Source organism: Photorhabdus sp. CRCIA-P01, from assembly GCF_003545805.1.
Taxonomy (GTDB): Bacteria; Pseudomonadota; Gammaproteobacteria; order Enterobacterales; family Enterobacteriaceae; genus Photorhabdus; species Photorhabdus antumapuensis.
In genome coordinates, this window is record NZ_NMQR01000002.1 from 57,672 (window position 1) to 115,342 (window position 57,671).

Sequence of the window (57,671 nt, forward strand, 5' to 3'; positions counted from 1 at the left end):
TCAAACCCGTCTGTTATCAGGGCAATCTCTAAACTGGACATCACGAGGAGAACTACAACAAGTGAACCAAAGTGGTAACACCGCGCGTGAGTGGTACCGCTATGACAGTGACGGAATACGGCTACTAAAAATAAATGAACAGCAAACATCCAATGCCACGCAACAACAACGAGTCACTTACCTGCCAGGATTAGAATTACACACCACACAAAGCGGCGCCAATATCACCGAAGAACTGCAAGTTATTACTGTCGGGCAAGCAGGGAGAGCACAAGTACGCGTACTACACTGGGAAAACGGCCAACCCACTGGCATAGATAACGATCAAGTCAGATACAACTACGATAATCTTACACACAGCAGCGAACTAGAACTGGATATGCACGGGGAAATTATCAGTTGGGAAGAGTATTACCCCTATGGCGGTACTGCTGTATGGGCAGCAAGAAATCAGCTTGAAGCCGGTTACAAAACCATTCGTTATTCAGGCAAAGAGCGTGATGCAACGGGACTGTACTATTACGGCTACCGTTATTATCAACCGTGGGCTGGTAGATGGTTAAGCGCTGACCCTGCTGGAACAGTAGATGGCCTAAATTTGTACCGTATGGTAAGAAATAATCCAATGACTGGCATAGATGAAGATGGACGTATATTTAAAACCGTAGCAACAGGTGCATTAGGCGTTGGCGGTATGGCATACGAACTTTACAAACACAGAAATCAACAAGCTGAAAAGCCTCAGATGCCCTCTCTAGCCTCTGAATCCTATGGTGATCAACAAGTCAGCAAAATCACCCAAAAAGCGAGTGCTTTAAAAGAAAGTTATGACCCCATTAAGCAAATGGCCCATAACATAACGGGACGTAAAGAAGCCGCAGAACACCTTGCACAAGGACAAATCCCGGGTGCTCAAGCAATAAAAGAAGGGGCAAGTTTGGTGGCGGCTGGCGGAGAATTTGCCGCGGCTGGCAATGTCGGTGAACTCAACAAAACCGCGCTAACACAAGCCGCAGGCACTGATGCAATTAACAATTTTAGTCTCACTTTTGAGGGTATAAAAAAGGTATTTAAGGCAGGTGCTGCCACTGCTACCGTCACCCCAGAAAAGCTGGAAGAGCTGCAAAGAGCAACTGATGATTTAAAAGAGGTCGCAACAGATACGCTAATTACCGGAGCATCACTGGGGGCGACTGTCGGCGCCACACTGGACACAGCCGCCGCGATCGCGCCACATCCGGTAGCTAAGGTAGCCTTAAAAGGTCTGTCACTGGCATGGAAAGTCACCGGCATTGTTCACACCGCAGAAGAATTAGGCGAGCTCGCAGAAAAACATAAGGATCTGGTTTCTAATAAGCTAGGACAAGAATTAAAAAGGGAAATCACCGAGGCAAACCAAATCAGGAAGGGAACTATACTCTCAAAAGTCAGAGAACATGGTTTGATAAGATAGTCTATTAAAATGCAATAGTCCTTATTCGCCAAAGCAGATAAGGACTATTTTGTTTTGAATCACATGCATCAGTCACGACCAGAGCTAACACAGGATTCTTAACATACTGATTATACTAATGAAGTCTACTCTCACCCTGCTCCGGCAAATCATCTTCATCTTGCTCATCAGGATCTTCAAAGTAAGTGCCCCAACCGTCATAATTAATGCCGATTTTTTCAGCCAGATTCACCAACTGTTCAACCTGGGCATCAATCAATTCTGCATTCAATCCACACTCACTGATAACATCACAACACATCAGAATAGTCCCATCTTCGACTTCCAATTCCTCCGCATCAGTCACTTCATAACCCAGTTTAAAGGCTTCAACCGCTGCCTTTTCCAACAGGTTAAAGTCCTCAGCAGAAAAGTGATGCTCAATGGCATAAAGTGCATCTGGATCACTACCATCTTCCAGTAACTCTTCAATAATAAGGCGCGTTTCTTCACGTTGTTCTTCTAAGTCTCTTTGATTTGCCATACCTAATATCCTCAAGCAGTTGGCCGTCCCAATATTCATTCTCCCACACCACAGGCGGGCTAACCACTGTTTACATCAAAGAAATCCAATACGGAGTTGAAATTGCATTTTTATAGATATAGATTGAATTTAAATGCAAACAACAAATACGGAGACACCAAACAATGAATCCGTTCCATCAGCGTCATTTTCTAAGGCTACTTGATTTTTCCTCAGCAGAAATTCATGCCTTGCTAAAGCTAGCTGCTGAATTAAAATCGACTAAAAAATCGGGTACAGAAAAAGCCCTGTTAACTGGCAAAAATATTGTGCTGATTTTTGAAAAAGATTCCACCCGTACCCGCTGCTCATTTGAAGTGGCAGCTTACGATCAAGGAGCAAATATCACCTACCTCGGTTCCAGTGGCAACCAAATTGGCCATAAAGAATCGATCAAAGATACCGCCCATATACTTGGCCGTATGTATGATGGTATTCAATATCGCGGCTATGCCCAGACAATCGTTGAATCACTGGCAAAATATGCAGGTGTTCCGGTATGGAATGGGCTAACAGACGAATTTCACCCAACTCAGCTACTGGCAGATCTGCTAACTATTCAGGAACATCAACCAGAAAAACCATTGTCAGAAATCAAATTCGCCTACTTAGGGGATGCCCGTAACAATATGGGTAACACCATGCTAGAAGCCGCGGCACTAACAGGCATGGATGTTCGGTTGATTGCCCCTGAAAAGTACTGGCCCAATGCCGCTCTGGTGACTGAATGTCAGAAACTGGCTGAAAAAACAGGAGGTAAAATTACTCTGACGGAAAATATCGCCAAAGGGGTTAAAAATGCCGATTTTCTTTATACCGATGTCTGGGTTTCCATGGGCGAGCCAAAAGAAGTTTGGCAACAACGAATTAACCTACTGAAACCCTATCAAGTGAATATGAATGTGGTGAACATGGCAGGCAATCCACAGGTAAAATTCCTGCACTGTCTGCCAGCATTTCATAATGAAGAAACAACATTAGGCAAACAACTCGCTGCTGAATTTAATATGTATGGAGGGCTGGAAGTTACTAATGAAGTTTTTGAATCAGAACACAGCATTGTGTTTGATCAAGCAGAAAATCGCCTACATACCATTAAAGCAGTAATGGTAGCAACTCTAGCAAATGATCTTAAAATCTAATTAGTTGGGATATCCGCAGGATTATGTCTTTAAAGATGTGATCCTGCCAATATTATTTTTCTTCGGCCAAATGCTTGCTGTAAGATTTTTCACGAGTATAATGCGCCACAATTTGCCGGGAGAAATCATGAAAGACAGCGCTTATTTTTGTCAAGCTAAAGTGCAACTGCCTGAAGGAAGGCAGCCAATCATCATTGTTTTCCCGTTGCTAAACCAATCATTTAACGCCCCTCATCGAGGGGCTTTTTTTTGCCTGGTAATCAATTCATGATCGCCACCCCGGATGTCAGCATTAGAGGAGAGTGAAAAATGGCTAATCCGTTATATCGCAAACATATCATCTCAATAAATGATCTGAGCCGCGAAGATCTGGAATTGGTGTTGCAGACTGCTGCCGCACTGAAAGCCAGACCACAACCTGAATTGCTGAAACCCAAGGTTATCGCTAGTTGTTTCTTCGAAGCTTCCACCCGCACTCGCCTCTCTTTTGAAACAGCAATCCACCGCCTTGGCGCTTCAGTTGTCGGTTTCTCGGACAGCAGCAACACCTCTCTGGGCAAGAAAGGTGAAACGCTAGCCGATACTATTTCCGTTATTAGCCAATATGTTGACGCCATCGTGATACGCCATCCACAAGAAGGTGCCCCACGTCTGGCTTCTGAGTTTTCCGGCGACACTCCGATTATCAATGCCGGTGATGGCGCCAACCAACATCCAACTCAAACCTTACTGGATCTGTTCACTATTCAGGAAACTCAGCAACGGCTGGACAGTTTGAATATCGCTATGGTTGGTGACCTAAAATATGGCCGCACTGTCCATTCGCTATCACAAGCGCTGGCGAAATTTAATGGCAATCACTTTTATTTTATCGCACCGGAAGCATTGGCAATGCCAAATCATATTCTTCATATGCTGAATGAAAAAGGTGCGACCTACAGCCAACACGCTAATATTGAAGAAGTCTTACCGGAGCTAGATATTCTTTATATGACTCGAGTACAGAAAGAGCGTCTTGATCCATCTGAATATGCCAACGTAAAAGCACAATTTGTTCTGCGCACTTCCGATCTGATCGGAGCGAAAGAGAACCTCAAAGTTCTGCATCCGTTGCCACGTATTGATGAAATTACTGTCGATGTAGATAAAACGCCCTATGCTTATTACTTCCAACAGGCAGAGAATGGTATTTATGCTCGTCAGGCTCTATTATCTTTAGTTTTAAATGAATGATTAAAGCAGAGAAAGTACTTTTTTATCCACAAATATAATGGGTTATTATTTTCTTCTGGAATAGTGATTAATCAGTCTGTTTACCACCTTCGGTATTGAAGACAAACTCGGTGTGCGCCAAAATACGTCTTGCCCAGTCAGTGAGCAAGACCGTATCTCCGAGCAGTATAAAGTGCACACAAAAACCATCACTTTTACCTATACCCTTCATCTTTCAAGCTGCTGCTTTGTTGGCTACTTTCACTCATCCCAGTCACATAGTTATCTCTGCTCCTGGGGATTCATTCACTTACCGCCGCGCTACGGCTCGAAATCTATTAGGTATAAGTATAATTTCCTCAAGATTAAATTTAAATAACTTCCAAAAACCAAAGGTTAATAATAAGTTAATCATTACGATAATGAATGAAAATAAAAACAGCAAACAATATATTTACGCGATCATTATTTAAATAAGTATTTTAAAGTTTTATCTTTCATTTTATTTAATCGAATAAACTATATTATTAATAATGGCCTTGTAAAATAAACATGTTAATTTAAAACTAAACATTTGACATAAATAATCTATTAACCTTTACATCACCAACAAACATTAATTAAACCAAATTTTTAAAATCAATCTATTATTAACCATTAAATTTACTGAAAAATTAAACATTTCCTCTTTTACCATTCCTCAATTATTACTTTCAATAAGATAAACAATTAAAACAAAATAGCCAAAATAAACAAACTCAACATCGTGATATTATAACAATGATGGCTAAAGCTAAATATATGGAATAACAACGGTAAGATAATATTGATTTATCTACGTCTTATCTGGATAAACAGGATAACACCGCCTAAAATGGAAGACGTGTCGATTCTTAACAATATATCTGGAGGATGAATACAGAAAGTTGTCACTAAAATGTATTCATACAAAACACTATGACCCACGATCATAAACTACAAGTCGAAGCCATTAGATGCGGTACGGTGATTGACCATATCCCGGCTCAGGTCGGTTTCAAGTTACTCTCTCTATTTAAGCTGACTGAAACCGATCAACGCATTACCATCGGCCTGAACCTGCCTTCCAATCAGTTAGGTAAAAAAGATCTCATCAAAATCGAAAACACATTTCTGACAGAACAACAGGCTAATCAGCTTGCTATGTATGCGCCAAATGCAACGGTGAACTGTATTGAAGACTATGAAGTGGTGAAGAAACTCCCCATTAACTTGCCTGAGCGTATCGACAGCGTATTAGTCTGCCCTAACAGCAACTGTATCAGCCACAATGAACCCGTAGAAAGCAGTTTTCGAGTCAAAGTGACAGCGGAAGATGTAGTGCTGACCTGTAAATATTGCGAGAAAGAGTTTGACCGCAACGTAGTAATACTCAACGATTAAACAAGCTATGTCAGTTGCTGAGGCAGAAGCGGACACTATAATAGTATCCTTGATGAAATATTCATTAAGTTATCACATTAACAGGAGAACCTATGTCATACGAGATTAATACCAATAAAGCCCCTGCTGCAATTGGTCCATATGTTCAGGGTGTTGATCTAGGCAATATGGTCATCACTTCCGGCCAGATCCCCGTCGATCCAGCAACAGGTGATGTCGCAGAAGATATCGCCGCTCAAGCTCGCCAATCACTGGAAAATGTTAAAGCTATCGTTGAGAGAGCAGGTCTCACTGTCGGTGACATTGTTAAAACAACGGTCTTCGTTAAAGATCTGAATGACTTCGGCACCGTTAACGCAACTTATGAAGCATTCTTCAAGGAACACAATGCATCTTTCCCGGCACGTTCTTGCGTTGAAGTAGCCCGTCTGCCAAAAGACGTTAAAATCGAAATCGAAGCTATCGCGATTCGTAAATAATCCCTATCCTGTTTTCTACAACCCCTTGGTTGGTTACTGACCAAGGAGTTGTACTTTCCACCGGACCTTAAATATAGGTCTCCATTCTTTGTTTCAGATCAAATGAGATCGTGATTATTTCACTTCAATTTACTATATATTGTGCTTAAATATACAAACAAATCTATATATAGCCTTATTCATCTTTAAGCTGAATATCAGAACGAGAATGGTTTGCCCTTTTGGGCAACATTCTCAAGGAGTCATATTGTGGAAACTGTTGTGATAAAACGGGATGGATGTCAGGAACCATTTGATCAGAGCCGTATCAGAGATGCCGTAAAACGAGCTGCTTCTGCCATTGGAATGACAGATGATGAGTATTGTATCCAAGTTGCATCCACAGTAACGCAATTAATGGCTGTCTACAGGCAAGTTGATGTGCAAGATATTCAGAACGCAGTAGAAAAGCAATTGATAGCAGACAACCATAAGCATCTTGCCCACTACTATATTCAATATCGTCATGACAGGGATACTGTCCGAGAATTACACAGCCGACTTAATCAAGAAATCCGTGGCTTAGTTGAACAGAGTAACGTTTCCCTGCTCAATGAGAACGCAAATAAAGACAGCAAAGTGATTCCAACTCAACGGGATCTGTTAGCCGGGATTGTTGCTAAAAATTATGCCAAACAACATATTCTGCCCCGTAGTGTAGTATTGGCTCACGAAAGAGGCGAAATCCACTATCATGATCTCGATTATTCCCCCTTTTTCCCAATGTTTAACTGTATGCTAATCGACCTGAAAGGCATGCTAACCAATGGGTTCAAAATGGGTAATGCTGAAATAGAACCACCAAAATCCATTTCAACCGCAACAGCGGTAACGGCTCAAATTATCGCTCAGGTTGCCAGCCATATTTATGGTGGTACCACTATCAATCGTATAGATGAAGTATTAGCGCCCTTCGTTAAAGCCAGCTATGAAAAACACTTGGCAATTGCCGAACAGTGGGATATCACCGATAAAAAATCTTATGCCGAAGCACAAACAGAAAAAGAGTGTTACGACGCTTTCCAGTCACTGGAATATGAAGTTAATACTCTGCATACCGCCAATGGCCAGACTCCTTTTGTTACTTTTGGCTTTGGTCTGGGTACGTCAAAAGAATGCCGCCTAATCCAGCAATCTATTCTACGTAACCGCATTGCTGGTTTAGGTAAGAATCATAAAACAGCGGTATTCCCCAAACTGGTATTTGCTGTCCGTGATGGCCTGAATCACACGCTTGGTGATCCTAACTACGATATCAAGCAACTGGCTCTCAAATGTGCCAGTAAGCGCATGTATCCTGATATTCTTAACTATGATCAAGTGGTTAAAGTCACAGGCTCCTTTAAAACCCCAATGGGCTGTCGCAGTTTCCTCGGTGTTTATGAGGAAAAGGGTGAGCAAATTCATGAAGGACGCAATAACTTAGGAGTTATCAGTTTAAATCTGCCTAGGATTGCTATCGAAGCCAAAGGAGATGAAAAATATTTCTGGCAACTACTGGACAAGCGTCTAGCACTGGCAAAGCAAGCACTAATGACCCGTATTAACCGCATGGAAAGTGTCAAAGCACGCGTTGCACCAATCCTTTATATGGAAGGTGCCTGTGGGGTTCGTTTAAAAGCCGATGATAATATCGCTGAAATCTTTAAACATGGTCGGGCTTCTATTTCTCTGGGCTATATTGGCATTCATGAAACCATTAATGCATTGTATGGCAATCAGGTTCATCTATTTGATAATCAACAATTACGTGTAAAAGCACTCTCAATTGTTGATCATCTGCGAAAAGCAACCGATCAATGGAAAAAAGAAACGGGTTATGGTTTCAGTTTATACAGCACACCAAGTGAAAACCTGTGTGATCGTTTCTGCCGCCTTGATGCCGCTGAATTTGGTGTTATCGAAGGAGTGACGGACAAAGGCTATTACACCAACAGTTTCCATCTTGACGTTGAAAAGAAGGTCAATCCTTATGACAAATTGGATTTTGAAGCTCCTTATCCACCACTCACAAACGGCGGTTTTATCTGTTACGGCGAGTATCCTAATCTGCAACATAATCTGAAAGCACTGGAAGATGTCTGGGATTACAGCTACTCACGTGTCCCTTATTATGGTACCAATACCCCTATCGACGAGTGCTATGACTGTGGATTCACCGGTGAATTCTCCTGTACCAGTAAAGGGTTTACCTGTCCACGTTGTGGCAATCATGAACCTTCCAGAGTATCAGTCATCCGCCGCGTCTGTGGTTATCTGGGAAGCCCCGATGCCCGCCCATTCAATGCAGGCAAGCAGGAAGAAGTGAAACGCAGAGTAAAACATCTGACAAATGGGCAATTAGACTCATTCAAGGCAGGCTGACAAAGTGAATTATCATCAATACTACCCTGTTGATGTGGTTAACGGCCCCGGAACCCGCTGCACACTATTTGTCGCGGGGTGCGAACATCAATGCCCCGGTTGTTATAACAAAAGCACCTGGCGGGTGAATTCTGGACAACCATTTACACAGGAAATGGAAGACCATGTTATTGCTGATTTACAGGACAAACGCATTAAACGACAAGGACTATCTTTGTCTGGCGGTGATCCTCTACATCCACACAACGCATCCGCGATCCTGAAATTGGTAAAACGGGTCAAAGCAGAGTGCCCAGACAAGGACATTTGGCTTTGGACGGGTTATCTATTAAGCGAGCTCAACGAAATTCAACAGGAAGTTGTCGGCTATATTAATGTGCTAGTGGATGGCAAGTTTATACGAGATCTCTATGAGCCCGGTTTACGATGGCGTGGTAGCCACAACCAGATTATTCATAGATTAAGGTAATTTTATCGCCGCCAGCAGATTTTCTTACCAAATCCAAGCGTATTATCGGTCATTTTTATTTCACTGAGATTCAACTGCCAAATAGGTGTTTTAGCCGCAATTGCTACAGGAAAACGGCGGCAATAACGTGCTCTGGCAGCTTTATCTTTTTCACCCTCAAGACGAATGACTTCCCCTTTGAACTGAATACCTTTTATCCGCGCAATATTTCGAATCTGCCCGGCAATGGTACCTGCAACCCGCGGGTTTACCTGCATCATTTCACCGTGGCGAGTATGAAGTTCAGTCATAAACCAGAACGCGATCTCATCGGCATTGAAAACATAGAAGCAATTCGCGCACCAAATATCATCACCAATTGCTGTACAAAGCGTTAGGACATGCTGTCTTGCGAGGTATCCGTGGATAATCTGAAAATTTTCAGTGGTGTTCACACTCTCTCCAATAGCAGGATTGTATCTGCCTGGAAGCCCAGAACCACGCCGGGATAAACATCATCCTACGGCGTGTTCTGACATCTCCTGACAGGGCCAGGGTTCAGCATGCTCTACTATAAATTAGTTATAGATTTCAGCAACACCTGATAACTGATTTTTACCGCTAGCAGAAATAATGCGGAAAGAAGATGCGCCTGCTTTGTCAGCTTTTTTGGACAATTCGGCACTGAGGGTTTCCAAAGTATCAACCCCCGTTACAGAAACGACACCAGCTTTAGGAGAAGAAGAAGTTTGAACTTCTTTTGCCGCCATACTACCAAAAGAGATAGCACTTAAAGCTAAAGCAACAGCGATATATTTTACGTTTTTCATACTATGATCCTTGATCAATTTTTAGTGGAATGAGTTACTCTCTGTGATGTGGATCATAGTATGCTCTAAAGGCCGGAATAAAAATTAGCAATTATTGCTATTCTATTTCAATTATTTTGAATAAAAAATGCAGCGTATAGCGAATTGATATGTAACAGGTTTTATAAAACTGTTATATTATAATAACTTAAACTAAATTATTCAGAAAAATGATATAGAAAAACGTTCGAGTAAAATATAAATATCAAAAATAGAAAATTCAGAAAAAAATTATATGGCAGAAAATCAATGGGTTCTTTACTTACTGAAAACAAAATCAGGCATGCTTTATACCGGGATAACAACAAATATTCACCGCCGTTTTGCACAACATGAAAACGGGAAAGGAGCAAAATCACTGAGGGGGAAAGGACCGTTACAGCTAGTTTTCAGTAGTCATGCCGGCAACCGATCCAGTGCGTCACAACTGGAATATCAAGTAAAACAATTAAGTAAACAGCAAAAAGAGAGGCTGGTTATTTGCCAGCCCGTCTGTATAGCAGAATATTTAGCATTAATTAGAAACAGTCAAAGTATGGGGAATAAGTAACCAACCCCTTATGGTCAGCCAAAAAACTGTCAGCTAATTCATATACCTGAAAATAAGGTTCACACGTTGGCCACTGGCAATGCAACTGGTGCTCACTGGCAAGCGTAAAACCAAACCGGCAATAGTAGTGTGGATCACCTAAAACAACGACGACGCCATAACCAAATTCATTCAGGCTATCCAAACCTTCATACACCAGCTTTTCACCAATCCCCTGCCGACGATATTCTTCAGCAACCGCTAACGGAGCCAGACCAACCCATTGGTGATCTTCACCATTAATATCTACCGGACTAAAAGCCACGTAACCAATTACCTGACCTTCGTCATCCGTGGCAACTATGCCTAACGTCAATAATCCATCTTCCCGCAATTGCTGGACCAATTCCGCTTCTGCCGGGGTATCAAAAGATTTCCGTAATAACTGATCTATTCCCGCTGCATCTACTGGAATTTCTACCCTGATCAACATGATAATCGCGCAGGATCATACTGATCCGCGCCCTCCGGCAAACTCGCTTCTATACACTCAGCCAATTGGAACAAACCCGCACAAAGAGCAGTAAGCATGAACTTCAACGCTATCGTATCTACCAAATTTTTAACACACAACCCTAATTCTGTACGAATAACTATTAGAATCAGATAATTGGCTTCGTCGCTGAAACTAACCTCTTCCTGCTTATACTGGTTGACAACTAAATGACTATCACGGACAGTAATAAACCAGCGCAGAGTAAGATTGTGGATTTTTCCTAACACAGCTCAGACTCCTTACTTGATAAAGTAACGTAGCTATTTAGCCAAAATATATCGGCATTCGCCCGATCCTACATCAAGAATCCAATACAGACCTAACTGTAAATTTTACCTTTTAATTGTTGGGGTAATATCTGACTATAAACTGCGCTAAATCAAAACATCCCATCACTAATTCAATTACAATTACTAATCATTTATTACTTTATTCCGATATTTTATATGCAGTAACTTTGCCCAAAAAAAATTTATTCACGGAACAAAGTTGTCGTCGATAACGGAGAAGAACTTATCTATATCTGTCTGAAATATGATATTAAAGCCCATGATTCCTTAATCTAAATGTAAACAAAAATATCTCATAAACATACAGTTATAGAGAAAAATGTAAACATAAGTTGCATACTGAAATTAAAATTTACACATACTGATTATAGCCGATTGCAAACTTTTGGCTTAATGTATGGCATTAGTCCATACGTATTTTTTAAATTATTTAGAGAGATAATGCTAAAAAGCACGCATAGGATTTATTAAGATTTGCTTCTTGATTGATTATCCTTGGGCTAAATTGTCACAGATGCATATAGTTTAATCCTTATACAATAAATAGGAACAGTGTATGGAAGGCCAAGATATTTATTCAAAATTCATTGGTAAGAGGATAAAGCTATGGATGGATGAGCGTTTCCCGCTACAAAATGCGCCGCTTTTCTTTATCTTTTATATCATCAGCTATTCCGTAACTTTTTATTCAATAGGGGAAAAGCCGGTTTTGTCATGGGAGATCCTGCTCGGTTGCCTGATGTCCTTCTCCTATTTTTTACTATTACGGATATTCGATGAGCATAAAGATTACCAACTGGATTGTGAACATCATCCACAGCGGATTTTACAGCGCGGTATTATTACGCTGAAAAATCTACGGGTACTTGGTATCTGTTGTATCGCATTGCAATTAGGTGGAAGTCTATTTCTAGATCGGGGAATTGGCTCAGTTACTTTTGCCTGGCTGTTGGTCTTCATCTGGACCTGCCTTATGGGGAAAGAGTTCTTTATCGGTGAATGGTTAAACCAACATCTGACTTGGTATGCCATTTCCCATATGTTGGTCATGCCACTCATTATCTGGTGGTTGGGCAATATCGCCAGTCCCAACCTCGCACTCACTTTCCCAATATGGGTTTTGATGGGGTTGTGCTTTTTCTCTGGATTCAGTTTTGAAATTACACGCAAGTGTAAAGGTCCGGATGAAGAGCGCCTGGAAATACCGACTTATTCATCTATTTTCGGCAGAAAAGGAGCCGTCGCTATTATCGCGGTGTTACTCACCGTGATGTTGATATTACAGATTTGGCTACTCCATGTCACCACTGATGGTATAGCGTTATGGGCGTTAATTATCTTGGTCGTTTGTTATGCATTGTGTCTATGGCAATTAAGTAAATTCCTCCGTAACCCCACCATCCAAAATCGCAAACGAGATGAAGCTGTCGTGGGAATATTCATGGTGCTAGGTTATTCAGTTTGCGCTGCCAGCATCTTAATAAAGCTTGGGTTTGCTTAGGTATTAAAGGAAATATAGTTATGTTGCAAAAGAATATCCAATCATATGTAAGTGATGCATCAGATAATACCACTGCTCACATAGAAAACTGTGCGCGAGGTTCTATTCTAGAATTATCACGTGACATATTCAGCATCAAAAAACACCAAGAGGCATCTGCCATCCGGACAGAAACAACCCAAGTAAAATTATTGCCCCGCCGCCACCTCTATACCTACACCGAGGAAGCCCGACAAAAACGTCTGGATTATTTGGCAAAACATACCGGGCATGCATTGGAACACGTGGCAAATACCCATCTGGATGCGACCAAACTCACAAAAACCATTGAGGGATTTATTGGCTCAATAGAAATCCCTGTGGGAATCGCCGGCCCTCTCTTGATAAAGGGACAATACGCTCAAGGGGTATATTATGCTCCACTTGCCACCACGGAAGGCGCTTTAATTGCTTCGATATCCCGTGGTTCTTCCGCTATTACGCAATCGGGGGGAACGACCGCGCGTGTACTTGGTCAACGCATGATACGAGCTCCTCGTTTTGAATTTCATAGCGTCTCGCATAGCATTATGTTCAGTGATTGGATCAAAGAACATATCAGCGAATTACGGTATGAAATAGGACGCCACTCCAAACATGCACAATTGCTGGAAATAAAGCCACAAATCATCGGGCGCAGCGTCCATCTGCAATTCATCTATAATACAGCAGCTGCGGCAGGCCAAAATATGACCACCATCTGCACTTGGTATGCATGTCAATGGATCCAACAACAGTTAGCCAAAATGGCGTTTATACCACTGCATCACTTTATGATCGATGGTAATACATCTAGTGATAAAAAGGTGTCTTATCAACCTTTCATCGAAGGACGTGGAACGCGTGTAGTCGCTGAGGTTTATTTAGAGGCTGAATCCTGTCAGCAAATCTTGCGAGTCACGCCACAACAACTTGTCACGGCTTATCATCATGTCTGCGAAGGAGCTATCGCCTCAGGGATGATCGGCATAAATATTAATGCCGCAAATGTGATTGCCGGGATGTTTACCGCTCTAGGGCAAGATATTGCCTGCGTACATGAATCATCAGTCGCCCATTTACACATGACATTAACTGCCGATAACCGCGTCTATTGCAGTATTACACTGCCCTCTCTGATCGTCGGTACCATCGGTGGCGGAACTTATTTACCACACCAACGTGAATGTCTGGACATGTTGGGCTGCACCGATGAAAACGGCACCACCCGCCTGGCTGAGATCATCGCCAGCTATTGTCTGGCCCTTGATATTTCAACACTGTCAGCCATTGCTGCGGATGAGTTCGCTCAATCGCACGAAAAACTTGGCCGCTATCGCCCTGTCACCACTAACAATATTATTGCGCACACCCCACAGGAACTTGATCTCTCCTTCTTCCAACAGGCAAATCTTAACCCTGTTTTGCAAGGAGCCCATTTGACCACAATCAAACCCAAGTTTTCTGGCGGTGATGAACACAGCATACTGACACATCTGAGCTCAAATTATGCGGAACGTTTAATTGGCTTATTTCCTTTTTCCATGACGACATCCGCACAGAATAATTTACCCGTGATGCTGAAACTGAAACCTCTGGGGAGTGAGGTCGTTAATATGGTACTGGATATCGCCAAACACTGTTCTCCTGAGTTGTTTGCCGTTTTCCAGGATTTTGAACATCAGCTTGAATTTAACCAAAGCCATAGTCGTGAGCTGGCTATTATGAATCAGCAAGATCCACGGCTGATGCGTTATATTCCCGTTATCTATGGTGTGATTGAAAACAAAGCAACCGGAACTTATGCCCTGATTGAAGAATTGCTCCACGATATGGTGTTAATGAACAACATTAACCTGGAAACACCTTGGGAGCAGCGCCACCTTGAAGCTGCCATCCGAGGAGTAGCTGATATTCACTCTATCTGGTTGGGACGAGAAGAAGAGCTCACGTGGAAGTTCCCACAACTGCAAATTGCGAATGCCGATACGGTTTCACAGATGAAACCTCTGTGGCAAAAACTGGGCAATTTTATCCACCAAACGTTCCCGGAGTTATTCACCGCCGAAGAACACAAAGATTTCCAGTACTGGGTAGACAATGCCACCACCTGGTGGAAAGAAATCGAACAGATGCCAAGAACATTGATCCACGGTGATTTCAACCCGCGCAATATTGCCTTCCGGCAACAGGAAACCGGGTTACGTTTATGCGCTTGGGATTGGGAGTTGTCTACTGTGCATCTACCACAACGCGACCTGGCAGAACTTCTGGCCTTTAGCTTAGACCCACAAAGCGATGCAGATAAGGTAGCTTATTATATTGAACTACATCGGGTTGAACTTGAGCAAAAATCGGGGCTCTTCCTCGATCCAATAATTTGGCATCGTGGCTATGAATTAGCACTGCATGACTTATGGATGAGAAGGATTCCGCTTTATATGATGGCACACAATGTTGTTGATTATCCATTTATGGAGCGCACGATGAAAACGCTCCGCCGGCTTATTTCATTAACGCGGAACCAATAGTAACCCAAATAAATTATTTAATTTACTCTTCCTCTAAAATAAGGGTGCGGCAATAGTTTGTAATACATTCGTGTCTTATTGATTGACCTACGCCAATATTATTACGCGCAGATAGGGCCATGATGTAAGCAAGGTGTACTATTGCTGCATTGGTGGAACAATATGAAATATCTCTATACTCAAGATAGCGCTATTGAATTAGCAGAACATTCCTTAGGCGGTAAAGCGGCTAATTTATTATGGCTTACGCAAAACGGTTTCCCTGTACCTGATTATTGGGTCATCAGCAGCGAGGTACTGAACAGTTTATTAATCAACGATACGTTTGCGATTAACATTGTGGAACAATTAGCTGCCGTGCCACATGATATTAGCCAGGAAAAACTCGACGCCATCGCCGCTCCTCTGCGCCAATGGCTACAGTCGATTCCGTTGCCTACTGAGTTAGAAGAAGAATTAGCTCTTTTGTCAGAGAATTATCCAGATACATTTTTCGCTGTTCGCTCATCAGCCATTGGCGAGGACGCAGCCAATGCCTCTTTCGCCGGGCAAATGGACAGCTACCTATTTCAACGGGGTAAATTAGCACTTGCCAATAGCTTACGTGCCGTGATGGCCTCAGCGTTTAACACACGTGCATTACAATATCGCCTACACAAACAGCTACCGATGGGCAATATAAGTAGTGCTGTTATCATTCAGAACATGGTTGCCGGTGAGGTTTCTGGTGTCATGTTTACTGCTCACCCAGTTACGGGTAGCAGACAACATTGCCTAATCTCATCCGCCTGGGGAACCGGGGAAGGCGTAGTTTCCGGCGAATGCGATACCGACGAATTTTCAGTTCATCTCACTACACCTGAGATAGAACGCCATATCACACAAAAAGAGACAGCAACTGTTTTCGATACCATCAACGGCAGCGGTACAGTCATAATACCCGTCGCGAAAGAAAAACAGTGGGAACCGACCTTACCCAATAATGAAATCCATGCATTACGAGATATTGGCAAAGAAATCGCGGCAGCACGGGGATGTCCACAAGATATCGAATGGACGATTCAAAATCACCAAATCTTTATTCTACAGACCCGGCCAATAACCCGTTTGCCACGTCTGGATGATAAAAGCGAACACCATATTATCTTCGATAACTCCAATATTCAGGAATCTTATTGTGGAATAACAACACCACTGACTTTCTCTTTTGCACGGGCAGGTTATGCCACCGTTTATGAACAGACAATACGTGCTTTAGGTTGCTCAGATAAACAGGTTAATCAGCATCGTTCCATGCTGGAAAATATGCTCGGCTTAGTTAAAGGCAGGATCTATTACAACATCAACAATTGGTACAAAGGACTACTATTACTTCCCTCTTTCCAAACCAATAAAAAAGATATGGAAAGAATGATGGGGCTGGAAGACCCGGTTGATTTTATTGAGGATAAAACACTTTCACTGGGCAATAAAATAAAGAAACTGCCAAAAATGGGATGGGCACTCCTGCGCTTGCTATATGCCTTTAGGACTATGGATCAACGGGTAGAACTATTTTTAGAACAGTTTAAATGGCATGCCGCCGCCATAAAACAAACAGAGCTGCATACTTGCAACAGCGGCCAACTGATCGAGAAATTGAAATATCTGGATGAACATCTGCTACGACGCTGGACAACACCGATCCTGAACGACTTCTACGTGATGATGTTTAATGGCCGGGTACATCGAGGGCTGGTTGATGCCGGTATTGAGAATTCATCTGCATTATTAGGCGATCTTCTCTCCGGGGATGAAGATATTGAAAGCACCCAACCGACCAAAGTGCTGTTAAAGATGTGCCAATATGTACGCCAGCACCCTGAGTTGTGCAACCTGTTGACCCTCGGTGATGCTCGTACCCTGCTAACCCAAGTACGCCAACTCGATGAACCATTCCACCAGCAATGTATCGATTATATTAAAAAATATGGCGATCGCACGATGGGTGAATTGAAGCTGGAAACCATCACACTAAAACAAGATCCCAGTTTTCTATTTCTAATACTAAAAAACTACCTTGCTATCGATACTCTCACTCCAGAGACGCTATCCAGCCGGGAAAGAAAGTTGCGTACTCAGGCTGAAAATACCGCATTTCAGCAAATACAGGAGCGACTTGGCTCCAGACGTATGAACGCCTTCAAAAAGAATTTGCAGAAATTACGTCAAGCGATACGCCACCGGGAAAATATGCGTTTCACCCGAACTCGTATGTTTGGGCTGTATCGGGATATCTTCCTACAACTTGGTCAGGCATATGCACTAGAAGGGATACTCGCTGAACCCCGCGATATTTTTTATCTCACGTTAGAGGAGATCTACAGCGGCTACGAAGGAACAGCAATACAGACCCAACTTAAGCCTTTAATTGCTATACGCAAGCAAGAATATGCCAACTACGAAACAGAGGATGAACCTGCTCATCACTTTTTCATTAGAGGTTCACTGTATCAACAGCAAGATTACAGCTATCCCTATCAGGAACAACAAGCTCCAACCGATAGCGGGGTGCTACAGGGCATAGGTTGTTACCCAGGACAGGTTGAAACAACTATCCGCTTAATTAAAAACCCACAAGATGAAATGTCGCTGGCTGGTCAGATCCTGTGTACCGTACGTACCGATCCCGGTTGGGCACCACTATTTCCTACAGCAGGCGGATTACTAATCGAGCGCGGTTCCACCCTCTCGCATTCTGCCGTCGTCGCTCGTGAACTGGGGATCCCCGCCATTGTCGGCATTCCGGCGATCACCCAAATTTTAAAAGATGGCGATCGGGTACGCATGGATGGCGCAACCGGGAGTGTTATCCGCTTGCACGACACCACAGCAGAAGAACAGACAGCAAGGAGTGAACATGTCTAATATCTTCATGGGAGAATGGTCTCCGGCCAATCCACTGCCTGAAGGTTTTCTTGACCTTCCTCCTATTATTTATCGCGATTGGCCGCTCTGGCCTGGTGAAGACCGGGAAAAAGTGCAACAGCAGTTCAGCCCCAAAAATTCCTGGTTTAATTACAGTAAAGCCTGGATTGGCTGTATTCCAGGGAAAACCCGTCTTGCCGGTTTTTTAGTGCCCCATGCCGTTGATGGTCAATCCGCCGCATTTTTCGGTTTTTGGGAAACCGATAACGATATGGCAAGCAACACCATACTGTTTAGCACCCTGGAACAATGGGCCAAGGAAAATGGCGCGCTCAATCTTTACGGGCCGATTAACTTTTCAACCTTCGAACATTATCGCGTTCGACTTGATCATTTTGATGTGCCCCCCTTTGAGCATGAGCCTTATAACCCTCCTTACTACCCTCTTTTATTGGAAGGATTAGGCTTTGAAACTCGCTACCGCTATACCTCGATATTCGACGATACCCAAGCAATAGCAGGCAACTTTCAACAAGCTCATCAACGTGCGCAAAAACTTCCTGATGTTCAAGCAACATTACTGCCATTAACACCAGAATTATGGATGCAAGAGCAAGTTAAACTTTACTGCTTTATCGACTCAGTGTTTGGTGAGAATTTCGCTTATACCACGCCGTCTTGGCCCACATTTCAGCAGTATTGCGGTGAGGAGTTTATTAAACCTTTTTGCCGTTATCCTGCCTCATTTCTGGCTAAAACCACCAATGACGAAATTGCCGGGTTAATTCTGAGTCTGTCAGTCTTGCAAGACGATAAGCCCGCCATCGGACTGTTGAAAACTGTGGCAGTGGCACCGCAATACCGGGGCAGTCGGCTGTACAACACGCTGTATCACTCATTTGAACAGAGCTCTAGACGCATTCACCCACGCCTGGGAGGTGCTCTGATGCGAGAAGATAACACATCGCTCAAGACCGCGGGACGGCTTTTCAATACACCTGCTGCTGCCAAGCATCAGTATGCGCTTTATTACAGGAGGATCGCATGACAAATATTTGTCAGCCCATTGTCGATGCAGCCCAAAAACACCCTGAGCATCTAGCCCTGCAAGCGCCACATTCATTGGATCACAGTAGCGGCTTAAGCTTTCAGGAGTTTTTCTCTCATGCCTCCCATTACCAGCGTCTATTAACCCAAGCCGGGTTCGTCGCTGGCGATCGCTTGTTAGTGATTGTTCAACCAGGCTTAGTACTTTATCCATTACTTATCGCCATCCTGGGGCTAGGGCTAGTTCCAGTTATGCTTGAACGCGGGCTTGCCAAAAAGCAACTGAGGGAGATACTGCGCCACAGTAAATTATCGGCGGTTATCACCCAACCTGCGTTAGGAAAATTCTGGTTTCTGATCCCCGAACTGTGGCGACTGCGCCGTTTTGTTATCGGACAGCCAATCTGGGGCATGAAAGTGTTGAAAGCCCCCAGCCAACATTCATCAATGAATAGCTTTATCTGCCGGGATTTACCGCCGGATACGACTGGATTAATTACTTTTACCTCGGGTTCCACCGGTATGCCTAAAGGTGCAAACCGTACTCATGACAGCCTGTTAGCACAACTTTATGCCATAAAAGCGATTTTTCCCGGGGAAAAGAACGAGATCGATCTGCACAGTTTCCCTGTCATGGTGCTGCATTCATTATGCTGCGGCAACAGCAGTATTCTGCCTGATTTTGACTTTGCCCATCCTGCAACTGTTGATGCGCGGAAGATTGTCGGGCAGTTACAAGATGAGGGCATCACCTGCCTCAGCGGGGCCCCCGCCTATATGAGCAAAATCACTGATTACGCCAGAAACAAGAGATTGACATTCCCTAACGTGCGGACTGTCATCGTGGGCGGCGCACCTGCCAATAAGGAACTGCTTGAAAACTGCCTGACCGTCTTTCCACATGCTCGGCATTTGGTGGTCTATGGTTCCACCGAGGTTGAACCGATCAGTACCGTTGAAATGACGACTCAATTAAACCACTGGGCAACTCATGATGGTTATCTGGTCGGAAAACCGGTTACACAAGCAGAAATATGTATCCGGGAAATAACTGCTAACCCCCAACAAATTATCCCACTGGCCGCCGGTAATGTCGGTGAAATCTTGGTTGCCGGACCTCATGTGCTCAAAGACTATATTGATAACCCTCAAGCAACGAAAGAAAACAAACTCCCGCGTAAACAGGGAGGGATCTGGCACTGTACCGGTGATGTTGGCCGCCTGGATACCACAGGACAGCTCTGGTTGCTTGGGCGGGTAAAAGACCAGGTGCGGTTAGATGATGGTCGTATCATTCATCCCTACGTACTGGAAAAAAGGATCAATGAACTACCTGAGGTCACTCAAAACGCATTCGTATTACATCCTTTAGGCGGAGCCGCTCTGATATTGGAAAGCGCCACACTACCGACAAATTTACCCTCTATTTTAGACGAGTTAGCGCTCACACTAGTTACCCGTATTTATTATGCTAATCCTATCCCTGTTGACATTCGTCATAACAGCAAAATAAACCGGATTGCGCTGATCAATATGCTCGGGAAAGGCCAATTATCTTCCGTTCCACATAAGGAAAAATTATGAACAGTAACCATTTCATCATCCAGCTAAACAGAGCGGACTATATCACTATTGGTGGAGCAGTATTTAGCGCTCTCTCCGTGGCAGCCGCATTACAGCATTGGTATTATCTGGCCATTGCGTTCTTATATCTTGCCATGCTTGGCGATGCACTCGATGGCATCATAGCCAGGAATTTACACATTGACCGTTCCTTTGGCCGCTATCTCGATGGCTTTATGGATCAACTGATTTACTTGGTTTCACCAGCCATTATCCTATACCTTTCCGGTTATCAATCTTGGTATTCCCTGTTTATTATCTTAATGATAATCAGTGGTTGTCTGCGATTATCTGTCTTCAATGAAGTTGGGAATATTAAGAATGAAAGTAAGCTCTCCTATCTTGGCATGCCGGTATTCTGGAGTTTATTTATTATTAGCGGTTACGCTTTGGTCGGCTTAGTGGCAACGCCGAAGTTGGCTCATCTTTTACTAACGCTAGCGCTCCTTGCATTCAGTATCGCCATGCTATGGGATCGTCCGTTTTATAAGTTCAAACATCTCAGTACTATCGTCAGTACAACACTTGCAGGGTTTGTTTTATTTACAGGTCTTCATTTCTGGAGTCTCTATGTTCAATAGTTTTTATCACGCGGGGATTTTACTTATCCCCGTTATCCTTGGTGGTTGTTTACACATGGTGATTGTTACAAAAAACTATTTGTCCTACTGGGCTATCCCGGTACATCAACGTTATTTCGGCTACAACAAGACCTGGCGTGGTTTTATTGCTGTACCCATTATTACCGCGCTATTTTCACCGCTGTGGTTAATACTCTGTACCGAAACACAGGACACCATTATTCCACGGACCATTGCCTCCTGCTTATTTGCCGGGTTCCTGGCGGGTTTAGGTTACGTTCTTTTCGAGTTGCCAAACTCCTGGTTGAAAAGGAGGCTCGGCGCACCGCCGGGACAACATCCGAAGCAAAATAAGCAGCTGTTTATTTTATTCGATCAGCTCGATTCCGCCATTGGTATTACAATGGCCTATTTCATTTCTCTTAATCTTACTTATCTTGATGCGCTTTTCATTTTCCTCTGGTTTTTAATCAGCGCTTTTATCGTTAAAAATATGCTGTTTTTATTTTCGCTGAAAAAGACGAGATTCTAGGTGGGAATACCACAGCAAAATGGCTTCCTTAATTGGAAGCCATTTTAGGACATACCAGATAAGCCTCTGCGTGTTATCACCAACGGAACACGCATTTTACAACATTATTTCGTAGTTAAAGATAATTCAACCCCACATGCAGCAGCATAACGTTTAAGTGTGTGCCAGCTAGCTCTCGTTACATTCTTCTCAATACGGGTAACTGCGGACGGGTTAATTCCCATCCGTTTAGCCACATCTACTTTTTTTAGACCTGCCTTTTCCCGCCATTCAGTGAGCTGTTCTAACAACTCATATTCTTCTGTGGCATCAGCATAGGCTTGTATGGCTTCCGGTGTATTAAGAAGACGTTTTCTCACTTCTGAATGTGAGATAGGAGTTACTTTAGCCATATGTCATATCCTCCAATCGTTTCAGCGCTAACTCTATTTCAGGTGGTGGAGTTTTATCCCCTTTTTTCACAAAGCATCGTAAGATGTAAATCCGCTTCCCCTTTTGGAAAACAAATAACGTTCTTGCGATGTCTGAACCTGAAGCCCGTAGTTCAAATAAGCTATCCCGAACGGGCCTTGTCAATGGATAGCGTAACCCATTACCACGTTGTTCTAACTGGTCCAGTAATCTTGCCATCTTACCCCGCAACACACCCGGTAAACTCTCTACTTCCTCAGTTGCTTCCGGATGATACAAAAGTTCAAACATCTTCCTACCTCTCTCAACTGAGTTAAAAATTAACCTAAACATGAAATTCATGCAAACGATAAATTAATTTATAGGACAAAATATCGGCTTTCCGTACAAAAATAAGCTACAAGTACCGGAACAATTCGTTTTATTAGAGATAACTTTGATGTATCACGGATAGCATCTCATATCAGTGAAGTTGACTGCGTCTTACAAGTACACCGCAAAACTATCATTAGTTCTGTTATGATTTTAAAAGAGCCAGACGATATTTAATGGTAAGCACTGATGCTGATTATTAATGTAGTTAATTACAATTTTATTCAGAATTGACTACTCTAGATTTTATCTATCTGGCTGAATTAATAAATAAAAAAATTACAATGAGTATAAAAATAGAAAATATCTACACCATTCTATCCAATCATTTCTCTCTTAAATTAAAACAAATCATGAATTTTGCACAAACTGGATATTTGTTCGAAGAGTGGATTAATTGGGAATTATTTACTGCATTTGAGAAGAAAGACTTAAAAATATATCCCAGACCGGCCTATAACAGATATTTTCAGGACAAAAACACCAGAATACAAGGTGATATCCTCTGTGAAAAAGATAACGAACAAATATTTATCGAGGTAGGATTAATACACACTTATACAAAAAACAAATACACGAAAAGTTCAGCTTATCGTTTCATGTTCTGACTGCGAAAAGAACCTTAAAGAGAATTGGCTACCTTAGTATAATAATCTTAGTTTTTGGAATCAACCTGCCCAGGAAATAATATTGAATCAAGGAGTTAATGATGAAATATTTATAGAAATCTGGGACGTGTGACCTCAGAATCCAATGAAAAGGAAACCATAGACAAAGCGCAACTAAGCGATATTTCAATGGAATTGAATCAGATTACAAGGGAAGTATAAATCATCACTTAAACATCCTGCGTAAATAATAAGTTATTCTCCTAAATCCACCACTGCGCACCCTCCCGATCAGAATCCCCAACAGCGTATAAACCACGCCAAGGATCAGCATCATGGCGATATCGCCCAGTACATTCTGTAATGGCAGCCCCATCTGGTTAACACCTGCAATCGCTTTTGTCGCCCAAGTGGATGGTAAGGCGGAAGAGATTGCCCTCACCCAATCAGGCATCGCCTGTACCGGCCAGATTGTGCCGGAAATATAGAACACAGGCGTTGTGCTAAGGGCGAGCGTCAGATAGATCATTTCCACACTGCGCATGCATTCCGTCACCAGCTTCCCCAATCCAAACACCGCCAGCATAAATAGGAAAGTCAGCATTAATAACAGCGGAATAGACGCTTCCTGACGGTATCCCAATACCCACGGCCAAAGCACGAAAAATATGATAGAGAGGAAAAGCCAGATTGGTAATAACGCCGACAATGCACCTAAATAGACAGGTAATGGTGGTTTACCTTTCGGTGTACTGCGCATCGAAATACTGACCCGCACACAAGATATTAGCAAAGAGTGTTGCAACAACATCACCAACAAACCAGGGAAGGTAATTGCAGCAAAGCTAACTCCTGGGTTAAACAACCCAACAGTTTCACTACGAATTGGCATCAGTAGTAGCTTTACCTGTTCAGGACTGAAACCATATTTCAGGAGTAATTTGCTGTTATATTCACTCAGCAATTGCCGGTGGGCAGAGGTCAACTCTTGCTGAATCTGCCCATTGGCAAGACGACTCGTTGCATCTCCATAAATTGGGAAGGTGATATTTTTTCCATTAAGGATATTTTTCTCCAGATCCGCCGGTATGATAATAATCGCAAAAATTTCACGTAACAGCAGATCGTGACGAGCATCAGCCAGATTGTCATAGCCGTGGACCGCAATTTTAGCCGTGGAATTAAGCTGACGTATCAAAGCACGACTGGCGAAGCTGTGATCCTGATCGATCACGGCAACGGGCAGATCCCATACTGTTGGCCGGACATACACTAAACTCATCAGACACAAGGAAGCCAGCATCAACATCCACATGGGTTTTTCCAGCATACCCATGAATACCCGGCGAAAAGTCTGCCAATACATCTGCATCATTCACCACCTTGTGGCAGACTAAGCCGTTTCAATAATCGGTTACGCACCAGCAGGGAACAAACGACCGGATAGATCAGTAACGAAGCACAAACAGATAAAATACCCAGTAAAGAAACCTCACGCAGAAAAATATCAAACATCGCATTCAAGGCATGGGTCAAAGGCTCAAGATTGGCAATTATTCGCGCCGGCAATATCATTGATAATTCGGGTACTGACATACCTGAAAAGGTCATCGCAATACTCACCAGCACCCCGATAAGGCTATACGCTGTCAGTGCACTATTGGTGAAAGTAAATAATAACAGGCCAATACTTTGAGCGGCAATCACATAGAAGAAACCGACTACCACCATATATATTGGATTACCATTCACTTTTGCATCAAATACCCCAATCAGCGCCGCCAACTCCACAATCAACAACAGAGTAAAAAACAGGGTATAAGGCATCAATTTTCCCAACAGGGCGAAGGTAAACGGTTTCATTGTCATCAGCGTACTGCTGCGGGACATACTGTAAATCGTGCAAGTCACAACAAAAAGCTGTAACAAATGGATAGTGGCCGCAAACTGCTGATAATAAATGTAACTACCACTAGCATTGAAAAGACTGTCATAAGCGAGTGTGACATTGGCTAACGGAGGTAACTGGTGCCCCATCTCCGTTGCCAATATGGAACGGTATTTCGCATTGATTTCCGCCATTACTCCACTGAAATCCTGAATAGAATAACTCCCGGCACCATAAAACAATGCGTTGTAATACATACGAACGGTTGGCTGGTCCCCCCGGAGAGCATCAGCCTCAAAATCATTCGGGATATAAAGCAGAGAGTAATCCTTAGCATCGCCGAGCCGTTCAAGAGATTCATGCAATCCGCCATCGTAGGATTTAATCTGCGCATGAGAAGCACCATCCAGATTACGGATCAGACTACGTGACAACGGGCTATGATCATTATCCACTACTGATACCGGCAGATTGAGCAACGTCCCTTCTGAAAAGTTAGCGCTGATTAGCACAAACAGCATCAAAGGGAATAACCAACTTAGCCAGTGAAAAACTGGACTGCGGATCGTAGCCCGAATCTCTTGACTAAAAGCGCGTTCGAACCCACGCCATGCAACCTTGCTCCTCATCAACAAGTCACCTATTTATCCCAACGCCACAAGGCGCTCATACCAGGGCGTAAACCTTCAACCGGCTGTAAGGGGAACAAACGAACTTCAAAGGTTCTCAGGTCAAAATCACCGGTCGCACGCGTCGCGCGTTTGGTTGCGTAATCTCCCATCGGGGCGATATAACGTATTTCTGCTTCGATCTCTTTATCACCCAGCGCAGGAACACGGAGTTTGACTTTATCCCCTTTACGCACTTTCGCCAGAATGTCTTCCCGAAGGTTATAAATAAAATAAGCTTCCGGTACACGAACTAGTGTCACCAAAGGGCTATTAGCATTAAATAATTCACCAATTTCCGCCGGAATCGGCCCAACTTCTCCCGCGACAGGTGCTTTGACCTGCAAATCATCACTCTGGGTTTGTAACTCAATCAGTTGCTGTTCAGCCTGACGTAGAGCTGCTGCATATTTCTGGCGTAGCTCAATCCTGTCACCATGCATACCTTCATCCAATGCCGCTTTTGCGCTCTGCATTTTCTGATAGGAAACATCCCTATTTCTATGGGCATTATCTAGATCGTTCCGTGAAACATAACCTTTAGACGCGATGTTCTGAATACGATCATATTCACGTACCGCATTACCATATTCAGCCTGAGCCTGTGCTAAACCCGCTTCCAGATTCCGGATACTTTCTTCACGCGTACCATGCAAAGATTGCTCTAACTGCGCTTTAGCCTGATCACGGACAGCTTCCAATGAAGCGACTTGAGCCAGTAATTCAGGGCTTTCAAGTGTGATCAAGAGCTGACCTGTTTTGACATCATCTCCCCGCTCGACGTGGCGCTCGATCACCCGGCCTTTGGCTTTAGATGCCACAATCACTTCCGGCGCATCAACTTCACCCTGTAACAATAAATATTGGTTATGAGAACGAAATAACACAGCCATTGCTGTGAGCAGGATAACCAGTAAGATCGTAAAAAGTGTCGTTTTTTTCATTATGTCTTACACACTCAAAATTGCTCAACCTGAAACTAATAGCATATTCTCATTATTTCACGGAAAATTTCTTATATATTTGTACGTATAATCACTGACGGAAAGAATAAGTCTTTATAATAGTGTAGTGGTTTATGATTCTTGTCAAATATTAACCTACTTAAACTAAACTTTTAATAATATTATTAGCTGTTTCTGTAAACTAATAACATTCACAAATCCTCCCGGAAAGTCTATGTACGAATTTAATCTTGTGTTGTTATTACTACAACAGATGTGTGTTTATTTGGTTATCGCCTGGCTACTAAGTAAAACACCACTATTTATTCCACTGTTACAAGTCACTCTGCGTTTACCTCATAAACTGCTGTGTTATGTCACTTTTTCCATTTTCTGTATTATGGGAACTTATTTTGGACTGCATGTAGGTGATTCCATTGCCAATACCCGCGCTATTGGTGCAGTCCTTGGCGGGCTTCTAGGTGGGCCAAGTGTCGGCGCGTTGGTGGGATTAACCGGTGGACTACACCGCTACTCCCTTGGTGGGATGACAGCTTTCAGTTGCATGATATCGACCATTATTGAAGGTTTAATCGGTGGCATTATCCACAACTATCTGACGAAACGTGGTCAAATAAACCGACTGATTAATCCCTGGACAGCCGCTATCGTCACGTTTTGTGCTGAAATAATACAGATGGGCATTTTACTTCTGCTCGCCCGTCCATACAGTGAAACATTAGCATTGGTCAAAAATATCGCAGCCCCCATGATCGTCACCAATAGTATTGGCGCAGCAATGTTTATACGCATCCTACTTGACCGGCGCGCAATATTTGAAAAATATACCAGTGCATTTTCTGCTCAGGCCCTGAAAATCGCTGTCTATACGGAGGGTATTCTGCGAAAAGGATTTAATGAAAATAACAGTATGCAAGTAGCAAAAGTTATTTATCAACAACTGGAAATCGGTGCAGTTGCTATTACAGACAGAGAAAAACTCCTAGCATTTATTGGTATCGGTTCAGATCATCACCTTCCTGGAACACCTATTTCTTCGGAGCACTCCCGCCGGGCGATTGAGAATAATGAAGTCGTTTATGCCGATGGCAATGAAATACCTTACCGTTGTTCAATCAATCCAGCTTGCAAACTAGGCTCCACCCTGGTCATTCCACTACGGGGAGAAAATCAGCAAGTTATCGGCGCAATTAAACTTTACGAAGCCAAAAACCGTCTGTTTAGCTCAATCAATCGCACCCTGGGGGAAAGTATTGCCAGCCTGTTATCTGCCCAAATCCTCGCCGGACAATATGAACGTAACAAACAATCACTGCTCCAGTCAGAGATTAAGCTGCTTCACGCGCAAGTGAATCCTCACTTTTTATTTAATGCCTTAAATACCCTGCAAGCAGTGATCCGACGGGACAGCAATCAAGCTGGTCAGTTAGTGCAATATCTCTCAACTTTCTTCCGTAAAAACTTGAAACGGTCAGAAGAGGTTGTCACGCTGTCTGATGAAATAGAGCATGTGAATGCTTACTTACAAATTGAGAAGGCGCGTTTCCGTAATCACCTGCAAATAACTATTGAACTGCCGGAATCTCTGCTTCACGCCAAACTGCCTGCTTTTTCTCTCCAACCAATAGTAGAAAATGCGATCAAACACGGCACATCACAATTACTGGAAACCGGTAGGATTACCATCCGAGCTCATCAACAGGATCGATTGCTGATACTGGAAGTGGAAGATAATGCGGGTCTTTATAAGTCAGTTTCTATGGGAGATGGACTAGGAATGAGCCTGGTGGATAAACGGCTGCGACTTCGCTATGGTGAAAATTATGGTGTGCAAATAGATTGCCAGCCAGAACAATTTACCCGCGTAATTTTATGTTTACCATTAAATAAAGAGGCTGATAAAACTGTGTGAGCATGAATATATTAATTGTTGATGACGAACCACTGGCGCGAGAAAACCTACGTTGCTTGTTGGAAGAAGAACAGGATATCCAAATTATTGGCGAATGCGCCAACGCCATTGAGGCTATTGGGGCCATACATCGCCTGAAACCAGATGTTGTGTTTTTGGATATCCAGATGCCACGTATCACCGGGTTAGAAATGGTAGGTATGCTCGATCCAGAACACCGCCCCTATATCGTTTTCCTGACCGCATTTGATGAATATGCAATACAAGCGTTTGAAGAAAGCGCATTTGATTACTTATTAAAACCACTGGAAAAAAACCGTCTGGCCAAAACCTTGCACCGATTACGACAAGGGCATCATAAACAGGATATTTCCATACTGAAAGCAGAAGAGCCGCTGAAATATATCCCATGCACAGGCCACAGCCGGATCTGGCTGGTTCAACAGGATGAGGTTCTTTATGTCACCTCCCGCCCAAGCGGAGTCTATGTTATGTGTACCAATGGGCAGGAAGGATTCACTGAACTGACTCTTCGCACACTGGAAACCCGGACACCACTGATGAGAAATCATCGTCAATATTTGGTCAATATGACCCATCTGCGCGAAATCCTGTTTGGTGATAACGGACAAGCCGAACTGGTTTTACGTAATGGTCAAACTATTCCTGTCAGCCGCCGTTATTTGAAACCGCTGAAAGAGGCTCTAGGATTGAAATAATCGTGACATTTATCACACTTTCAGCAGGTTAGTAAGTTTCGACTCACCGCTTACCTGCTGAATCTAACCACTTAACCCGCCATACAACCACTTACTCAGACACTTCCTGATAGCTTGCTTTAGCTGTGACAAGATAGGAGTAAAAAATTATAGCCCTCAGGAGAAGAGAAATGCAGCACGCTCTCACATTTGTTATTGCGACGTTGTGTATTCTGGTTATCTGCTACCGTTTGTACGGCGTATTTTTCGTTAAGAAAGTATTAAAGGCTGATGACAGTGAAGTGACTCCTTCGCATTTACTGGAAGACGGCAAAGATTATGTGCCCACGAAAAAATGGGTGAATTTCGGTAGCCACTTCGCGGCAATCGCAGCCGCAGGACCTCTGGTTGGCCCAGTATTAGCCGCTCAATACGGTTATCTGCCCAGTATGTTATGGCTGTTAATCGGCTGTGTTATCGGCGGTGCTGTACACGATACAGTTGTTTTATTCGCCTCAATGAAACATCGTGGTAAATCCCTATCAGAAGTTGCCAAAGCAGAACTTGGCCCAGTTGCGGGCTGGTGTACCGGCCTTGCGATGTTGTTCATCATCACGATTACCATGGCAGGTCTGTCTATGGTGGTGGTTCACGCATTAGAACGTAACCCCTGGGGAACGTTTGCAGTATTTATGACCATTCCTGTGGCCATCGGGGTCGGCCTGTGGGAACGCTTTACCGGCAATATGCGCGGAGCAACCTGGGTAGGCATTATCACTATTATGGCCTGTGTGCTCATCGGCCCTTATATCCAGGAATCTGCTTTCGGTGAATGGCTGAGTCTACGTACATCCACTGTCAGCATGGCACTGCCAATCTATGCATTTTTCGCAACTGCCCTGCCAGTATGGATGCTGCTGACTCCACGTGGCTATCTCTCCAGCTTTATGAAAATCGGTGTATTCGGCGCGCTGGTTGTGGGTGTGATCTTTATTAACCCGGAGATCCAATTCCCGGCAGTGACTGAATTTATTCATGGTAATGGCCCGGTGCTGGCTGGACCGGTATGGCCGTTTATCTCTATCACTATCGCTTGTGGTGCAATTTCTGGCTTCCACGCATTTATCGGTTCTGGTACGACACCAAAACAGATCGATAAATGGAGTGATATTCTGCCCGTTGGCTTCGGCGCAATGTTGGCAGAATGCGTTGTTGGCGTAATGGCGCTGATTGCAGCCACTTCCCTGTATCCTGCTGACTATTTCGCTATTAACTCCGCCCCGGAAGTCTTCGCCACACTGGGTATGGATGTTGTCCACCTGCCAACTCTGAGTCAGGAAATTGGCCTTGATCTATATGGCCGTACTGGTGGTGCAGTCACCCTGGCAGTGGGTATGGCGGATATCTTCACCCGTATCCCCTGGTTCAGCCAATTGGCATCCTATTTCTTCCAGTTCGTCGTCATGTTCGAAGCGGTGTTTATCCTGACAGCAGTTGACTCTGGTACACGTGTTGCTCGCTACCTACTGCAAGATTTTCTGGGCGATATCTGGGCACCGCTGAAACGCCTCGACTGGTTACCGGGCTCAGTCGGTTGCAGTATCGTTGCCTGTTTACTGTGGGGTTATCTGCTGAATTCCGGTGATATCAATTCAGTTTGGGCACTATTTGGTGTATCCAATCAACTAATGGCATCTATCGGCCTAATGATTGGTGCAACAATTATCCTGCGCTTGTCTGAAAAACGCTGGTATATGTTGACCTGCCTGATCCCGCTGGCTTACCTGTATGTTACGGTGAACTACGCTGCTTACTGGATGGTGAAAAATGTCTATTTCAACTCCGCAGCAAAAGGTTTCAACATCTTCAACGGGACTATCTCCATTGTGATGGTTATCCTCGGCGTAGTGATTATGGTTTCTTCTATTATGCAATGGCTGAAACTATGGCGTGCACGCAGTGCAAACAATCCGGTTGAAGTACTGAGTAACTGATTCTTCTTAGTATTAAAGATCAAAGCCGCCTCTTTATAAGGGCGGCTTCTTTTACTATAAAATGAATATATATTTAATTCATTTATAAGGGATTCTATACTCCACTTATTTTACATTTACCTCATTTACCATAATCATTTAAAAACGCGAACACAGAAGTATTAAAGATTTTATATCAAGGGTGGATTTAACTCAATACATGCAACTTTTCAAAAGAGAGTTAATTACATTTAATCGAAAATCATTAACCATTAATAGAGAGTTGAAAAGAAATCCGCACGTAAAAAAATGTTATCCGAACAGATAGGTATTCAAAAGTTTTCTCGCCAGTTATTTTACGAAGAAAACCCTGAAAATAACGCAATAAAAAAGGGATAAAACAGTTAATTTTTCAGGATTTAAGCCATGAAAAAGAAAGGTGATTATCCGAAAAAACAGAAAGGGATATTTTTATTTCATCAGGCTATTTACTTGCTGATTTACCAGGCCGGGATTCCACTTTTTTCGCGTTTTTCTGTATTTTATTTTTTTAGGTTTAAAATCAGAGAGAGTAACAGATATATTAATGGTATTAAAAACAACACTATTTTCTTTAATAATCTTTAATAATCTTTAATGCTTTTAAACTTTTCCGTGCTTTTTTCGCTGATAATTTTCTTAATCCTGTTAAATGTTTCAATATAATCTTATGTTTTTGCTATTGGATTAATATTGTCATTTTGCCACCTGATTAATCAATTTAAAACCCGTTTTTCCTACTGCTTTCTCTTTCTATGTCAGCAAAGCATCGAATCTTTTACCCATTTTAAAAAATCCTCAATCACTGTTTTTTACTTTTCATGATTAAAGTTTTTACCTGTTTTTTCATGATGAGCTTGTTCTTTTTTTCCAGATTTTAAAACCAGATTGACGGGTGAAAAATGGCTTTTTTTAACCGCTGTTTTATCACATTCAGATAAAGCGTGTGAAATGCTGCCCTGGTTCATCATAAAACCCAGAGCATTAATATCGATGCCTCTAAAAAAACCTCATAAGTATCTCGGTTTTAAATTCACTATTATCACTGATAAGCGATAAAATAATTATCATTCTTGGTTATATCCTATGAGGATTATGGTTTTTCCTCAATGAATCCATTCTCATCACTTTATTGATAATTATTCTCTTTTTTACCCGCGCCTTAACGTGGTGTTTTTATTATCTACCTGTTTGAAAAATAATATAAATTATAGAATAACAGCATGATAAAAAATTGTGGCTAAAAGACAGCCCTAGGAGGTGGTTTAAGGATGACAACAAAAACGGCTCCTGTAAAAAGGAGCCGTTTTATCATGCAAATATCAGTTAATTACTGCGCGTTGCTGTTGTTATAACGACGGCGTGGAGCAGATGAACCATTCTCATCGCTACGACCACGGAAATTGCTACGGTTTTGGCCTTCACCGCGACTTTCACCACCACGACCTTCTCCACTACGGCGTTCACCGCTGAAACGACGGCCACCACCGTTGAAATTCTCACGATCACGGCGAGGAGCATTGCCATTACTATTACCGTTACCGCTACCGTTACGTGGACCACCACGGCGTTCACGACGTTCAAATGGTTGCGCATCACCCATTAACTGCATATTCATTGGTTTATTCAGAATACGAGTACGGGTAAAGTGAGACAACAAGTCACCTGGCATACCTTTTGGCAGCTCAATTGTAGAATGAGTTGCAAACAGTTTGATGTTACCAATATAACGGCTGCTGATATCGCCTTCGTTAGCAATCGCACCAACGATATGACGAACTTCAACACCATCGTCACGACCCACTTCAATACGGTACAGCTCCATGTCACCAACATCACGGCGCTCACGGCGAGGACGATCACCACGTTGTTCACCCCGCTCACCACGATCATCGGAACCATTGCGACGACGATCATCACGCTCGTTGAACTCACGACGAGGACGGCGAACCGGATCGGGTGGCAGAATCAACGGACGCTCACCTTGTGCCATTTTCAACAACGCCGCTGCCAGAGTTTCTATATCCAGATCTTCCGCAGGTTGCAATTTGGACAACAGAGCACGGTACTGCTCCAAATCGCTGCTTTCCAGTTGTTGTTGCACATTGGCTGCGAATTTTTCCAGACGGCGCTGACTCAGCAACTCGGCATTCGGCAGTTCAACTTCAGGGATAGTCAACTTCATTGTACGTTCAACGTTACGCAGCAGGCGGCGTTCACGGTTTTCTACAAACAGTAATGCACGTCCCGCACGTCCCGCACGACCTGTACGACCAATACGGTGAACATAAGATTCCGCATCCATTGGAATATCATAGTTAACAACCAAACTGATACGCTCAACATCCAGACCACGCGCTGCAACATCCGTTGCGATCAGAATATCCAAACGACCATCTTTCAGACGTTCCAGTGTCTGCTCACGCAATGCCTGGTTCATATCACCGTTCAAGGCCGCACTATTGTAACCACTACGCTCCAGTGCTTCTGCCACTTCCAGCGTTGCATTTTTAGTACGCACGAAAATAATCGCAGCATCAAAATCTTCAGCTTCTAGGAAACGCACCAGCGCTTCATTTTTACGCATACCGTAAACAGACCAATAACTCTGGCTGATGTCAGGACGGGTAGTTACACTCGCCTGGATACGCACTTCTTGCGGATCGTTCATGAAACGACGAGTAATGCGACGGATAGCTTCTGGCATCGTTGCAGAGAACAGCGCAGTCTGATGTTCAGCAGGGATCTGGCTCATGATGTTTTCAACATCTTCGATAAAGCCCATACGCAGCATTTCGTCTGCTTCATCCAAAACTAAACCGCTCAGGTTAGACAGATCCAACGTACCACGCTTCAGATGGTCCAGAAGACGTCCTGGTGTACCCACAACAATTTGTGGCCCTTGACGCAAAGCACGTAACTGAACGTCATAACGTTGCCCACCATACAGTGCAACAACATTCACGTTACGCATATGTTTAGAAAAATCCGCGCACGCTTCGGCTACCTGTACCGCCAGTTCACGGGTCGGTGCCAACACAAGGATCTGCGGAGCTTTCAGCTCAGCATTGATGTTATGCAATAAAGGCAGGCTGAATGCCGCCGTTTTACCACTGCCGGTCTGTGCCATACCCAGCACATCACGACCATTTAATAAATGGGGGATACATTGTTGCTGAATTGGAGATGGCTTTTCATAGCCAAGATCTTCCAGTGCGGAAAGAATAGGTGCTGATAAACCCAGATCAGCAAAGGAGATTTCAGTTTCAGTGGTCATGTAATGGTGCCTCATTAGTTATGGCGGCCAGTCTACATAACGCATTGAAAAAAATTTCGGTCATTTTCATTTAAAATGTGAACTGGCTCAAAGTATGTAATTAAACGAACAAACAAGCCCTCATCGGTCAAGATGATGGACTTTACAAATCGATCTCGAAATGTTCGTCAGCTATTGCTGGTCCGATTCTGATAGGTCGTCTTGTTCCTGGCCTAACAGCGCCAATTCCAACAATGCATAGCGGTGCTCAACAAAGTTATGTGCATTGTTAGCCACCGTCAGCTTGAATAACGCAGATGCGCTATCCTTGTCCCCCAGACTTAGGTAATGTTTACCTAAATAGAAGTCAGTTTCACTGAGATGCTCAGCGAGCGAAGTGTTATCCGTTGCATTCTCTTTCAGGCGATCCATCAATGTATATTCACTGATTTTGCCTAAATAGAATTCAACTATATTCCAGCCCCATTGCCCCCGGTTCGCTCTTTCGTAATGTTGCGACAAGTTTACCATCGCTCCTTTAGGATAAAATTCTTTTTCCACCAGGTATAACCACAACGAACGGAAGGGATCATTTGGATCGTCTTGATAAAACGCCTGCAGATCATCCTGCGCTAACTTATACCGGCCACCGTAATACAACGCGATGCCGCGGTTCAGACGCGCGTAATTGTAAGTTGGATCAAGCTCTAATACAGAATCAAACGCTTCATAGGCGGCATCAAAATTGCCAGCCTGCGTAAAGTAAATCCCCAGATAATTAAAAATCTCTGGAATATTAGGCCGAATAGACAAGGCAATAGAAAAATCATTCCGTGCCAAGGCTCTCAGCCCGAGACTATCATACAGCACACCCCTCTCATATAAAAGCTGTGCGTACTCATCTTCTGTCAATGATCGACTCGCAAGAATCTGTTCCATACGGGCCAGAATAACTTCCTGCTGCAATGAAGGTTGTAATGGAATAGCAAAAACTTCGTTTTTACGCCAATCCTTGCTGCTGCATCCTGCCAAAATAAGTATTGCTACAGCATAACACCAGCGCAGAAAAAAATTCATTTCCTACTCCCAAAGTCAGACATTGATTAAGAATGCCCTATCACCTATTGCATTTATTGGGCCTCCTGCCCTGAGTCTGTTAAACGGCGCTTTTTTACAAGACACCGTTTATGACATCAAATTTATTCTGCTGATTGTGGTGCTGGTGATGCTTCCTCAACAGCTGTGCCGGCTGTCGCTTCTTTGATGCTCAGGCGAACACGACCCTGGCGATCAATTTCCAGTACTTTAACTGGTACTTCCTGACCAACCTGCAAATAGTCAGCCACTTTCTCAACGCGCTTATCAGCAATCTGCGAAATATGTACCAGACCTTCTTTACCACCACCGATAGCAACAAATGCGCCGAAATCAACGATACGGGTTACCTTACCGGCGTAAATACGGCCAACTTCGATCTCGGCGGTAATTTCTTCAATACGACTGATTGCATGTTTTGCTTTTTCGCCATCAGTTGCAGCAATTTTCACCGTGCCATCATCTTCGATCTCAATGGTAGTACCGGTCTCTTCAGTCAGTGCACGGATAACCGAACCACCTTTACCGATAACATCTTTGATCTTGTCCGGGTTGATCTTGATAGTATGAATGCGTGGTGCAAATTGAGAAATATCATCACGTGGAGTGGTAATTGCCTGCTCCATCACGCTCAGAATATGCAAACGCGCACCTTTTGCCTGATTCAACGCAACTTGCATAATTTCACGGGTGATACCTTCAATTTTGATATCCATTTGCAGCGCACTGATACCTTCACAGCTACCCGCTACTTTAAAGTCCATGTCACCCAGATGATCTTCGTCACCCAGAATATCAGACAGAACAACAAAGTTATCACCTTGTTTCACCAGACCCATTGCAATACCAGCAACAGCGGCCTTAATTGGCACACCTGCATCCATCAACGCAAGAGATGCTCCACAGACAGATGCCATTGAAGATGAACCGTTAGATTCTGTAATTTCAGAAACTACACGAACTGTGTATGGGAACTCGTTAGCTTTTGGCATAACTGCCAATACACCACGTTTAGCCAAACGGCCATGACCAATTTCACGACGCTTTGGTGAACCCATCATACCTGTTTCGCCAACAGAATATGGAGGGAAATTATAGTGCAGCAAGAAGCGATCTGTACGTTCGCCCATCAGCTCATCAATGATCTGTGCATCACGTTCTGTACCCAGAGTCGCAGTAACCAGAGCCTGAGTTTCACCGCGGGTAAACAACGCGGAACCGTGAGTACGGGGCAGAATACCAGTACGTACGTCCAACGCACGAACCATATCTTTTTCGCGGCCATCAATACGTGGTTCACCGCGCAGTACACGGCTACGAACAACATTTTTCTCTAAGCTGCCCAGAATTTCATGGATTTCCGCTTCTTCCAAAGCTTCATCCTGTTCCAACAGCGCAGCTGTAACTTCATCTTTGATAGCATTAACCTGAGCATAACGCTCCTGTTTCTCAGTGATACGGTAAGCATCACCCAGACGGCTTTCTGCCAATTCAGCTACACGATCATGCAACGCCTGGTTAACAGGTTCTGGCACCCAATCCCATTTCTCTTTGCCTGCTTCCGCAGCCAACGCATTAATGTTATCAATAACCACTTGTTGTTGATCATGGCCGAACACTACCGCACCCAGCATTTGCTCTTCAGTCAGCAGATCTGCTTCAGATTCCACCATCAAAACAGCACCGGCAGTACCTGAAACCACCAGATCCAAACTGCTGTTTTTCAGTTCATCGCTGGTTGGGTTCAGTACGTATTGATCATTAATATAACCAACGCGGGCAGCGCCAATCGGGCCATTGAATGGAATACCAGACAATGCCAGCGCAGCAGAAGCGCCAATCATTGCAACGATATCCGGGTTAATTTGTGGATTGACAGAAACCACAGTCGCTACAATCTGAACTTCATTTAGGAAACCTTCCGGAAACAGAGGACGCAGAGGGCGATCAATCAAACGTGCCACCAACGTTTCGCCTTCTCCTGGGCGGCCTTCACGACGGAAGAAGCTGCCTGGGATACGGCCTGCGGCGTAAGTACGCTCCTGATAGTTAACAGTCAGCGGGAAGAAATCCTGACCAGCTTTTACTTTTTTCTGACCAACAACAGTTACGAATACAGCAGTGTCATCCATATTGACCATGACAGCAGCCGTGGCCTGACGAGCCATCATACCCGTTTCGATAGTAACGGTATGTTGACCATATTGAAATTTACGAACAATCGGATTCAGCAAAATAATATCCTTTCGTTAACGTTGTCTTTTATATTCAGCAGACAACAATGAATGATCTCTTCATGCCACATCCTCGCGACTAATGACAGCTCTCACTCCTTTAAGCACTCTCATTAGCCGCGCGAACCTCTGTAACCGAAGAGCCTTACCCAAAAATCATCATCAGCATTCTTATGCTGTTACGTATGATGACTTCTCAGAAGAAAAGGGGCCATATATGGCCCCTTTCCACTGAAACTTGCTTGATTAGCGACGTAAGCCAAGACGCCCAATCAGCGCAGTGTAACTTGTTACATTTTTACGCTTCAGATAGTCCAGCAATTTACGACGCTGAGAAACCATGCGCAGCAGACCACGACGGCTATGGTGATCTTTTTTGTGCTCTGAAAAATGGCCTTGCAGGTGGTTAATCTGCGCAGTCAGCAAAGCAATCTGCACTTCACTAGAACCACTGTCATTCGCATCACGACCAAATTCAGCAATAATTTGCGCTTTTGCTTCAGTACTTAGAGACATATTACAACTCCAAAAATACATAAATTAAAATTACGGGTGCCGATCTCTAATTCAGCCACCCAACATATAGCTGCGCCATTCTACGCTGCAAATAAGTTAAGCGCAAGATAGCCCCAAATACCCTAATCCCGGCTTTCAACGACTAAACGGCGAGGAGCAACAAGCCCATCATCATTGATAACAGCAATGCCAATGAATTTCCGTTCATCACCTTCAGTTACACGTACCATACTTTCAACTAGAGCTGGGGATTTAGCACTGCGCACCGCCTGGCCTTGTTTAAAATAAGCCGCAACTACTGGAATCAAATTAACCTCTGGGAAATGAGCAATTGCGCTATCCATTGGTAATAGTAATGAATCAATTAATTCGCCCACAGGTATTTCCTGAGCTTTGGCCTGCTTTTGCAATTCATATAATTGCTCAAATGTCACCATGCGATCATTTGGATAATTCGCTACCTGTAAACGTCTTAAATAAATAACATGAGCACCACAGCCTAATAATTCACCTAAGTCATCAATAATAGTGCGAATATAAGTTCCTTTCGAACAGTATATTTCCAATTCCAGTTCATCATCTTCCCAACGGATAAACTGTAATTCATAGACTGTAATTGGCCGTGCTTCGCGTTCTACCTCAATCCCCTGACGAGCATACTCATACAATGGCTTTCCCTGATGTTTCAGTGCAGAATACATGGAAGGAATTTGCATGGTATCACCACGGAATTTATCCAAAGCTTCATTAAGCTGAGCCTGATTTATCCGGATTGCTCTTTCACTAATGATCTGCCCGTGTGAATCAGATGTGTCAGTTCGCTGACCAAGACGGGCTATCACCCGATAACGCTTGTCAGAATCCAGTAAAAACTGGGAAAACTTCGTCGCTTCACCCAAGCAAACCGGTAGCATACCCGTTGCCAGTGGATCCAACGCACCAGTGTGACCAGCTTTGTTGGCGTTGAAAATACGTTTTACTTTTTGCAACGCATCATTAGAAGAAATATCCTGCGGCTTATCCAGTAACAACACGCCATGTATATCACGACCGCGACGACGACGCCCCATTACTTCTCCTCTTTGTGATCCACAGAAACCCGGCGCTGTTCATCATTCTTCACGACATTAGTGACCAGATTGGACATCCGCATCCCCTCTACCAGGGAATTATCATAGGAGAAAGTCAGTTCTGGTACGACACGCAAACGCATTGCTTTACCCAACAGAGAACGAATAAAACCAGAAGCTTCATTCAATGCCTTAATACCTTTTTTCACCACATCGGAATCATGTTCTTCAGTCAACACATTCAGAAAGGTAACAAATACTTTGGCGTAAGCCAAATCACGGGAAACTTCAACACCAGAAACAGTTGCCATACCAATCCGAGGATCTTTTACTTCTCTCTGTAAAATGATGGCAATCTCTTTTTGCATTTCCTGTGCAACGCGCTGAGTTCGGCTGAATTCTCTTGCCATTGCTATATCTCCTGACATTTGGGGGGCATAAGCCCCCCAACAATGAAATTAACCAGCGGTAGGAATTAAGCGATAGAACGTTTAATTTCAATAATTTCAAACACTTCTATCATATCTCCGACGCGAACGTCGTTGTAGTTCTTAACGCCGATACCACATTCCATACCGTTACGGACTTCGTTAACGTCATCTTTAAAGCGGCGCAGGGATTCCAGTTCACCTTCGTAAATCACTACGTTATCACGCAGTACGCGGATTGGGTTATTTCGCTTAATGGTCCCTTCAGTCACCATACAACCTGCAATCGCACCGAATTTCGGTGACTTAAACACATCACGAACTTCTGCAAGGCCCATGATCTGCTGTTTATATTCAGGTGCCAGCATACCACTCATTGCCTGTTTAACTTCATCAATCAGGCTATAGATAACGGAGTAATAACGCAGATCCAGGCTTTCATTTTCAACAACCCGGCGTGCAGAAGCATCGGCACGAACGTTGAAACCCAGAATGATTGCATTAGAAGCAGCAGCCAATGTAGCGTCAGTTTCAGTAATACCACCCACGCCAGAGCCGATGATTTTCACTTTCACTTCATTGGTAGACAATTGTTCCAATGCTTCGCGGATCGCTTCACATGACCCTTGAACGTCAGATTTCAGAACAATATTCAATTCAGAAACTTCGCCTTCTTCCATGTTAGCAAACATGTTTTCCAGTTTAGATTTCTGCTGACGAGCCAATTTGACCTCACGGAATTTACCCTGACGATACAGAGCAACTTCACGAGCTTTCTTCTCATCACGTACAACAGTTGCTTCATCACCAGCCGCCGGTACGTTGGATAGGCCAAGGATTTCCACTGGAATAGATGGCCCCGCAGAGAACACTTCACGGCCTAGCTCGTCACGCATTGCACGAACTCGTCCATATTCAAAGCCACAAAGTACGATATCACCTTTGTTCAAAGTACCTTCCTGAACCAACACTGTCGCAACCGGGCCACGACCTTTATCCAAGAATGATTCGATAACAACGCCGCTTGCCATACCAGAACGGACTGCTTTTAGTTCAAGAACTTCAGCTTGAAGTAAGATTGCGTCCAGCAATTCATCGATACCAATACCCGCTTTAGCAGATACATTGATAAACTGAGTTTCACCACCCCACTCTTCAGGCTGAATACCGTGCTGAGAAAGCTCACTCTTTACGCGATCCGGATCAGCTTCTGGTTTGTCGATCTTGTTAACCGCAACAACTACAGGCACATTCGCTGCTTTTGCATGCTGAATAGCTTCGATAGTCTGAGGCATCACACCATCATCAGCAGCAACAACCAGGACCACGATGTCGGTAGCTTTTGCACCGCGTGCGCGCATTGAAGTAAATGCAGCATGCCCTGGGGTATCCAGGAAAGTAATCATGCCACTTTCAGTTTCAACATGGTAAGCACCGATATGCTGGGTAATACCACCCGCCTCACCAGAAGCAACTTTCGTAGAACGAATGTAATCCAGCAGAGAAGTTTTACCGTGGTCAACGTGACCCATGATAGTCACAACCGGCGCACGCGACTCAGCAACAGCTTCACCTGTATCGCGGTCGCTCATCAGCGCTTCTTCCAGTTCATTCTCACGACGCAGGATAACTTTATGACCCATTTCTTCAGCAACCAGCTGTGCAGTTTCCTGATCAATCACCTGGTTGATGGTTGCCATTGCACCCATTTTCATCATGGCTTTGATGACCTGAGAACCTTTGACAGCCATTTTATTCGCCAATTCAGCAACAGTAATAGTTTCACCGATCACAACATCACGGTTAACAGCAGCTACAGGCTTATTGAAACTTTGCTGCAATGTACTGGTTTTACGTTGCTTACCTTTTGTACGACCAACTGCACGGGCTTCTTCACGATCTGCTTTAGATTCAGAATGTTTATTATTTTTCTTCTGGCGAGTAGCCTTACCACTACGACTGCGGGCTCGACGATCACCTTCAACTTTAGCATCATTTTCGTCTTCCGCTGCACGGGCATGACGGGAGGTAGTGACATGATAATCGTCGCTATCAATGGAATCTGAATCACTTGACCACTTATCCTGATTCTCTTCAGCCATACGACGAGCTTCCTCAGCAACGCGTTTAGCTTCTTCCTCTACCTTACGACGCATCTCTTCTTCTGCTTTACGCTTAAGATCGGCAGCTTCTGCTTCACGACGTGCTTTTTCACTTTGAGCTGTTTTATTAGTCTGGGCTGGTTTCTGTTTATGTTCGGTATGTTGATTGGTCACTTTTTCATTTTCCGCTGCCTGGCGCTTAGCTTTATCAGCTGCTTCACGTTTGGCTTTTTCTTCTGCCTCACGTTTAGCCTGCTCTTCAGCGAGTTTCTTCGCTGCTGCTTCGGCTTCGCGTTGCACTTTTTCTTCTGCTTCGCGCCGTGCTTGCTCTTCCGCTTCACGCTTCGCCTGCTCTTCCGCTTTAGCCTGTTCAACGGCATCACGGTTCACATATGTACGCTTTTTGCGGACCTCAACGGCTACCGGTTTGCTTTTACCATCGGTGCCTGAAACATTCAGCGTACTACGTGTCTTACGCTGCAATGTTAATTTATCGGGTTTACCAGCTGAACCACCTTGTTCGCGGTTCAAATGTGCCAGTAAAGCTTCTTTTTCTTTCTGGGAGACAAAATCAGTTTCGGTTTTTTTAATCCCTGCATCAGCAAATTGCTGTACCAGGCGATCAACCGAAGTCTGTATCTCTTCTGCCAGTGATTTTACGGTTACATCTGTCATGCTGTTCCTTCCTGCTACGGTTTATTACGCATCATCGCCAAACCAACAGATATTTCGGGCAGCCATGATGAGCTCGCCTGTTTTCTCATCATTCAAACCTTCAATATCAGATAGGTCGTCGATACCCTGCTCGGCAAGATCTTCCAGCGTACAGATGCCACGGGCAGCCAGGTCAAATGCCAGAGTACGGTTCATACCAGTCAGATTTAACAACTCTTCAGTTGGTTGTTTATCACTGAGGCTTTCTTTCTGAGCCAGTTCCAGAGTAGTTAAAGCAGCTTTCGCACGTTCACGCAGGACTTCGATAGTTTCCTCATCAAGGCCTTCAATTTCCAGAAGTTCCTTAATTGGTACATAGGCCAATTCTTCCAGAGTTGAGAACCCTTCTTCGACCAGAACAGTAGCGAATTCTTCATCAATATCGAGATGCTTAGTGAATGTATCAATAGAAGCATGAGCTTCTGCCTGATGTTTTGCTTGTAGCTCTTCAGCAGTCATGACATTTAATTCCCATTTGTCATCACCACGGTGTTTTTTCAACAACTGCGCAGCCAAGCGCACATTTTGACCATTACGGCCGATAGCCTGTGCTAAGTTGTTGCTTTCAACGGCAACATCCATCGTACACTTGTCTTCGTCGACAACAATAGATGCAACATCAGCCGGAGCCATAGCATTAATGACAAACTGAGCAGGATTATCATCCCACAGTACGATATCAATTCGTTCGCCGCCCAGTTCACTGGAAACAGCCTGTACTCGTGCACCACGCATGCCAACGCAAGCACCTACCGGATCGATACGCTTGTCATTCGTTTTTACTGCAATCTTAGCGCGAGATCCCGGATCGCGGGCAGCAGCTTTAATTTCAATTAGCTCCTCACCAATTTCCGGAACCTCAATGCGGAACAGTTCAACCAGCATTTCCGGGCGGGAACGACTGACAAACAGTTGCGCACCTCGTGCTTCAGGGCGAACATCATACAGTACACCACGCACGCGGTCACCTGGGCGGAAATTTTCCCTTGGTAACATGTCTTCGCGAAGGATAACTGCTTCAGCATTATTGCCTAAATCAAGAGTGATATTCTCACGATTGACTTTCTTAACCACACTGGTGATGATCTCACCTTGCTGTTCGCGGAACTGGTCAACAACCATAGCGCGCTCAGCCTCACGTACTTTCTGTACAATAACCTGTTTAGCGGTTTGCGTTGTAATACGATCAAATGTTACTGATTCAATTTGATCTTCGGTATAGCTACCCACATCGATTTCAGGCTCTTCAAATCTAGCCGCATCCAGCGTAATTTCACGAGTTGGCTGAGTCACTTCTTCAACAACTAACCAACGACGGAAAGTGTCAAAATCACCAGATTTACGGTCAATGCTGACACGAACATCAATCTCTTGTTCATATTTTTTCTTGGTGGCTGTGGCCAATGCTGTTTCCAGCGCCTCGAAGATCTTTTCGCGTGGAAGGGATTTTTCGTTGGAAACCGCTTCCACAACAGCCAGAATTTCTTTATTCATCCTAGTTGCCTCATCCGAACTTTAAAAGTGGGGTACCAGGTTCGCTTTCTGGATGTTGCTCAGTGCGAACACTTCATCTTTTCCATCCACCGTAACCGTGATCATTTCGCCGTCGACAGTTTTGATAATGCCCAGCCATTTCCGACGGTTTTGCATTGCTATACGTAAAACCAGACTGACTTCCTCACCAATAAAACGCTGGTAATGTTCAGCCATGAACAATGGACGCTCTAAGCCAGGCGAAGAAATTTCCAGGTTATAAAGCACTGAGATAGGATCTTCGACATCCAATACCGCACTGACCTGGTGGCTAACATCAGCACAATCATCAACAGTGATACCATTTTCACTATCAATATAAATCCGCAGTGTAGAAACACGTGCACGAATAAACTCCAAGCCGACTAATTCAAAGCCTAAAGCTTCAACTGGTGCTGAAATCATCGCTGTTAATTTTTGCTCTAATGTGGACAAGCCCACCCCCAAGACATAAAAAAAGGGCTAATTAGCCCAGTAGTTCTGTTGTCAAATAACAAAAAACCCCGAAATTCGGGGCTTTATGCAACTGGACCCTATTTGCTGCCAGTGGCTTCAACCACTCACTTCATGCCCCTTTAACTCAGAATCAATATTTCAAATATTGCTGAATTATTTCGCTCAAAAAGGTGCATCTTAATTTAAGAAGTGGTTGCGGGAGCCGGATTTGAACCGACGACCTTCGGGTTATGAGCCCGACGAGCTACCATGCTGCTCCATCCCGCGTTCGAAAACGTGGCAAATATTACGCCGATAACTGCCAAAACGCAAGCTATCCGAATAATGGTACCGAGGACGGGACTTGAACCCGTAAGCCCTAGTGTGGGCACTACCACCTCAAGGTAGCGTGTCTACCAATTTCACCACCTCGGCACTACTATGAGGTTATCGTTAATTAAACAACCTCATCTTAATTCTTTCTTGTGACGATTACTGCGGAATATCACTATTTGGTGCTGCTGGCACCGCCGGAATCTCCGTTGACTTCTCGACTTTAGCCGGCTCGCCAATGTTTTCCCATTTACTGCTTGTACCAGTCTGGTTACTCGTCATATTGCCAAGCACCAAACTAATAATGAAAAACAGAGTAGCAAAAAGCGCAGTCATACGGGTCATAAAGTTACCAGAGCCCGATGAACCAAACAGCGTTGCAGAGGCACCCGCACCAAAGGAAGCACCCATATCAGCACCTTTACCCTGCTGCAGCATAACCAAGGCAATCAGCCCGATAGCAACCAGCAAGAAAACAACTAAAAGAGCTTCATTCATATGTCGTACCTATGTCCTTGTGGGGTTTACCACGATTTACATGGTTACCTTATACCGCACTACCTACTCAAACAGGCTAATCACCTGACTGAGCGGGTCTGAATACTAACCAAACCACATCTGATACGCAAGGTTAATTTCAATAATCAGAATCACTTGAAGAAAAAAACAACAAATTAACCAGCGTATTTCACTGCATCAGCAATACGATGGGCCAAAGCAGTGACTTGTACATCATCTTCACCCTCTACCATGACACGAATCAATGGCTCAGTACCAGATTTACGTAACAATACCCGTCCACGGCCATTTAATTCAGCTTCAACAGATTTAGTAGTATTAATTACACTTTCCGATTTAAGTGGATCGTGTGAACCGGAGAAACGAACATTTACCAGCACCTGCGGCAAAAGTTTCATACCACTACACAGATCGTGCAAACTCATATGGTTACGTACCATAGCACTCAGAATCTGAAGGCCAGCAACAATGCCATCACCCGTAGTTGTTTTATCCAGTAAAATAACATGACCAGAGTTTTCGGCCCCTAAACGCCAGCCTTCTTCCTGCAATTTTTCCAGCACATAACGGTCACCCACTTTAGCACGCAAAAATGGGATACCAAGCTGCTTCAATGCTAATTCCAATCCCATATTACTCATCAATGTACCAACAACGCCACCACGCAGTTGCCCTTGTCTCAGTGCTTCACGGGCAATGATATAAAGGATCTGGTCGCCATCAACTTTCTGCCCCAAATGGTCAACCATAATAACGCGATCACCATCACCATCGAATGCCAAACCAACATCTACTTTCTCTTCTACAACACGTTGCTGCAACAAACGAACATCGGTAGCACCACACTTTTCATTAATATTGATACCGTTTGGTTCACAACCAATCGTCACAACATCAGCCCCTAGTTCTCTGAGTACATTTGGAGCAATGTGGTAAGTCGCACCGTTAGCGCAATCAAGTACAATTTTCAAGCCATTAAGACTTTGCTCACTTGGAAATGTACCTTTACAGAATTCGATATAACGACCAGCAGCATCAACAATACGATTTGCGCGTCCCAACTCTGCGGATTCCACACAAGTCAGTGGCTTTTCCATTTCAGCCTCAATCGCTTCTTCCACATCATCCGGCAATTTCGTACCATCAATAGAGAAGAATTTAATACCGTTATCATAATAAGGATTATGAGAAGCAGAGATAACAATTCCAGCTTCAGCACGGAAAGTTCGGGTCAGATAAGCAACAGCAGGTGTTGGCATAGGACCAGTGAACGAAGCAGATAAACCAGCCGCAGCTAAACCTGCTTCTAAAGAAGATTCCAGCATATAACCAGAAATACGGGTATCCTTACCGATAATGATCTTACGAGAACCATGACGAGCCAGTACCTTACCCGCAGCCCAGCCAAGCTTTAACACAAAATCTGGCGTAATTGGGCTATCGCCCACTTTGCCACGAATACCATCGGTACCAAAGTATTTGCGGTTACTCATAATTTCTTTTCTTCCTTTGCTGAAAGTGTTGCTCCGACAATTTGCATTGCCTGCACGGTTTCTTTGACATCATGCACCCGGATAATTTGCGCTCCTTGCATAGCTGCGATAACAGCGCAAGCCACACTCCCGGCAACCCTTTCTTGTGGCGGCACATGAAGCAACTGACCTATCATGGATTTACGTGACATTCCTGCCAGCACAGGTAAACCAAATTGATGAAATTGGTTTAAATGTGCTAGTAACTGATAATTATGCATCAAGTTCTTGCCAAACCCGAAGCCAGGATCAAGAACAAGTTTATCTTTTGTTATCCCTGCCACCATACAACGTTCAATTTGTTCAGTAAAAAATTGTTTCACTTCACCTAACAAATTTTCATAATGCGGTGCATCCTGCATCGTCCTCGGCTGGCCTTTCATATGCATCAAGCAAACGGGCAAACCAGATTTAGCTACGCTTTCCAAAACACCAGGCTCTTGCAATGCACGAATATCATTAATTAAATGGGCGCCAGCTTTTGCTGACTCACTTATCACCAATGCTTTCGAGGTATCAACAGAAATCCAGATATTAAATCGTTGAGCTAAAGCCTCAATAACCGGAACAACACGATCCACTTCTTCTTGTTCACTGACTTCATCAGCTCCCGGACGGGTAGATTCCCCACCGATATCAATGATCGCAGCTCCTTCATTAATCATCTTTTCAGCATGTCGTAAGGCCATATCCAGAGTATTATGAGCCCCACCATCAGAAAATGAATCTGGAGTCACATTCAAAATACCCATTATTTGTGGACGTGCAAGATCGAGAACATTATCTCTGGCTCTGAGTTTCATGTTGGACTACCTTCAATGTCAAAACCCCAGGACTTACCTGGGGTTTCATGAATATATCAATCAGACTACGAAACAATGGAACAATTACTGATCTTTATTTCCTGACGGCCCTACTTGCTCACCACCTTGCGCCAATGTATTGATATCATCAGTTGGTTTTGCAGTCTGTGGAGGAGGTGTATTACCTGTTGGGCGACTGTTATTATTGCTGCCGTTATCACTTTCCCATCCTGCTGGCGGGCGCACATTCGTACGATTCATTAAGTCATCGATCTGAGGTGCATCAATAGTCTCGTACTTCATCAATGCATCTTTCATCGAATGCAGGATATCAAGGTTATCCATCAGAATATGACGGGCACGTTGATAGTTATGGTCAATAATTGCCTTAACTTCCTGATCGATCAGACGAGCAGTTTCATCGGACATATGTTTAGCTTTTGCAACTGAACGCCCGAGGAACACTTCCCCTTCTTCCTCCGCATAGAGCAATGGGCCGAGTTTTTCCGAGAAACCCCACTGTGTTACCATGTTACGGGCTATTGATGTTGCAACTTTGATATCGTTAGATGCGCCAGTAGAAACACTGTCTGGACCATAAATAATCTCTTCTGCCAGACGACCCCCGTATAAGGTTGAGATCTGGCTTTCCAGTTTCTGGCGGCTAGCGCTGATCTGATCCCCTTCCGGTAGGAAAAAAGTCACACCCAAAGCGCGACCACGCGGAATAATGGTAACTTTATGAACAGGATCATGCTCAGGAACCAGACGGCCAATAATGGCATGGCCTGCTTCATGATAAGCAGTTGATTCTTTTTGCTCTTCCGTCATCACCATGGAACGGCGTTCTGCGCCCATCATGATTTTGTCTTTCGCTTTTTCGAATTCAACCATAGAAACTACGCGTCTGTTACCACGGGCAGCAAACAAAGCAGCTTCGTTCACTAGGTTAGCCAAATCAGCACCAGAGAATCCCGGAGTACCGCGAGCAATGACAGAAGCATCAACATCAGTATCCAGGGGAACCCGGCGCATATGAACCTTCAGAATCTGCTCGCGGCCACGTACGTCTGGCAAACCAACAACAACCTGACGGTCAAAACGACCAGGACGCAACAACGCAGGATCAAGTACGTCGGGGCGGTTAGTCGCGGCAATAACGATAATACCTTCGTTGCCTTCAAAACCATCCATCTCAACTAGCATCTGGTTCAGAGTCTGCTCACGTTCATCGTGGCCCCCTCCTAAACCAGCGCCACGCTGACGGCCCACCGCATCAATCTCATCAATAAAGATGATACAAGGTGCTGCTTTCTTCGCCTGTTCGAACATATCACGAACACGGGATGCACCAACACCAACAAACATTTCAACAAAGTCAGAACCAGAGATAGTAAAGAACGGCACTTTCGCTTCACCAGCAATTGCTTTTGCCAGTAAAGTCTTACCCGTACCCGGAGGCCCAACCATCAGAATACCTTTCGGAATTTTTCCACCCAACTTCTGGAAGCGGCCTGGCTCTCGCAGATATTCCACCAATTCACCAACTTCCTCTTTCGCTTCGTCGCAACCAGCAACATCGGCAAAAGTGGTTTTAATCTGATCTTCTGTCAGCATACGGGCCTTACTTTTACCAAAAGACATTGCCCCTTTACCGCCGCCGCCCTGCATCTGACGCATGAAGAAAATCCAGACCCCAATAAGCAGTAACATCGGGAACCAGGAAATGAAAATAGAAGTTAGCAGACTTGGTTCCTCTGGGGGTTCACCAACCACTTTTACGCTTTTATTCAGTAACGTATCTAGCAGTTTTTCATCCTGTACTGGTAGGTAAGTGGTGTATCTGCTGTTATCTTTCCTACTAACGTTAATTTCACGACCTGTGATACGAACTTCGCGCACCTGATCCTGGGCTAATTCATTGATGAAGGTAGAGTAATCCACCCTACGACTATTGGAATCGCTGGGACCAAAACTCTGGAATAACGACATCAGCACAACTGCGATAACTAACCAGAGAATCAGGTTTTTCGCCATGTCACTCAAGGGATTAACCTCATATTACAACTGTGTTAACAAATAGCATTCAGGGTACTATAGTTTCCGCCCTGTCGCTACAATGTATACTTCACGCGATCGTGCCCGCGAAGCGTCTGGCTTACGAATTTTCACGTTCGTAAATAGGGAGCGAATTTCCCTCAGGTATTCATCAAAGCCCTCTCCCTGAAACACTTTGACAATAAAACTCCCCCCGGGGGCCAGCACATCACGACACATATCCAACGCCAATTCAACCAGATACATGGATCGAGGAATATCGACCGCAGGTGTTCCGCTCATATTGGGTGCCATATCCGACATGACGACCTGGACTTTGTTATCACCAACTCGCTCAAGCAATGTTTTCAATACAAATTCATCACGAAAATCACCCTGAAGGAAATCGACGCCAACAATGGGATCCATCGGTAAAAGATCACAGGCAATCACTCGCCCATTATCACTAATTTGACTCACTGCGTACTGAGACCATCCACCAGGAGCTGCGCCTAAATCGACAACGGTCATGCCAGGTTTAAAAATTTTGTCAGTTTGTTGAATTTCATCAAGTTTAAACCAAGCGCGAGAACGAAGCCCTTTTTTCTGTGCTTGCAGAACATATTTATCACTAAAGTGTTCTTGTAACCAGCGACTGGAGCTTGCCGAACGTTTTTTATTGGCCATTGTCCTTTCCAACTATACTACGAATAAAGAGCCAGATATCTATTGCTCCATACACCAAAACCACAACACACTATTTTATGGTGATAGAGATGAGATGGCGGTAGAATGCCCCGTTTTCAATCCTAACTAAGCAAAAAAACAATGGCCCTTAACAAAAAACAAGTACAACACCTGAAAAGTCTCGCTCACCCGCTAAAACCTGTCGTCATGATTGGTAATAACGGCCTGACCGAGGGTGTGTTGGCCGAAATTGAACAAACGCTGTCACACCATGAGCTTATCAAAGTCAAAATCGCAGGCGAAGATCGTGAAACCAAAAATTTGATCGCCGATGCAATTGTCCGCGAGACCGGTGCATATAATGTGCAAATTATCGGTAAAACTCTAGTTCTTTACCGCCAATCGGAAGAACGCAAAATTATTTTACCTAAATAATCAAACCACATTTATATAAAATGCGGTGCGCATATTATGATAAAAAAGGCCATATCCGGCCTTTTTTACTTTCTCCACGATCCTTGTGCAACTTTACCTAACGTAAATCAATAGCAACAGGCCAATCCTGAAGTTAAATATATTCAACTTTCAGGATTTCATATTCAACTTCACCACCTGGTGTTTTGATAATAACAACGTCATCAACTTCTTTACCTATCAAACCGCGGGCAATTGGTGAATTTACTGAGATTAAATTTTCTTTAATATCCGCCTCATCATCACCCACAATCCGGTAAGTCTGCTCTTCATCAGTATTAACATTCAAAACCGTAACTGTAGCCCCAAAAATAACACGTCCAGCCTTGGGCATTTTTGTGACATCAATCACTTGTGCATTAGAAAGCTTAGCTTCGATTTCCTGAATACGGCCTTCGCAGAAACCTTGTTGTTCACGAGCAGCATGATACTCAGCGTTTTCTTTCAGATCACCATGTTCACGCGCTTCAGCAATGTCTGAAATAATTTTTGGACGGCGTACGTTCTTTAGATAATCTAGCTCTTCGCGCAACTTATCCGAGCCACGTACCGTCATTGGAATCTGTTTCATTTATTAATCCTCTAAATCTTTCCTGAGCAAAAAACCAGCATCATCCTGATGTTTTCAGATAACAGCACAATGAGCACACCTTGTCGGGCGGGCTTCCAGACAATAAACAATAGTGCAAACCATAGGACTACCCAGAGTTCACAATCATATTTTACATATTAATATATCATTCTAACGTAGACTTAGTGATGGGTCATCGTTTACTTTTCCCCACTTTGCGCCTTAGTATTGTGGTATGTCTACATCCATATGCGAAATTTATGTCCTTCTTTAAAATTGCCAGCAGATTAGTTTGCGTTACCGCTCTGTATTTGACTACACCTAACGCAAACGCCACACTTGTTGAGGAATATACGAAATATCTGCCTGATGGTACCAATCTGGCATTAATCGCTCAAAAAGCAGGCGCCAGTTCCCCATTAATTGATTATCACGGGCAGCAAATGGCTCTACCAGCAAGTACGCTGAAAGTTGTCACCGCGCTTGCAGCATTATTACAACTGGGAAAAGACTATCGCTTTATCACCACATTGGAAAGTAATGGCAAAATTTCAAACGGTATTTTAAAAGGGAATTTGATCGCTCGTTTTGTCGGAGATCCAACGCTGACCCGCCAACAACTTCGCAATATGGTTACAGTATTGAATCAAGCCGGCGTGAAAAAAATTGACGGTGATCTTTTAATAGATGTTTCCGCTTTTTCCAGCCACGATAAGGCTCCCGGTTGGGTATGGAATGATATGACCCAATGTTTTAGTGCGCCGCCTGCCGCCGCAATCGTGGATCGAAATTGTTTTTCCGTTTCACTATATAGCGCAGAACGTCCCGGTGATACTGCATTCATCCGTGTCGCATCCTTTTATCCAGTGAATATGTTCAGTGAAGTCAAAACATTGGCAAAAGGCGCTCCTGAAAGCCAGTACTGTGAATTAGATGTCGTTCCAGGAGAACTCAACCGTTTCATACTTACCGGATGCCTTACTCAACGCAGTGAACCATTGCCACTGGCTTTCGCAATTCAGAACGGAACTAGCTATGCGGGGGCAATTCTCAAAAACGAACTGCAAATTGCTGGAATTGAAATCACAGGTAACCTCAAACGCCAAAGCTTACCAACTGAGCCGGGTAAAATTTTGGTTCAGAATCAATCCGCACCATTACATGATCTGCTGAAAGTCATGCTGAAAAAATCTGACAATATGATCGCGGATACCGTATTCAGGACAATAGGCCGACAGCACTTTGATATACCAGGAACCTGGCGTTCAGGCTCTGATGCGGTACGGCAAGTATTGAAACAAAAAGCAGGTATCGATCTGGGAAATACCGTGATGGTAGATGGCTCAGGATTATCCCGCCATAATCTGATTACCCCCGCAACCATGATGGAAGTATTACAATTTATTGCTCAACATGATCAAGAATTAGATTTCATTTCCATGCTGCCATTAGCTGGTCATGACGGTACTCTAAGATACCGAGGAGGATTGGATGAAGCAGGAGTAAACGGGAAAGTTTCGGCTAAAACCGGTGCCCTGCAAGGAGTGTATAATCTGGCTGGCTTTATAACCACGGCTAGCGGTCAGCGAGTTGCCTTCGTGCAGTTTATTTCTGCTTATGCCGTACCGCCAAAAGAGCACCGCAGCCGGCGGGTTCCTCTGGTCCGATTCGAAAGTCGGCTATATAAAGATTTATATCAACAAAACTAATAAAATCGGCGCCACAAATAAGTGGCGCCCTTAACTGCAATGAGAGAGACCGAAGAATCAGCGTTTATAAATTACTTCAATACCTTCGTCGTCATCTTCATCCCAATCGTCATCCCAGTCATCGTCTACTTCCGAAACCTGTTCTAATTGCTCTTTATGGTAATCATCCCACATGAATTCAACTTTCTCAGGTTGAGCTCCATCTTCTGTTGTACTCATATTACGAGGTTTGGTTTTCATAAACTCCATAATATCCCAACAAAGCTCTTTAACACCCAGACGATTTATCGCTGAGATCATGTAAAAATTGCCTTCCCAACCTAATTCATCAGCAATAGCTTGTGCACGCTGTTTGGCTTCTTCTGGCTCTAACAGATCAACTTTATTGAATACCAACCAACGTGGTTTTTCTGCCAATTTTTCGCTGTATTGCTGTAACTCATTGACAATAATCCGGGCATTTTCGACAGGATCTGATTCATCAACAGGACAAATATCGATTAGGTGCAGCAATACCCGGCAACGTTCCAGATGTTTCAAAAAGCGAATACCCAAGCCAGCGCCATCGGAAGCACCTTCAATGAGCCCTGGAATATCAGCAACCACGAAACTTTGTTCGTTATCCATCCTTACTACACCCAAGCTGGGTACCAGAGTGGTAAATGGATAATCTGCAACTTTCGGTTTAGCAGCAGAAACAGCACGGATAAATGTAGATTTCCCTGCATTTGGCATCCCCAGCATACCAACATCTGCTAACAGCATCAGTTCCAGCATCAATTCACGGGTTTCACCTGAAGTCCCCATCGTTCTTTGACGAGGAGCCCGGTTAACAGAAGATTTAAAGCGGGTATTGCCAAGCCCGTGGAATCCACCTTTCGCTACCATTAGACGCTGTTCATGACGAGTCATGTCGCCCAGAATCTCACCGGTTGCCACATCACGGACACGCGTACCAACAGGCACTTTAATCGTAATATCCTGACCACGCTTACCTGTACAATCACGGCTCTGACCATTTTGCCCACGTTCCGCCCGAAAAGACTTTTCAAAACGATAGTCAATCAGTGTGTTAAGATTTTCATCTGCTAGCAGATAAACATCTCCACCATCTCCACCATCCCCACCGTCTGGCCCACCTTTCGGAATATATTTTTCACGACGGAAGCTGACACAACCATTGCCACCATCCCCCGCAACAACCAGTATTCTGGCTTCATCTACAAATTTCATATTTTTTCTCCGTATGATAGCCATTACAGTGCTGGATGGCTGTGTTACCCAGAGATGGCGTACTTTAGAATATAAAAAGCCCCGCAACACATGCAGGGCTTCTGATTCGGTGTATAACTCGAAAAACTTATTCAGCTTCGATGCTGATAAATTTGCGGTTTTTCGGGCCTTTAACTTCGAATTTAACTTTTCCGTCAGCTAATGCGAACAGGGTGTGATCACGACCACAACCAACGTTATTGCCAGCGTGGAATTTAGTACCACGTTGACGAACAATGATGCTGCCTGCTAATACAGACTCGCCACCAAAACGTTTTACACCCAGACGTTTGCTTTCAGAATCGCGGCCATTACGAGTTGAGCCGCCAGCCTTTTTGTGTGCCATTAATCTGCTCTCCTAAATCTTAAGCGATGACAGTGATTTTAACATCGGTGAACCACTGACGGTGGCCTTGCTGCTTACGGCTGTGTTTACGACGACGAAATTTAACAATTTTAATTTTCTCACCACGACCGTGGGCAACGACTTCAGCTTTGATTTTAACGCCTTCAACGACAGGAGCGCCGATTTTGATGTCATCACCATTAGCGACCATCAGAACCTGGTCAAACTCAACAGTTTCACCCGTTGCGATGTCTAGCTTTTCCAGGCGAATTGTTTGACCTTCGCTGACTCGGTGTTGTTTACCACCACTTTGGAAAACCGCGTACATATAAACTCCGCTTTCCGCACGCCCCCTTAAATATCATTCCAGAGCGCACTATAAATATTCATAATAGGGCGCGAATTCTACGCAAAAAAGCCTAAGAAGACAAGAGCAGAATTAGAGCAGATGATAAAAAAACATAGTTGCTGAATTGTCATTTATTTAGACTGTTTTTCGAGTACAATCAAGACACAGCAATAACTATTTTAATGTTAATATGAACACAGCTCTGCATTAAAACCCATAGCCGAAAAAATATGAATTTAGAATCCATTATCAAGCTAACCGCTGATGATATGGCAGCGGTAAATGAAACCATTCTTAGTCAGTTGAATTCTGACGTTACTCTCATCAATCAGCTGGGCTACTACATAATCAGTGGTGGTGGAAAACGCATTCGCCCAATCATTGCCATCCTAGCTAGCAGAGCATTAGGTTATCAGGGTGATAAGCATATTACTGTTGCTGCATTAATTGAATTTATCCACACAGCGACTCTGTTACATGATGATGTAGTGGATGAATCAGACATGCGACGTGGCAAAGCAACGGCCAATGCCATGTTTGGTAATGCAGCAAGCGTGCTGGTTGGTGACTTTATATACACACGCTCTTTCCAGATGATGACAGCTCTTAACTCTATGCGAGTTCTTAAATTGATGTCAGAGGCAACCAATGTTATCGCTGAAGGCGAAGTTTTACAGTTGATGAACTGTAATGATCCAAATATTTCCGAAGATGATTATATGCGGGTGATTTACAGTAAAACAGCCCGATTGTTTGAAGTCGCCGCGCACTCTTCCGCAATTCTTTCTAATGCCACCCCAGAGCAGGAAATGGCTTTACAAAATTACGGACGTTATTTAGGCACTGCATTCCAGTTAATTGATGATTTACTGGATTATAATGCTGACAGCGATACATTAGGCAAAAACACCGGTGATGATCTTAACGAAGGTAAACCGACATTGCCCTTACTACACGCTATGGATCATGGTACTCCAGAACAATCGGCACTTATCCGTGAAGCAATTGAAAAAGGGAATGGCCGCCATTTACTCGAAACCGTACTGACAACCATGAAACAGTGCGGTTCACTGGAATATACCCGTAAACGAGCAGAAGAAGAAGCAGATAAAGCAATAGCTGCTTTGCAGGCGCTGGAAAACTCCCCATACAAGCAAGCACTCGTGGGGTTAGCCCATATTGCCGTACAACGCCTTTCTTAATCGATAGAACGAAACCTGGGGTTAATCTGACTCCAGGTTTTTCTCTGCGTCTTCAACACCTACATCAATATAACCAATAAGTTTTGCGAGCCCCTCCCGAAGAATAAATTTCACAATTTTTTCCCGCTCAACTTTAGTTAATTGATAGTAAGCCTCAATCCAAATTAAGAATGGGTCTTGCCGTTTGTTTGCATAATCAATAGTGTTTTCCCCTACGGATAGCACATTAAGTACATCTTCAGGCAAACTATTTATATGATATTCAAGAGCCTTGCCCTGAACACCGCGTTTACGTCTATATTCCCATCCTTCCCGCCTTGCCATCAGATTTATTCCCTGTGGCGAAGAAGGAAGTCCGGCAATACCAACCAGCTCTTTAGCTGAGTACCATTCTTTTTTCATACTTTTCTTCTCACTTTGCACCGGGATAATGAAGAAGAATCCAAGTTAGTTGGCATTTTTAATTTCCAAAAATGGGTTAAATAACAGAAATTTTTTCTAAAAAACTTCTGATACCATCCCGTAAAATCATGGCTATCACAGCCTGTTTCTCAGATTCTGATAACTGATGAAAAGCACCAACCCAAATCGATAAAGGATCTTGCTTCTGTACCTGATACTCAGAAGATGATTCATGAAGCTCCAAGGCTGTAATGGTCGTTTCCGGGAAACAGGAGTAGTGATACTCGACTGCTTTACCTTGTACACCTTGTCTTTTCTGACATAACCACTCCTCCCGTTTTGCTCTGGCATTAACTCCTTGTGGTGATCCAGGCAACTCACCCACGCCGATTAACTCCTTGGCCGAATACCAC

General features: G+C 43.9%; 54 protein-coding genes and 2 tRNA genes (2 of these 56 cut by a window edge). 22 read left to right on the forward strand and 34 right to left on the reverse strand.

The window, feature by feature from the left end:
- Window positions 1-1,453: the 3' portion of an RHS repeat-associated core domain-containing protein gene (locus tag D3222_RS01670; RefSeq protein ID WP_118984563.1), read on the forward strand. It extends 1,358 nt beyond the left edge of the window; the window shows 1,453 of its 2,811 coding nt (coding positions 1,359-2,811); its start codon lies off the left edge, out of view; its stop codon occupies window positions 1,451-1,453.
- A 115-nt stretch (window positions 1,454-1,568) separates the two neighbouring features.
- Here the strand turns inward: D3222_RS01670 and rraB are convergent, their stop codons facing one another.
- Window positions 1,569-1,976 carry a ribonuclease E inhibitor RraB gene (gene rraB / locus D3222_RS01675; protein ID WP_118984564.1) on the reverse strand — a complete coding sequence of 136 codons (408 nt, stop codon included), beginning with the start codon at window positions 1,974-1,976 and terminating at the stop codon, window positions 1,569-1,571.
- Between the two features lie 164 nt (window positions 1,977-2,140).
- Between rraB and argF the strand changes: the two genes are divergently transcribed.
- From argF to nrdG, 7 genes are all read left to right on the forward strand, one after another.
- The gene (argF, locus tag D3222_RS01680; RefSeq protein ID WP_118984565.1) at window positions 2,141-3,157 is read left to right on the forward strand and encodes an ornithine carbamoyltransferase; all 1,017 of its coding nucleotides are present in this window, start codon (window positions 2,141-2,143) and stop codon (window positions 3,155-3,157) included.
- Window positions 3,158-3,284: 127 nt separating this feature from the next.
- Window positions 3,285-3,428, forward strand: a complete 144-nt coding sequence (locus D3222_RS25790; protein ID WP_232832371.1) for a hypothetical protein — start codon at window positions 3,285-3,287, stop codon at window positions 3,426-3,428.
- Window positions 3,429-3,466: 38 nt separating this feature from the next.
- Entirely contained in the window at window positions 3,467-4,390 is a 924-nt protein-coding gene (gene pyrB / locus D3222_RS01690; protein ID WP_049585131.1) for an aspartate carbamoyltransferase, read from the forward strand.
- A 936-nt stretch (window positions 4,391-5,326) separates the two neighbouring features.
- A complete protein-coding gene (pyrI, locus tag D3222_RS01700) occupies window positions 5,327-5,791 on the forward strand; it encodes an aspartate carbamoyltransferase regulatory subunit (RefSeq protein WP_118984567.1) in 465 nt (154 codons plus the stop codon).
- A 92-nt stretch (window positions 5,792-5,883) separates the two neighbouring features.
- Complete coding sequence (ridA, locus tag D3222_RS01705) at window positions 5,884-6,270, forward strand: 2-iminobutanoate/2-iminopropanoate deaminase (RefSeq protein ID WP_118984568.1); 387 nt, start codon at window positions 5,884-5,886, stop codon at window positions 6,268-6,270.
- Between the two features lie 249 nt (window positions 6,271-6,519).
- A complete protein-coding gene (nrdD, locus tag D3222_RS01710) occupies window positions 6,520-8,673 on the forward strand; it encodes an anaerobic ribonucleoside-triphosphate reductase (RefSeq protein ID WP_118984569.1) in 2,154 nt (717 codons plus the stop codon).
- Between the two features lie 4 nt (window positions 8,674-8,677).
- The gene (gene nrdG / locus D3222_RS01715) at window positions 8,678-9,142 is read left to right on the forward strand and encodes an anaerobic ribonucleoside-triphosphate reductase-activating protein (protein ID WP_118984570.1); all 465 of its coding nucleotides are present in this window, start codon (window positions 8,678-8,680) and stop codon (window positions 9,140-9,142) included.
- Between the two features lie 2 nt (window positions 9,143-9,144).
- Here nrdG and D3222_RS01720 read toward each other — a convergent pair whose 3' ends face one another.
- Window positions 9,145-9,576, reverse strand: coding sequence for a YhbP family protein (locus D3222_RS01720; RefSeq protein ID WP_118984571.1), 432 nt, complete (start codon window positions 9,574-9,576; stop codon window positions 9,145-9,147).
- Window positions 9,577-9,699: 123 nt separating this feature from the next.
- Window positions 9,700-9,951, reverse strand: coding sequence for a multiple stress resistance protein BhsA (gene bhsA / locus D3222_RS01725; RefSeq protein ID WP_118984572.1), 252 nt, complete (start codon window positions 9,949-9,951; stop codon window positions 9,700-9,702).
- Window positions 9,952-10,225: 274 nt separating this feature from the next.
- Between bhsA and D3222_RS01730 the strand changes: the two genes are divergently transcribed.
- A complete protein-coding gene (locus D3222_RS01730) occupies window positions 10,226-10,540 on the forward strand; it encodes a GIY-YIG nuclease family protein (protein WP_118984573.1) in 315 nt (104 codons plus the stop codon).
- On the opposite strand, the gene D3222_RS01735 is transcribed toward D3222_RS01730, so the two are convergent.
- Window positions 10,509-11,012, reverse strand: a complete 504-nt coding sequence (locus tag D3222_RS01735; protein ID WP_118984574.1) for a GNAT family N-acetyltransferase — start codon at window positions 11,010-11,012, stop codon at window positions 10,509-10,511. The genes D3222_RS01730 and D3222_RS01735 overlap by 32 nt on opposite strands.
- Window positions 11,006-11,302, reverse strand: a complete 297-nt coding sequence (locus D3222_RS01740; protein ID WP_118984575.1) for a hypothetical protein — start codon at window positions 11,300-11,302, stop codon at window positions 11,006-11,008. Before D3222_RS01740 ends, D3222_RS01735 begins: the two co-directional genes overlap by 7 nt.
- 619 nt (window positions 11,303-11,921) lie before the next feature.
- Between D3222_RS01740 and D3222_RS01745 the strand changes: the two genes are divergently transcribed.
- The 7 genes from D3222_RS01745 (at window position 11,922) to D3222_RS01775 (ending at window position 22,105) form a co-directional block, all read left to right on the forward strand.
- A complete protein-coding gene (locus tag D3222_RS01745) occupies window positions 11,922-12,866 on the forward strand; it encodes a prenyltransferase (protein ID WP_118984576.1) in 945 nt (314 codons plus the stop codon).
- Window positions 12,867-12,886: 20 nt separating this feature from the next.
- The gene (locus D3222_RS01750; RefSeq protein WP_118984577.1) at window positions 12,887-15,415 is read left to right on the forward strand and encodes a phosphotransferase; all 2,529 of its coding nucleotides are present in this window, start codon (window positions 12,887-12,889) and stop codon (window positions 15,413-15,415) included.
- A gap of 162 nt (window positions 15,416-15,577) precedes the next feature.
- Window positions 15,578-18,322 (forward strand): phosphoenolpyruvate synthase, encoded by a 2,745-nt coding sequence (locus D3222_RS01755; RefSeq protein ID WP_232832372.1) that lies wholly within the window; start codon window positions 15,578-15,580, stop codon window positions 18,320-18,322.
- Window positions 18,315-19,370 (forward strand): hypothetical protein, encoded by a 1,056-nt coding sequence (locus D3222_RS01760; protein WP_118984579.1) that lies wholly within the window; start codon window positions 18,315-18,317, stop codon window positions 19,368-19,370. Before D3222_RS01755 ends, D3222_RS01760 begins: the two co-directional genes overlap by 8 nt.
- The gene (locus tag D3222_RS01765; protein WP_118984580.1) at window positions 19,367-20,953 is read left to right on the forward strand and encodes a fatty acid CoA ligase family protein; all 1,587 of its coding nucleotides are present in this window, start codon (window positions 19,367-19,369) and stop codon (window positions 20,951-20,953) included. The genes D3222_RS01760 and D3222_RS01765 overlap by 4 nt, the downstream gene beginning before the upstream one ends.
- Window positions 20,950-21,573, forward strand: coding sequence for a CDP-alcohol phosphatidyltransferase family protein (locus tag D3222_RS01770; RefSeq protein ID WP_118984581.1), 624 nt, complete (start codon window positions 20,950-20,952; stop codon window positions 21,571-21,573). Before D3222_RS01765 ends, D3222_RS01770 begins: the two co-directional genes overlap by 4 nt.
- Window positions 21,563-22,105, forward strand: coding sequence for a CDP-archaeol synthase (locus D3222_RS01775; protein WP_118984582.1), 543 nt, complete (start codon window positions 21,563-21,565; stop codon window positions 22,103-22,105). Before D3222_RS01770 ends, D3222_RS01775 begins: the two co-directional genes overlap by 11 nt.
- Window positions 22,106-22,209: 104 nt before the next feature.
- Here D3222_RS01775 and D3222_RS01780 read toward each other — a convergent pair whose 3' ends face one another.
- From D3222_RS01780 to D3222_RS01805, 5 genes are all read right to left on the reverse strand, one after another.
- Window positions 22,210-22,497, reverse strand: a complete 288-nt coding sequence (locus D3222_RS01780; protein WP_118984583.1) for a helix-turn-helix domain-containing protein — start codon at window positions 22,495-22,497, stop codon at window positions 22,210-22,212.
- Entirely contained in the window at window positions 22,490-22,807 is a 318-nt protein-coding gene (locus D3222_RS01785; protein ID WP_118984584.1) for a type II toxin-antitoxin system RelE/ParE family toxin, read from the reverse strand. The genes D3222_RS01780 and D3222_RS01785 overlap by 8 nt, the downstream gene beginning before the upstream one ends.
- A 915-nt stretch (window positions 22,808-23,722) precedes the next feature.
- Complete coding sequence (locus tag D3222_RS01795) at window positions 23,723-24,868, reverse strand: ABC transporter permease (RefSeq protein ID WP_118984586.1); 1,146 nt, start codon at window positions 24,866-24,868, stop codon at window positions 23,723-23,725.
- Complete coding sequence (locus D3222_RS01800; RefSeq protein ID WP_118984587.1) at window positions 24,868-26,013, reverse strand: ABC transporter permease; 1,146 nt, start codon at window positions 26,011-26,013, stop codon at window positions 24,868-24,870. The genes D3222_RS01795 and D3222_RS01800 overlap by 1 nt, the downstream gene beginning before the upstream one ends.
- An 11-nt stretch (window positions 26,014-26,024) precedes the next feature.
- A complete protein-coding gene (locus D3222_RS01805; RefSeq protein ID WP_118984588.1) occupies window positions 26,025-26,996 on the reverse strand; it encodes an HlyD family secretion protein in 972 nt (323 codons plus the stop codon).
- Window positions 26,997-27,231: 235 nt separating this feature from the next.
- Here D3222_RS01805 and D3222_RS01810 point away from each other — a divergent pair, with 235 nt between their 5' ends.
- The 3 genes from D3222_RS01810 (at window position 27,232) to D3222_RS01820 (ending at window position 31,621) form a co-directional block, all read left to right on the forward strand.
- Window positions 27,232-28,929, forward strand: a complete 1,698-nt coding sequence (locus tag D3222_RS01810) for a sensor histidine kinase (RefSeq protein WP_118984589.1) — start codon at window positions 27,232-27,234, stop codon at window positions 28,927-28,929.
- A gap of 2 nt (window positions 28,930-28,931) precedes the next feature.
- A complete protein-coding gene (btsR, locus tag D3222_RS01815; RefSeq protein WP_118984590.1) occupies window positions 28,932-29,648 on the forward strand; it encodes a two-component system response regulator BtsR in 717 nt (238 codons plus the stop codon).
- Window positions 29,649-29,818: 170 nt separating this feature from the next.
- The gene (locus D3222_RS01820; RefSeq protein WP_118984591.1) at window positions 29,819-31,621 is read left to right on the forward strand and encodes a carbon starvation CstA family protein; all 1,803 of its coding nucleotides are present in this window, start codon (window positions 29,819-29,821) and stop codon (window positions 31,619-31,621) included.
- Between the two features lie 830 nt (window positions 31,622-32,451).
- Here D3222_RS01820 and D3222_RS24920 read toward each other — a convergent pair.
- The 18 genes from D3222_RS24920 to rlmE form a co-directional block, all read right to left on the reverse strand.
- Window positions 32,452-32,610, reverse strand: coding sequence for a hypothetical protein (locus D3222_RS24920; RefSeq protein ID WP_157975269.1), 159 nt, complete (start codon window positions 32,608-32,610; stop codon window positions 32,452-32,454).
- Window positions 32,611-32,969: 359 nt separating this feature from the next.
- Window positions 32,970-34,916: a DEAD/DEAH family ATP-dependent RNA helicase gene (locus D3222_RS01830; protein ID WP_118984593.1), complete on the reverse strand. Its 1,947-nt coding sequence runs from the start codon at window positions 34,914-34,916 to the stop codon at window positions 32,970-32,972.
- On the reverse strand, window positions 34,906-34,986 hold the full coding sequence (gene yrbN, locus D3222_RS26580) for a protein YrbN (RefSeq protein WP_110742800.1): 81 nt from the start codon (window positions 34,984-34,986) through the stop codon (window positions 34,906-34,908). The genes D3222_RS01830 and yrbN overlap by 11 nt, the downstream gene beginning before the upstream one ends.
- Window positions 34,987-35,087: 101 nt before the next feature.
- On the reverse strand, window positions 35,088-35,972 hold the full coding sequence (gene nlpI, locus D3222_RS01840) for a lipoprotein NlpI (protein WP_021323312.1): 885 nt from the start codon (window positions 35,970-35,972) through the stop codon (window positions 35,088-35,090).
- Between the two features lie 122 nt (window positions 35,973-36,094).
- Complete coding sequence (pnp, locus tag D3222_RS01845) at window positions 36,095-38,224, reverse strand: polyribonucleotide nucleotidyltransferase (protein WP_118984594.1); 2,130 nt, start codon at window positions 38,222-38,224, stop codon at window positions 36,095-36,097.
- Window positions 38,225-38,470: 246 nt separating this feature from the next.
- The gene (gene rpsO / locus D3222_RS01850; RefSeq protein ID WP_015836102.1) at window positions 38,471-38,740 is read right to left on the reverse strand and encodes a 30S ribosomal protein S15; all 270 of its coding nucleotides are present in this window, start codon (window positions 38,738-38,740) and stop codon (window positions 38,471-38,473) included.
- A 122-nt stretch (window positions 38,741-38,862) separates the two neighbouring features.
- Window positions 38,863-39,810 carry a tRNA pseudouridine(55) synthase TruB gene (truB, locus tag D3222_RS01855; RefSeq protein WP_118984595.1) on the reverse strand — a complete coding sequence of 316 codons (948 nt, stop codon included), beginning with the start codon at window positions 39,808-39,810 and terminating at the stop codon, window positions 38,863-38,865.
- Window positions 39,810-40,220, reverse strand: a complete 411-nt coding sequence (rbfA, locus tag D3222_RS01860; RefSeq protein ID WP_118984596.1) for a 30S ribosome-binding factor RbfA — start codon at window positions 40,218-40,220, stop codon at window positions 39,810-39,812. The genes truB and rbfA overlap by 1 nt, the downstream gene beginning before the upstream one ends.
- A 65-nt stretch (window positions 40,221-40,285) precedes the next feature.
- Window positions 40,286-43,015: a translation initiation factor IF-2 gene (gene infB / locus D3222_RS01865; RefSeq protein ID WP_118984597.1), complete on the reverse strand. Its 2,730-nt coding sequence runs from the start codon at window positions 43,013-43,015 to the stop codon at window positions 40,286-40,288.
- A gap of 24 nt (window positions 43,016-43,039) precedes the next feature.
- Window positions 43,040-44,548, reverse strand: a complete 1,509-nt coding sequence (gene nusA, locus D3222_RS01870; RefSeq protein ID WP_118984598.1) for a transcription termination factor NusA — start codon at window positions 44,546-44,548, stop codon at window positions 43,040-43,042.
- 21 nt (window positions 44,549-44,569) lie between these two features.
- Window positions 44,570-45,022 carry a ribosome maturation factor RimP gene (gene rimP / locus D3222_RS01875; RefSeq protein WP_157975270.1) on the reverse strand — a complete coding sequence of 151 codons (453 nt, stop codon included), beginning with the start codon at window positions 45,020-45,022 and terminating at the stop codon, window positions 44,570-44,572.
- Window positions 45,023-45,233: 211 nt separating this feature from the next.
- Window positions 45,234-45,310: transfer RNA gene (locus D3222_RS01880), tRNA-Met, on the reverse strand.
- Window positions 45,311-45,368: 58 nt separating this feature from the next.
- Window positions 45,369-45,457, reverse strand: a tRNA-Leu gene (locus tag D3222_RS01885).
- A gap of 57 nt (window positions 45,458-45,514) precedes the next feature.
- The gene (secG, locus tag D3222_RS01890) at window positions 45,515-45,853 is read right to left on the reverse strand and encodes a preprotein translocase subunit SecG (RefSeq protein ID WP_118984600.1); all 339 of its coding nucleotides are present in this window, start codon (window positions 45,851-45,853) and stop codon (window positions 45,515-45,517) included.
- Between the two features lie 176 nt (window positions 45,854-46,029).
- Window positions 46,030-47,367, reverse strand: a complete 1,338-nt coding sequence (gene glmM / locus D3222_RS01895) for a phosphoglucosamine mutase (RefSeq protein WP_118984601.1) — start codon at window positions 47,365-47,367, stop codon at window positions 46,030-46,032.
- On the reverse strand, window positions 47,364-48,209 hold the full coding sequence (gene folP, locus D3222_RS01900; RefSeq protein WP_118984602.1) for a dihydropteroate synthase: 846 nt from the start codon (window positions 48,207-48,209) through the stop codon (window positions 47,364-47,366). The genes glmM and folP overlap by 4 nt, the downstream gene beginning before the upstream one ends.
- A gap of 84 nt (window positions 48,210-48,293) precedes the next feature.
- The gene (ftsH, locus tag D3222_RS01905) at window positions 48,294-50,255 is read right to left on the reverse strand and encodes an ATP-dependent zinc metalloprotease FtsH (RefSeq protein WP_198672724.1); all 1,962 of its coding nucleotides are present in this window, start codon (window positions 50,253-50,255) and stop codon (window positions 48,294-48,296) included.
- Between the two features lie 48 nt (window positions 50,256-50,303).
- The gene (gene rlmE, locus D3222_RS01910; RefSeq protein ID WP_118984604.1) at window positions 50,304-50,933 is read right to left on the reverse strand and encodes a 23S rRNA (uridine(2552)-2'-O)-methyltransferase RlmE; all 630 of its coding nucleotides are present in this window, start codon (window positions 50,931-50,933) and stop codon (window positions 50,304-50,306) included.
- 141 nt (window positions 50,934-51,074) lie between these two features.
- Here rlmE and yhbY point away from each other — a divergent pair, with 141 nt between their 5' ends.
- Window positions 51,075-51,368 carry a ribosome assembly RNA-binding protein YhbY gene (gene yhbY / locus D3222_RS01915; RefSeq protein ID WP_112877185.1) on the forward strand — a complete coding sequence of 98 codons (294 nt, stop codon included), beginning with the start codon at window positions 51,075-51,077 and terminating at the stop codon, window positions 51,366-51,368.
- A gap of 133 nt (window positions 51,369-51,501) precedes the next feature.
- Here the strand turns inward: yhbY and greA are convergent, their stop codons facing one another.
- Window positions 51,502-51,978, reverse strand: a complete 477-nt coding sequence (gene greA, locus D3222_RS01920) for a transcription elongation factor GreA (RefSeq protein ID WP_118984605.1) — start codon at window positions 51,976-51,978, stop codon at window positions 51,502-51,504.
- Window positions 51,979-52,238: 260 nt separating this feature from the next.
- Between greA and dacB the strand changes: the two genes are divergently transcribed.
- The gene (gene dacB, locus D3222_RS01925) at window positions 52,239-53,687 is read left to right on the forward strand and encodes a serine-type D-Ala-D-Ala carboxypeptidase (RefSeq protein ID WP_118984606.1); all 1,449 of its coding nucleotides are present in this window, start codon (window positions 52,239-52,241) and stop codon (window positions 53,685-53,687) included.
- 57 nt (window positions 53,688-53,744) lie between these two features.
- On the opposite strand, the gene cgtA is transcribed toward dacB, so the two are convergent.
- The 3 genes from cgtA to rplU form a co-directional block, all read right to left on the reverse strand.
- Complete coding sequence (cgtA, locus tag D3222_RS01930) at window positions 53,745-54,920, reverse strand: Obg family GTPase CgtA (protein WP_118984607.1); 1,176 nt, start codon at window positions 54,918-54,920, stop codon at window positions 53,745-53,747.
- A 127-nt stretch (window positions 54,921-55,047) separates the two neighbouring features.
- Window positions 55,048-55,305 carry a 50S ribosomal protein L27 gene (rpmA, locus tag D3222_RS01935; RefSeq protein WP_011148617.1) on the reverse strand — a complete coding sequence of 86 codons (258 nt, stop codon included), beginning with the start codon at window positions 55,303-55,305 and terminating at the stop codon, window positions 55,048-55,050.
- 19 nt (window positions 55,306-55,324) lie between these two features.
- Window positions 55,325-55,633 (reverse strand): 50S ribosomal protein L21, encoded by a 309-nt coding sequence (gene rplU, locus D3222_RS01940; protein WP_118984608.1) that lies wholly within the window; start codon window positions 55,631-55,633, stop codon window positions 55,325-55,327.
- A 251-nt stretch (window positions 55,634-55,884) separates the two neighbouring features.
- On the opposite strand from rplU, the gene ispB reads away from it, so the two are divergent.
- Window positions 55,885-56,856, forward strand: coding sequence for an octaprenyl diphosphate synthase (gene ispB / locus D3222_RS01945; protein ID WP_118984609.1), 972 nt, complete (start codon window positions 55,885-55,887; stop codon window positions 56,854-56,856).
- Window positions 56,857-56,877: 21 nt separating this feature from the next.
- Here the strand turns inward: ispB and D3222_RS01950 are convergent, their stop codons facing one another.
- Window positions 56,878-57,258 (reverse strand): DNA-binding protein, encoded by a 381-nt coding sequence (locus D3222_RS01950; protein ID WP_118984610.1) that lies wholly within the window; start codon window positions 57,256-57,258, stop codon window positions 56,878-56,880.
- 76 nt (window positions 57,259-57,334) lie between these two features.
- Window positions 57,335-57,671: the 3' portion of a DNA-binding protein gene (locus D3222_RS01955; RefSeq protein ID WP_118984611.1), read on the reverse strand. 11 nt of this gene lie beyond the right edge of the window; only the last 337 of its 348 coding nucleotides appear in the window; its start codon lies off the right edge, out of view — the gene reads right to left on this strand; its stop codon occupies window positions 57,335-57,337.

Excerpts from the sequence above, each read along its gene's own strand:
- D3222_RS01765 (WP_118984580.1), top strand. The coding sequence starts at position 19,367 with ATGACAAATATTTGTCAGCCCATTGTCGATGCAGCCCAAAAACACCCT.
- D3222_RS01755 (WP_232832372.1), top strand. The coding sequence starts at position 15,578 with ATGAAATATCTCTATACTCAAGATAGCGCTATTGAATTAGCAGAACAT.
- bhsA (WP_118984572.1), bottom strand. The coding sequence starts at position 9,951 with ATGAAAAACGTAAAATATATCGCTGTTGCTTTAGCTTTAAGTGCTATC.
- D3222_RS01810 (WP_118984589.1), top strand. The coding sequence starts at position 27,232 with ATGTACGAATTTAATCTTGTGTTGTTATTACTACAACAGATGTGTGTT.
- rpmA (WP_011148617.1), bottom strand. The coding sequence starts at position 55,305 with ATGGCACACAAAAAGGCTGGCGGCTCAACTCGTAATGGCCGCGATTCT.
- ispB (WP_118984609.1), top strand. The coding sequence starts at position 55,885 with ATGAATTTAGAATCCATTATCAAGCTAACCGCTGATGATATGGCAGCG.
- btsR (WP_118984590.1), top strand. The coding sequence starts at position 28,932 with ATGAATATATTAATTGTTGATGACGAACCACTGGCGCGAGAAAACCTA.
- yhbY (WP_112877185.1), top strand. The coding sequence starts at position 51,075 with ATGGCCCTTAACAAAAAACAAGTACAACACCTGAAAAGTCTCGCTCAC.
- pyrI (WP_118984567.1), top strand. The coding sequence starts at position 5,327 with ATGACCCACGATCATAAACTACAAGTCGAAGCCATTAGATGCGGTACG.
- ridA (WP_118984568.1), top strand. The coding sequence starts at position 5,884 with ATGTCATACGAGATTAATACCAATAAAGCCCCTGCTGCAATTGGTCCA.
- glmM (WP_118984601.1), bottom strand. The coding sequence starts at position 47,367 with ATGAGTAACCGCAAATACTTTGGTACCGATGGTATTCGTGGCAAAGTG.
- rbfA (WP_118984596.1), bottom strand. The coding sequence starts at position 40,220 with ATGGCAAGAGAATTCAGCCGAACTCAGCGCGTTGCACAGGAAATGCAA.
- truB (WP_118984595.1), bottom strand. The coding sequence starts at position 39,810 with ATGGGGCGTCGTCGTCGCGGTCGTGATATACATGGCGTGTTGTTACTG.
- rraB (WP_118984564.1), bottom strand. The coding sequence starts at position 1,976 with ATGGCAAATCAAAGAGACTTAGAAGAACAACGTGAAGAAACGCGCCTT.
- infB (WP_118984597.1), bottom strand. The coding sequence starts at position 43,015 with ATGACAGATGTAACCGTAAAATCACTGGCAGAAGAGATACAGACTTCG.
- yrbN (WP_110742800.1), bottom strand. The coding sequence starts at position 34,986 with ATGAAAATGACCGAAATTTTTTTCAATGCGTTATGTAGACTGGCCGCC.
- D3222_RS01830 (WP_118984593.1), bottom strand. The coding sequence starts at position 34,916 with ATGACCACTGAAACTGAAATCTCCTTTGCTGATCTGGGTTTATCAGCA.
- D3222_RS01760 (WP_118984579.1), top strand. The coding sequence starts at position 18,315 with ATGTCTAATATCTTCATGGGAGAATGGTCTCCGGCCAATCCACTGCCT.
- D3222_RS01950 (WP_118984610.1), bottom strand. The coding sequence starts at position 57,258 with ATGAAAAAAGAATGGTACTCAGCTAAAGAGCTGGTTGGTATTGCCGGA.
- rpsO (WP_015836102.1), bottom strand. The coding sequence starts at position 38,740 with ATGTCTCTAAGTACTGAAGCAAAAGCGCAAATTATTGCTGAATTTGGT.
- rplU (WP_118984608.1), bottom strand. The coding sequence starts at position 55,633 with ATGTACGCGGTTTTCCAAAGTGGTGGTAAACAACACCGAGTCAGCGAA.
- nlpI (WP_021323312.1), bottom strand. The coding sequence starts at position 35,972 with ATGAATTTTTTTCTGCGCTGGTGTTATGCTGTAGCAATACTTATTTTG.
- D3222_RS01775 (WP_118984582.1), top strand. The coding sequence starts at position 21,563 with ATGTTCAATAGTTTTTATCACGCGGGGATTTTACTTATCCCCGTTATC.
- D3222_RS01805 (WP_118984588.1), bottom strand. The coding sequence starts at position 26,996 with ATGAAAAAAACGACACTTTTTACGATCTTACTGGTTATCCTGCTCACA.
- D3222_RS01780 (WP_118984583.1), bottom strand. The coding sequence starts at position 22,497 with ATGGCTAAAGTAACTCCTATCTCACATTCAGAAGTGAGAAAACGTCTT.
- D3222_RS01785 (WP_118984584.1), bottom strand. The coding sequence starts at position 22,807 with ATGTTTGAACTTTTGTATCATCCGGAAGCAACTGAGGAAGTAGAGAGT.
- D3222_RS24920 (WP_157975269.1), bottom strand. The coding sequence starts at position 32,610 with ATGATGAACCAGGGCAGCATTTCACACGCTTTATCTGAATGTGATAAA.
- D3222_RS01745 (WP_118984576.1), top strand. The coding sequence starts at position 11,922 with ATGGAAGGCCAAGATATTTATTCAAAATTCATTGGTAAGAGGATAAAG.
- dacB (WP_118984606.1), top strand. The coding sequence starts at position 52,239 with ATGTCCTTCTTTAAAATTGCCAGCAGATTAGTTTGCGTTACCGCTCTG.
- secG (WP_118984600.1), bottom strand. The coding sequence starts at position 45,853 with ATGAATGAAGCTCTTTTAGTTGTTTTCTTGCTGGTTGCTATCGGGCTG.
- cgtA (WP_118984607.1), bottom strand. The coding sequence starts at position 54,920 with ATGAAATTTGTAGATGAAGCCAGAATACTGGTTGTTGCGGGGGATGGT.
- pyrB (WP_049585131.1), top strand. The coding sequence starts at position 3,467 with ATGGCTAATCCGTTATATCGCAAACATATCATCTCAATAAATGATCTG.
- D3222_RS01800 (WP_118984587.1), bottom strand. The coding sequence starts at position 26,013 with ATGAGGAGCAAGGTTGCATGGCGTGGGTTCGAACGCGCTTTTAGTCAA.
- nusA (WP_118984598.1), bottom strand. The coding sequence starts at position 44,548 with ATGAATAAAGAAATTCTGGCTGTTGTGGAAGCGGTTTCCAACGAAAAA.
- D3222_RS01750 (WP_118984577.1), top strand. The coding sequence starts at position 12,887 with ATGTTGCAAAAGAATATCCAATCATATGTAAGTGATGCATCAGATAAT.
- D3222_RS01795 (WP_118984586.1), bottom strand. The coding sequence starts at position 24,868 with ATGCAGATGTATTGGCAGACTTTTCGCCGGGTATTCATGGGTATGCTG.
- greA (WP_118984605.1), bottom strand. The coding sequence starts at position 51,978 with ATGAAACAGATTCCAATGACGGTACGTGGCTCGGATAAGTTGCGCGAA.
- D3222_RS01820 (WP_118984591.1), top strand. The coding sequence starts at position 29,819 with ATGCAGCACGCTCTCACATTTGTTATTGCGACGTTGTGTATTCTGGTT.
- D3222_RS01735 (WP_118984574.1), bottom strand. The coding sequence starts at position 11,012 with ATGTTGATCAGGGTAGAAATTCCAGTAGATGCAGCGGGAATAGATCAG.
- D3222_RS01730 (WP_118984573.1), top strand. The coding sequence starts at position 10,226 with ATGGCAGAAAATCAATGGGTTCTTTACTTACTGAAAACAAAATCAGGC.
- folP (WP_118984602.1), bottom strand. The coding sequence starts at position 48,209 with ATGAAACTCAGAGCCAGAGATAATGTTCTCGATCTTGCACGTCCACAA.
- rlmE (WP_118984604.1), bottom strand. The coding sequence starts at position 50,933 with ATGGCCAATAAAAAACGTTCGGCAAGCTCCAGTCGCTGGTTACAAGAA.
- argF (WP_118984565.1), top strand. The coding sequence starts at position 2,141 with ATGAATCCGTTCCATCAGCGTCATTTTCTAAGGCTACTTGATTTTTCC.
- D3222_RS25790 (WP_232832371.1), top strand. The coding sequence starts at position 3,285 with ATGAAAGACAGCGCTTATTTTTGTCAAGCTAAAGTGCAACTGCCTGAA.
- D3222_RS01770 (WP_118984581.1), top strand. The coding sequence starts at position 20,950 with ATGAACAGTAACCATTTCATCATCCAGCTAAACAGAGCGGACTATATC.